We start from the raw sequence: 57,671 nt of genomic DNA on the forward strand, positions 1-57,671 counted from the left end.
GCCAAACAAATTGAAGAAAAGTCGGTTCAAGACATTTTGGAAAATATTCTTTACGGCAGCGGGGAAAATCATGAACATCTCGTGGCGCGGGCGGCTTCTTGTGATTACGATTTGACCCAGACGTATCAGATTATGATTGTAAAATTCGAGCATTTTTCAGCCTATTTATCAGAAATTAGGGCCCTTACGGAGCATCATATTTTAGTTATTAAACTGCAAATGCAAAAGCTCATTCAAACCGTCTTTGAAAAGAAAGGGAAAAAGGCGCTATGCCTGATTCGTCTTGACACAGCGCTCATTATGCTACCGACGACGCGCAGTTTTGAGGAGCAGGAGATCACTCGAAGTTTAGCAGAGGAGATCTCTCAGGAATTTCAGCTTCAATTTGCCGGGCTGAAATTACGACTTGGCTGGGGGCATCCCTTTGAGGACATCCGTCAAGCGAGAAAAGGTTTGGCTCAAGCGGAACAGGCTATGCGGGTTGCACAAACGATTTCAGGGACGCATAAATCAATGGGCTTCGATGAAATCGGCTTTTATAAAGTCTTATTTAATGTACAGGATCGTAGTGAACTAGAGGGATTTCGCAGCGAAGTTCTTGCTTTGCTGCTAGCTTATGATGAAAAGCATGGCGCTGAGCTTGTCAATACGCTCACGGTATTTCTTGAGGAAAATGGAAATTTTGTTCGTGTTTCAGAGCGACTCTTTATTCACCGCAATACACTCAAATATCGTCTGCAAAAGATTGTGGAGATTACCGGACGAAATTTAAGCGATCCTAAGGATCGCATGCTGTTATATTTTGCTACAATCGTGCATCAATTTTTATATTTGTAAGGCCTAGTAGGGAAGTTCAAATCATTTTTATAGATCAAAGGAGTGGCTGGATATGAGTAAAGTGTATAGCAAAGACGAAATGCAGGAGCTTGTAGAACTGCACAAAGAACATTTATGGCTTCATATTACGAACCATAGCGCTTTTGAAAATCAGGATCCGCCGATTATGGTCGCCGGCAAGGGGGCGATGATTCAGGATATCCAAGGTCGAGAATATCTTGACGGTTTGTCTGGCGGGGTTTGGTGTGTAAATGTCGGCTATGGCCAGGAAGCAATTATCACTGCTATTACGGAACAGCTGAGAGAGTTGCCTTATTATGCTGGCTCTATGGGCAATCCTCCTTATATTCGTTTGGCTAAAAAATTAGCGGAGTTGTCACCTGCTACGCCACGAGCCTATATTGCCAACAGCGGCTCTGAAGCCAATGAAAAAACCTTTAAAATTGCCAGACAGTATTTTAAATTGAAGTATCCAGAAAAAAATAAACATAAAATCATTTACCGTCATCGCGACTATCATGGCAGTTCCATTGCCGTCCTAGCTGCTACTGGTCAAGAAGAACGCAAGAGCGGCTACGGTCCTTTCCCAGCAGGTTTTGCTGAAATGCCTCACGCTCTTTGTTATCGCTGCCAATTTGGCAAGACTTATCCTAGCTGTAATGTGGAATGTGCTCACGCTCTTGAGAAGGTCATTCAGAGCGAAGGACCTGATGAAGTGGCAGCTGTCATTTTAGAACCGATTACAGCTGGGGGCGGTATTATTGTTCCTGTACCAGAATATTATCCGATCATCCGTGAAATCTGTGATAAGTATGAAGTTTTGTTAATTATGGATGAAGTCGTAAATGGCTTTGGTCGTACCGGCAAGATGTTTGGTTATCAGAATTATGATTTTGAGCCTGACATGATTACCATGGCCAAAGGCTTAGCAAGCTCCTATATGCCGATTTCGGCAGCTCTTACGAAACAGTTTATTTTTGAACAATTTAAAGTAGATGCAGCCGATACGCTTGGCTATTTCCGTGATATCAGCACTTTTGGCGGCTGTGCTGCCGGCTGTGCTGCGGCGCTTGCTAATATTAAAATCATGGAAGAAGAGAAGCTTGTGGCCAATAGTGCGGCGATGGGAGACTATCTACTAGAAAGCCTGAAGGATTTAGAAGAATTACCGCATGTAGGCGAAGTTCGCGGCAAGGGGCTTTTCCTGGGGATTGAATTAGTGGAAGATAAGAAAACTAAGGCGCCTTTGCCGGAGAAATATTTAGCTCAGATGGTTGCTGAAGCTAAGGCTGACGGAGTTATGATTGGTCGTATGTCCCGCAGCGTACCGCAGTCTAATAATGTTTTGACAGCTGCGCCGCCGCTTATTATCACGAAGGAAGAAACAAAGCGACTCGCCGATACTTTCCGTAAGGTTGTTACGAATTTTCATAAATAAACGAAGATAGTATAAGGGAATAGCGATAAAAAAGAGGTATCCGTCATGGCGACTAGGATTGATTCACCATGATTTGGATACCTCTTTTTGCAAGTTGCTTTAAGCACATTCAGAAGCTGTAATTGGCGCTGGATCAAGGAGATAAGTCAGTAAGAAAACACCGACGCAAGTAACCCATTCGAGATAGATTACATGAGGGAAGATTCTCACAGCAGGTACGAACTGCCAGAGAACTAATACGATAACTCCTGCCAAAATGGTATTGAAGGCAGAGTTTTTTCGGCAGAATCCAGGGGCGAATAGTGTAAATAGGACAATGACGCTAAAGGCGGCTGTCAAACTAAGACCAACCATTAAGGTACTGATAATGCCGCTGATTGTCATAGCGAGCAGTAAGGTGAGAATTCCTAGACTTAGTACGGAAAGTTTCGTGATGGCTAAGAAGTTCTTTTCGCTCACGTCAGGATTAATGAATTTTTTATAAATATCTTGTGAGAAGAGGGTGGCTGAGCTTAATAACAAGTTGCAGGCCGTCGATACATCAGCCGCCCAAAGTGCGGCAAGGGTCAAACCCGCCAAAACGGGATTCAGGGACATAATAGTCATCGGCAGGGCTAAAGCGGGGCTGGCGTCAGGAAACATAGTTTTCGCAATGACGCCGAGCATAGCACTGACAAAACCAATCGGCAGCATCATGAGACCGCCAATAATAAAGCCGCGCTGAGCTGTTTGCACGTTTTTGGCCCCGAGGGAAATCTGGATGATACTTTGCAGTGAAAGATTAACTGTAACGAGCACGAGAATCCAGCTTAAAATGCCTATAGGACCGACACCGTCAAAAAAGCTCATGTAAGGAATATTGGGCGGCAGTTTTAGCTGAATCATATCAAAGCCGCCGGAATAGTTGATACTGACAATGGTCGCTAAGATAATACCGATATATTTGAGACTTACGTTTAAAACATTAGATAAGCTGGCTGACCACATGCCGCCGATGGAGGTAATGCCGATAAATACAACGGCGCTTGTGAGCATGCCGGTGGTGAGAGTGAACATTTCAGGCATGAGCGCGCAGAGAATGCTGCCGCCAGCAATATATTGGAGCGACATGACTACAAGCTGAATGAGAATTTGACAGGCAATACCTGCAATCATGCCTTTCGTATCATAATAACGGCCAAGCAGTTCAGGAATCGTGGTGATGTTTAACTGGCGATATTTCTTGGCAACGACAAGACCCATCACAATCGCGCCGATGCCCCATGCTGTGGTATACCAGCCTGCTGACAAACCGACTTTATAAGCTTGTTCAGCTACTCCGATAGTAGATGCGCCGCCGACGGCAAGACCGACGATGGATACGGTAATTAACGGTGTCGTAAGCTGGCGACCTGCCAGCACGTAATTTGTAGCACTACCAGCGGAGCGCCGCTGAGCAAAATAACTGATGAGGAATAATACGCCTATATAGATACACACAATGAGGAAGGGAATACTCATGGGAAAAGCCTCCTTTGAATTTGTTTTTTCTTTTATGCCGGCCATAAAAGAAAATCGCCCCTCTGCCGAGGGACGATAAATTACCGTGGTACCACCCAAATGAAATCTTATAGATAAAATAAAAAGCGGTACCGAATAAGGGGCGAAATGCCGCGGTACCACCCTGAATTTATCATAAAGATCACTCTAAAGTCTTATAACGCAGACAAAACGGCCAAACCTACTTTCATTTCAGTCCGCAGTTCAAAAAGGAACTTCACCGCCAAGCTTCAACTGGTTTGCACCAACCACCAGTTCTCTGAATGAAACAATGGGAGCTACTTTCTTTTATCATTACTGATCTCATATGAGTTTGTGATTTAGATTATAACCATGGAGAGAACGAATGTCAATAGGTGAAGAACATATTTTTCTGTTTTGTTACGAAGAAAGTTATTTTTTGAGCTTCAATCGAAAAATTGTGCCAGAGCTGCCTGTTTCTACTTCGATTTTTGCTTCATGGCGCTCGGCAATGCGGTAGCAAATCGGAATGCCGAGACCGGTTCCGTTGTTTTTTGTCGTCATAAAGGGAGTACCAAATTTGGTGAGGACTTCCGGGGGAATTCCCGTGCCATTATCTTTAATTTCCAGGATTACCTGGTCTAGATCAAGGTAGGTTTTGATGATGATGTTTCCTTTATAGGGAATTGCGTCAAGACCGTTACGAACAATATTTAAGATGTATTGTCTGATTTCATTTTCATCAAGCTGAATTTCGGGAATATCATTTAGTTCTAAGGTAATTGTTTTTCCGGCGCCAAGAGCATCCGCCTGAAGCAGGGGATAAATCTTGGAGATGATCGTATTTAAATCATGACGAGCCAGATCAATCTTTTTATTTTTGGCGAGGGATAGAAATTCAGTGATAATCGAATTGGCTCGGTCTAATTCTTCAATCATTAGATCAAAATATTCGCGCTGCGAGGTGAATTCCCGTTTGGCTTGGAACATTTGCAAAAACCCACGCACTGTTGTAAGGGGATTGCGAACTTCATGCCCCAGACTAGCCGCCATTTCACCAATTAAATTCAGATGATCTAGGCGGGTAACTTCTTTTTCTAATCGGATATGCTCCGTAATGTCATTGATTACGCAAAGTAAGCAAGGTTCTTCATTGATTTCTAAAAGTTCTACAGAGAAAAGGCCGATTTTTTCCGCACCACTCTTAGTCAGAAAGGGAAGTTGTAGATTGTAGACTGCCTTTTTTTCTTCCATTACGCGAAACAGACAGGCTTCTAGTTTTAGGCTTAAGTGAAGTTCAAGCAGGGTTTGGCCGAGAATTTCATTCGATTCATATTCAAAAGTATTTAAAAAGCTTGTGTTTACATCAAGAAACAAGTGGTTTTTCCAAGAAAAAATGCACATCGGTACAGGGCTTTCTTTGAAAGATTTCATGAATCGTTCTTCTGAAAGACGCAGCGTTTGTTCAATTTGTCGACGTTCTTCAATTTCCTGTTGTAATTTTTCATTGATGGCCTGGATATTTTTTTGTAATTTCATTTCCATTTTCTGCTCGACCAATTGGGTGGCAAAGGAGCGAGAACGATCATATTCCTTGATATAGTACGTAATCAGAACGGCGATAAAGGCGATATTAGCCCAAAGTATCAGGGCTAGACTGATAGCAATATCGCCAAAACGGCTAAAAGCATTGGCATAGGGAACGATGACTTCTGGATAGTTATATTCAAGTACAATCATGGTTAGCGTCATTCCCACCAGTGCTAAAAAGGCGAAACAACGTTGTTTGCCCCGTAATAGGGCTGTTATAATGGAAGAAAAAAATAAGATAAAATAAGCTGCTACACCGGAGCTGCCACCGTTATAAATCCATAAGATGGGTGTAAATAAAAAGATACAAATTATAGTGAGAATAAGCATAGCCGCAGAATATTTCCGTTTGATAAAAGAAAGGTAATAAATAAAAAGGCTTAAGAGACCGCATCCAAAGCTGATACTGATCAGCACAGGGCCTAGAGCAAGGACAATATTGCCGATTCCGCTTAAAACAGAAAGAATTACCGAGAAAATCAGCACCACATTCAGTAGACGGTGCTGGATCGAAAAAGATTCGTCTTCACCAACTAGTTTATTAAAGAAATGATTCATAGATTTACACCATCACTATTATTAAAATAATAAAAATAATCATATTTAAATGTAAACAATTCATGACAAGAGTCTGCTTTTCCTGCACGAAATCGACGAAAAATAAAAGAATATAACAAAGTAGGAGGAGGCAAAAATGCAGCAAAAAGAGCTGTTGAAATCGATTCAGCCTGTTATTTTAGCTGGCGGTAAGAGCAGTCGCATGGGCGAGAATAAAGCGTTGCTTCGCTTGAATGGTCGGAGCATGATTGAAATTATTAGCGGAAAATTACAGCAAATTTTTACTGAAAAGCCGCTGATTGTGACAAATACACCCAGTGAATATGCCTTTCTTGCTTTACCTATGGTTAGCGATACTTATCAGGAGCGCGGTCCGCTTGGCGGTTTAGAGGCGGCGCTCTGCTGGTCTAAACAATCGACTTTATTTGTTGCAGCTTGCGATATGCCATGTGTAGATGTCACCTTAGTTAGGCAAATGGCAACGCTTTGCAGCGCCTACGACGCGGTGGTTCCTGGCAGTGGCGACGGGATGATGGAGCCGCTGCAGGCTTTTTATACAAAAGCCTGCTTGCCGGCAGTAACTCGCTTGCTCCAGATGGAGCAGGGGCGGATGGTGCTGTTATTGCAACAGGTAAATACGTATTACTTTCCAACTCAAGCGGGACAGAATCGGGAGCCGGCGTTTAATTTTGTGAATGTCAATACGAAAGACGATTGGCTGCAACTGAAGCGAAAGTGGTAAAAATAGCGAAAACGGGAAAATTTGTTTAAATTTGCCGAAATGGGGAAAAAAGAACAGGAATCTGCTTATATTTATGGAACTAATTAAGAAAGTTATCGCTTGCTTTTTCGGTCATAGCTAGAATGGAAAGCAGGGAGAGAAAAAGATGATCAAAGCAGCCATGAGAAATATTTGGGGATTGACGCCGCCGCTGCTACGCAGCATTAGCGGCGGAATTGCGCTACTAGGGCTTTTTCTGATCACTCTGTTGTGGCTTATTGTTTTTGGAAAGCTTGGCCAGGAAAAAGAACATGCTATTCAATCTGGCAAGGAAAATGCCGCGAATTTTGCTCAGATATATGAAGAAAATGCCTTGCGGACGATCAAATCGGCCGATCAATTTGCTTTGTTTTTAAAGTATCAATATGAGCGTGATGGCCGTCAGGTAGATATGTCGCCGTATTACAGCAATGGTCCTTTTCAAGTAGAACCTTATATTTTGTTGAGTCTGGCTGATGAACGCGGCAATTTGATTGCAAGCAATCAGCGTCCCTTTGTGTTTTCGAATATTGACGATAGAGAGCATTTTCTGATTCATAAAGATCCTGATGCGCCACAACCGTTTGTAAGTCAGCCTGTGCTAGGCCGTTCTTCCGGTAAATGGTCCATTCAGGTGACACGGCGATTAAATAAATCAAGTGGCGACTTTGCCGGCGCTGTAATCGTTTCTTTAGACCCTTTTTATTTTACGAATTATTACAATCGCGTTCATCTCGGCGAGGGGGCAGCTGTTGCCTTAATTGGCATGGACGGAATTATTCGCGCTTGGCAAAGCGACCATCAGGCGTTGATTGGCATGAATGTAAAAAACTCCAAAGTTATGGAGTTGGCTGCCCGTTCGCCTGAGGGGCAATATATTGCCACTAGCACTGTTGACGGTGTAAAACGAATTTATGCTTATCGGACGTTGCCTGACTATAGCTTATTGCTGATTGTTGGTTTGTCAGAGCAAGAAGTGTTGGCCGAGTTTTATGAACAGCAGCGAACTTATTTTCTTATGGCTTCCCTGTTAAGTTTTTTGATTTTTCTTTTTTGCAGCCTGCTTATTGCTATGCAGTCTGTACGGCAGCGGGGCGATAAAGTGCGGCTCGCCTTATATAAGATTTCTGATTTAGGCAATCGTTCGGAAAATTTGATTGATTTTTATGCTGAGTTAGATCAGATTATGGTAGATCTTATGGGAACTAAATATTTTTATATTGCCTTGTATAACGAAAAAAGTCAAGTGATTACCCATTTAGGCAAGGTTGGCACTGCGATTGATAAAACCTTGAAGGGGCGCGATCAAGGTTTGGTGCGTTTTGTCTTAGAACAAGGGGAATCTTTATCTTTAAGCGCTGAACAGTGTCGTCAGTTCTTACAAGTCCGGTCAGGCGGAGAGGCGGTTCCAACGCAGTGGTTTGGCTCTCCCTTAAAGGCCGGAGATCAATCGGTATTTGGTATTATGGCTGTTTATTCGTTTAAGAAGACTTTTACTTTTTGGCAGGAACGGCGCAACGAAGCGATCTTTGATTTATTAGCCAATCAAGTGGCTATTACCATTGAAAAGCAGCGCGCGGCAGCCGCTTTGCGCAAATTATCGAGTGTTGTGGAGCAAAGCCCGGTCGCTGTTGTCATTACCGATACGAAAGGCGCGATTGAATACGTAAATCCTGATTTTTCTTTGCTTACAGGTTATGAAGCAGATGAAGTTCTGGGGGAAAATCCGCGGTTGTTAAAATCAGCCGTAAGTGATAAAGAACTGTTTATGGCTCTATGGGAATCTTTACAGCAAGGCCGCATTTGGCAGGGGGAAATTTGTAATAAGAAGAAAGACGGTTCCCTTTATTGGGCGAGAATGGTCATTTCACCTGTACGTAATGCGGCAGGAACGATTACGCATTTTGTTGGTATTCAAGATGATATTACGCGGCAAAAGGAGCTTGAAACTGTGTTGTTGCAGGCGAAAGAGGCAGCAGAGGCGGCAAGTAAAGCAAAGAGTACCTTTCTTGCCAGCATGTCCCATGAAATTCGTACGCCCATGAATGCAATTCTTGGCTTCGTACAGTTACTGGAACATGATGAAACGTTGTCAAACCAACAAAGGCAGTATTTAGCAACGATCAGTCGTTCTGGTCGGCATTTATTGGCAATTATTAATGATGTATTGGAAATGTCTAAGATCGAATCAGGCCGGATTATGCTTAAACCGGAAATTTTCAATTTAGCTGAGCTGATTCGCGCTGCCGAAGAGGTACTGCGCCTAAAAGCAGAAAGTAAGGGGCTTTCTTTTGTAGTTACTTATCCTGAAACAGCGGAAGCCGCTTTTGTTGCTGCCGATGTGGGCAAGTTGCGGCAGGTTTTGATTAATTTACTGGATAATGCTATCAAATTTACGAAAGTTGGCGAAGTGAAACTTTCCGTCAAACTAGAAACGGCAGCCCAAGATTTTTTAAGGGTATTCTTTGCCGTAGCTGACAGCGGTCCAGGCATTACACCGCTAGAGCAAGAACAGCTCTTTCAATCTTTTGAGCAGACGCAAGCTGGGCGTGAAGCTGGCGGTACGGGGTTGGGATTAGCTATTAGCCGTGAATATGTCCGAAAAATGGGCGGCGATATTACCATTGACAGTGAAGTTGGTCGCGGTAGTACTTTTTCTTTTAATCTACTCCTGAAATTGGAGGCTGCTGATATAAAGGTGCAGTCGGAAAATAAGGGGATTGTTATCGCTTTAGCGCCCGATCAGCCTAAGTATCGTATTTTAATTGTTGATGATGTAGATTCGAATCGGTTGCTATTAAAGCAGATGCTAGAAGGCGTTGGTTTTGTCACAAAAGCCGCTGGCGATGGCGAGGAAGCTGTACTGTTATTTAGCCAGTGGACGCCTGATTTGATTTTGATGGATATCGTCATGCCTCGCATGGACGGCTATGAGGCAATCAGGCAGATTCGCAGTCAAAAGGACGGTAAAACAATACCGATTCTTGCTGTTACCGCCAGTGTGTTTGAAGAAGAACGACAAAAAATGATAGCTGCCGATGCGAGTGATTGTTTACGCAAACCAATTCATCGCGGTGAACTTTTTGATAAAATTGCGAAGCTTTTGCCAGTACACTATTTGTATCAAGACGAAAGTATTGCGGCAGAAAAACACGAAGAATCATTAGCAGAGGCAGCGATTTACGAATCGCTAGCCGGACTCGATTCTTCCCTGCGGCAAAAACTAGAAAGAGCTACGATTGAGGGCGACTATTATTTGCTATTAGAACTCATCGACGAAATACAAACAAGTGAGGCTGCTTTGGCTAAAAGCTTAAAAAGTCTGGTACAGCAGTTTGAGTTCCAACGGCTTCTCGATATTTTGACAGGGAAAGGAGCTTGATCATGGAGGAAACGCAGAAAATGACACAAGGAACCATTCTAATTGTCGATGATATGCCAGCTAATTTAGAACTTTTAGCAAGTATGTTAAAAGACAGAGGCTATCAAGTCAGAGTTGCGCCTAGCGGCGCTTTGGCGCTAAGGGCCATGGCCAGTCATCAGCCTGATTTGCTGCTAATTGATATTAATATGCCGGAAATGAATGGCTACGAATTGTGTCGGCAGATTAAAGCGAAAGAAAAATGGCGTTCAATACCCGTTATTTTTATTAGTGCTTTAAACGAAACGCTCGATAAAATCGAGGCTTTTCAGGTTGGCGGCGTCGATTATGTGACAAAACCCTTTCAGTTTGCAGAAGTAGAAGCGCGGGTAGCCACGCAACTTCAACTGCATCGCTATCAACAGGGGCTGGAGCGGCTCGTCGCAGAAAAGGTACAAGAAGTTGTGGAAGCGCAGATGGCTACGATTTTTGCTTTAGTAAAACTGGCTGAATCACGCGACGACGATACTGGCTGTCATCTTGAACGGGTGCGCCATTTATGCAAACTCTTAGCCGAGACTCTTTATGAAAATGGCGCCTATCAACCAGAATTGAGTCAGAACTTTATTAACAATATTTATCAAGCCAGTGTACTTCACGATATTGGCAAGGTAGGGATTTTAGATTATATCCTGCTGAAACCAGCGCCGCTTTCGGCAGAGGAGTTTGAAGTAATGAAAACCCATACTACCCTTGGCGCTACTACGCTTCGGGCGGTTCATGACCAATATCCGCAAAACGAATTTATTAAAATGGGCATTCTCGTTGCGGCAGGTCATCATGAGAAGTGGGATGGCAGCGGTTACCCCTGCGGCTTGTCTGGCGAAGCAATTCCGCTTGCTTCTCGGATTATGGCGCTTGTCGATGTTTATGACGCCTTGCGGTCGAAACGCTGTTATAAAGAAGCTTTTTCGGCGGAAAAAAGTCGCAATATTATTTTAGCAGGAAAGGGAACGCATTTTGATCCAAAGCTTGTTGACACTTTTTTGGCAATTGAAGACCAGATTCTGCTACATTATCAAGAGTAGGTGAAGGAATGACTTATAGCGATAGAAAAGGCTGCCAAGTTAGTTGGGTGGCGCTTATTTTATTATGCTTTCTAGTTGCAATGACTAGTTTAGCTCATGCCAGTGCTGCGAATCAGCCGCGCCATATTGTTTTATCATGGTCAGAGCACCCGGAAACGACGCAGACGATTACTTGGCAGACGCAAGCGGAGTCGTTTGATACAACGGTGCAGTTTCGAGAGGCCGCTAAAGCCGGAGATGGTTGGCAAGAGGCGGCAAGGGAAAGCGTTTCCACGGTTTTCTTCGCCAATAATGTCGATAACCGCTACGTACATCGCGCGGTGTTACAGAACTTAAAGCCTGACTGTGCTTATCTATACCGTGTTGGAAGTTCCGATCAGTGGAGTGAAACCTCATCTTTTACAACAGCGCCAGCCATAAAAAAACCTTTTTCTTTTTTGCTCTTTGGCGATTCCCAAAGCTTTGATTACAGTATTTGGCGTAAAACGCTGTTAACAGCATGGGCGCACCAGCCACAAGCTGCTTTTTTTATCAATGTAGGTGATCTTGTCGATACCGGTCAGGATATTCGCGAATGGGACGCTTGGTTTGACGGTGCGAAAGGCGTTATTGATTGTATCCCGGCTATGCCAGTAACAGGCAATCACGAAATGTATACTGTGGAACGCCGGTTTTCCCGGCCTGTTTATTTTACGACTCAGTTGTCGTTGCCACAAAACGGTCCGGAGGAAATGAAGGGGCAAGTCTATTCTTTTGATTACAGTAATGTGCATTTTGTCATGCTTGACAGCCAATTTGGCGAAGAAAGATCCTTGATTCCGGCTATGTCTGAATTGGAAAAGCAGTGGTTGGAACAAGATTTGGCCGCTAGCAAGCAGCCGTGGAAAGTTGTGGTACTCCATAAGCCGCCTTATAACAATAAAAGCAGCGAGAGCACGGAGGCTTTGCGCCGCGCTTTTGTTCCGCTCTTTGAAAAATATCAAGTGGATGTAGTGTTTAGCGGTCATGATCACGTTTATGCTCGGACCTATCCCCTAGTTGGCGGTGAATTTGTTTCTGAAACACAGCAGGGAACGATTTTTGTAGCTTCCGGCCGTAGTGGCACAAAAACGTACCGTACGACAGTTGCTAAGGAATGGAATACCTTTTTTCATAATCCTGTAGACGAACCGAATTATCTTACGATTCACGTAGATGGATCGCATTTGACGGTACAAGCGATGACAGTAAGCGGAGTGCTTCTTGACAGCTTTTCAATTACTAAGGCGGTCCCTTAGCGAATAGGCCGTTTTTCTTCGTAAAGTTTTGTTTAAAAATTGGCGAAGAATGCGAAAAGAAGCGCATTTCACCTTGTTATTTTCTGTAAATGATGATAAGATGACCAAATGAAAATACCGTAAAAGGAGGTAAGACTATGGCGTTTTTTTCTGTAAACGTACCGAAAAGTCGGTTTCGTTTGACTGATGCAGCTGTCTTAGTAGTTACCTTTATGATTTTTTATTTTACAATTCGTCTCGGTGCGGGAATGAATGCTCCCTTTATACCGGAAACAGCGGGAACGATTTCGCTTGATCCAGTCATGTTGCCTTACTATGCCGGGCGATCTTTGTTGCGGATGTTTATTGCTTTTGGCGCATCCCTTATTTTTGCTTTGGTTTATGGTTATGTTGCTGCCAAAAATAGTTTGGCTGAAAAGATATTGATTCCCCTCTTAGATATTTTGCAATCGATTCCTGTTTTGGGTTTTTTATCAGCGACAATTACCGCTTTTATTGCGCTATTTCCCGGTAGTCTTCTCGGTGTAGAGTTAGCTTCGATTTTGGCTATCTTTACGGGACAGGCCTGGAATATGACTTTTAGCTTTTATAATTCGCTTGTAACAATTCCCAAGGATTTACAAGAGGCATCGCGCATTTTTCACTTGAATTGGTGGCAGCGTTTTGTCAAGTTAGAAGTGCCTTTTGCCATGATTGGCTTAGTTTGGAACAGTATGATGTCCTTTGGCGGCGGCTGGTTTTTCTTAGCGGCCAGTGAAGCGATTAGCGTGCTGGGGCAGAATATTCGTTTACCCGGCGTTGGGTCTTATTTGGCTACAGCCATCGAAACAGGTGATGTAACTGCTATTTTTTATTCCATTATTACAATGGTACTCATGATTTTATTAGTAGATCAGCTTTTCTGGCGACCATTGATTGTCTGGAGTCAGCGTTTTAAAATAGAAATGACGCAATCAAGTGATGCGCCTACTTCTTTTGTTTATGATGTTTTATACCGTTCTTTTGTTGTAGCGTTTTTGGTAAAATATCTCTTGCGACCTATCGGGCATTTCTTTCATCGAACCATGAATAAAGTGGCCGATTTGTCGGAAGATTCATCACGGTATATGGGGGGCTGGGGTCAAGGGAGCGCTTTTAGCAAAGTCATAAAGAGCGTTTTGGCTCTCTTGTTTTTATTCTGGCTTTACAGTCCGATTCAAGAAGTTATTACAATTGCCGCTGCCTTTGACCAAGGTGAACTTTTAGAAATTGTAAAACTGGGACTATTTACGCTGGGTCGTGTCCTTATTGCGGTACTGCTGGGAGTTTTGTGGACTGTTCCTGTCGGGGTATGGATTGGCTTAAACCCTAAGGTGGCTAAAGTTTTCCAACCGATCGTACAAATTGCCTCATCTTTTCCAGCGAACATGTTGTTTCCCTTCATTACTGTTTTCTTTTTGCGCTATCACATTGATTTTGAATGGGGTTCCATTGCTCTCATGATGCTAGGAACACAGTGGTATATTTTATTTAATGTAATAGCTGGCGCGATGGCGATACCGAATGATTTGCTGGAAGCAGGCTCCGTGTTCAAGCTGAATGGCTGGCGAAAATGGCGGACTTTGATTATTCCTTGCATTTTTCCCTATTTAATTACGGGAATTATTAATGCGTCAGGTGGCGCTTGGAATGCTAGTATTGTTTCAGAAATCGTCAATTGGCATGACACGACTTTGGCAGCTACTGGGCTTGGCGCTTATATCAGCGAAGTTACCGATAAAGGCGATTGGGGCGGAATCCTTTGGGGCATCGCTGTTATGTGTCTCTTGGTGACTATCGTTAACCGTCTGGTATGGCGGCGACTCTATAATATGGCGGAAACCAAATATCGTCTCGACTAGGAGCGTGCAATCATGAAAGCTCTCATTGAAGTAAAAAATATTTATAAGAAGTTTGAATCAAAGCAACAGGAAGCAACGACGATTCTTGAAGATATTAACTTAGAAGTTCATGAAGAGGAATTTTTAGCCATTCTGGGCCCGTCCGGCTCGGGTAAGTCTACACTTCTTCGAATTATTGCTGGTCTTGTTCCGGCATCGCAGGGGAAAATTACGTATCTTGGCAACCGGATTAAAGGGGTCAATCCTGGTATAGCTATGGTTTTTCAGTCTTTTGCTCTCTTTCCCTGGTTGACTGTTTTGGAAAATACCATGCTAGGGCTGGAAGGTAAGGCGCTATCAGAAGACGAGAAAAAAGAAAAAGCCTTGAAAGTTATTGATATTATCGGGCTTGATGGTTTTGAAACGGCCTATCCCAAGGAGCTTTCCGGCGGTATGCGCCAACGTGTAGGAATTGGCCGGGCTTTAGTGAGTGATCCTGATGTATTGCTAATGGACGAACCCTTTTCGGCCCTTGATGTTTTGACGGCAGAGAATCTGCGCCGCGACCTTTTGGAATTGTGGCTTGATCGTAAGATTCCGACAAAATCCATTATTCTTGTGACGCATGGTATTGAAGAAGCCGTGTATATGGCGGATCGAGCCATCATTTTGTGTAGTGGGCCAGCTAAAATTGTGGAAGATATAAAAATTGATATTCCGCGTTGGCGTGATAAGAAGGCGCCAAACTTTATTGCTCTAGTTGACCGTATTTATTCGCTTATGACGCGGCGTGAAGTGAAGGCAGTTGAAGTACCGGAAGAACCGGCAGCCATTGTAAGTCGTAAAATAAGTCTTTTGCCCCATGCGTCAGCGGGCGCTTTAACTGGCTTTCTTGAACTCTTAGAAGATTTGAATGAACGGACTGATCTTTATAAGTTGGCGGATCGGTTTGTCATGGATATTGAAGACTTTTTTCCAATCATTGAATTGGCTTCGCTGCTGGGGTTTGCCAAGGTTGTGGAAGGCGATATTGAACTAACCCATGAGGGCATTCAGTTTGCTAAGGCTTCTGTATTGGCAAGAAAAGAGCTCTTTCGTGATAGCCTGCTAAAATACGTACCGTTTTTCAATCAAATGATTAATATTTTGCAATCTAAGTCCAATCAGCATATGGACATAGAATTTTTCGAAGATCTATTGACTCGCTCATTTGGTGAGGAAGAAGCCAAAGCGCAAATGAAGCTTTATATTAGCCTAGGGCGTTATGCTGAGCTCATTGAATATGATAAAACGATTAATCAGGTCTATTTAGAAAAACCGTCAAATTTATAGCAGGAGTGGATAGGCTATGAAATTTACGCGGCGACAGTTTTTAAAGAAAAGCCTAGTATATGGTACTATGTTGGCCTTGAATTTTGATTATCGCCCTGTCTATAGCGCCTTTGCCCGGAATGAGCCTTATCATATTTTGCTCTTAGGCGATCCGCATTTATCGGTACGGGAGCGGGAAGTGCCTGACGAACAGAAGCAACAACGAATTATTGCGGCAAAAATCTCTTTAGCAGCGACGGTAAGCAGTTGGAGCAAGGTTGATGAAATTGCCGTTCTGGGTGATGTGGCGGCTCAATTTGGCAATGATATAGAGCGGGAATGGGCGAAAGAATTTTTTATGCAATTTCCCCAACCGATCTATTTTATTAACGGCAATCATGACTACATTTATCAGGATGCTTTTTCTACTAAGAGAAAATTTGTGAAGAGCGATATGGCATTACGGCAGGCTAAACTGCAGAAATTTCAGCAGGCTTTTTCTTTGCCTAACCTGTACTATAGTCGAAATATCGGTTGCTACCACTTAGTTTATTTATCGCCTGATTCTTTAACGACGCATCATTTGGCACAAATCAGTCAAGAGCAGCTTACATGGCTAAGAAATGATTTGGCGCTGCACAAGGAGAAACCGACGATTGTGTTCTTTCATGCGCCGCTGGCCGGAACGCTGCTCTCTTATAATAAACAAGTCAATTCAGCTGATTTTATTGCTCAGCCCGAGCAAGAGATTGCTGCTTTACTTCAAGCAAACAGGCAGATCGTATTATGGGTATCTGGTCATACTCATACGCCAGCAACGAATCCGAGCTACGCTCATCCGGTCAATTATTATGGAGGTCGTCTATTGAATCTTCATAATGCCGATCTTGATCGTGAGGAAATTTGGACGAATTCGTTGTTTTTGGCAAAAGATCGAATTACTATTCGTACTTTCAACCATAAAAAAGACTCCTGGGAAGAGAAGTTTAACAGGGAAGTGTTATGGTAAAAAACATAGATATAGCAAAAGAGGACAAATCTTTGTATAACAGAGATTTGTCCTCTTTTTTTCTAAAAAAGACAGGAGAAAAACGCCAAAAAGTGGAATTTGGTATTTGTAAGTTAATACTTTACTATCATAAAACAAAGGGATTTTTGAGGGGGAACCATTGTGGCAAAGTTGTCTAAGCTCGCCCAGCGAGTAGAATTTTCTAAAGTGAGAAAGATGTTTGATGAAGCGGCGAAGTTAGACGATGTAGTCAGCTTTGCCTTAGGTGAGCCGGATTTTACGACACCGGACAATATTATTGCAGCAGCGAATCAAGCGCTAGCTGTGGGCGAGACACATTATACGGCTAATTCTGGTATTGTGGCGCTAAGAGAAGCCATTGCGAAACGGCTGCGCCGCGATGATCATGTCGACTACGATCCGGCTAGCGAAATCATTGTGACGACTGGCGGCGTGGAAGCGCTTATTTTAGCAATGATGGTCATACTAGATCCTGGTGATGAGGTAATTGTTACGGATCCTTGCTGGCCGAATCATCCCGGACAAGTAAAGATGTGCGGTGCTGTACCTGTTTTTGTGCCAGTCTTAGAAGAAGACGGTTTTGTCTATAATTTAACGCAATTACGGGCGGCGATTACGCCAAAGACAAAGGCTATCCTGTTAAATTCACCAGCGAATCCGACGGGAAGTGTGGCAACATACGACGATTTGGCCGGGATTGCTAAACTGGCTGTAGAACACGATCTGTTTGTCATTTCTGATGAGGTATACCGCTATTTTACTTATGATGGCGCCGCATTTTTCAGTATTAGTTCTTTTCCGGGAATGAAGGAGCGAACGCTCATTGTGGACAGCTTTTCCAAAAGTTATGCCATGACAGGCTGGCGAGTCGGTTATGTGGCGGCGCCGGCTGAGTTTGTTGCTTATATGAGCAATTTACAGGAGCATGTTTGTTCTTGCGTAAATACACCAGCCCAATACGGCGCGATCGAGGCTTTGGAAGGGCCGCAGGATTCACTAGAAAAGATGATTCAAAAATATGCCGAGCGGCGTGAGCTGATTGTCACAGGGATTAATGCGATTGAAGGGCTTTCCTGCCGTATGCCGAAAGGCGCCTTCTATGCCTTTATTAATCTTACAGCAAGCGGGCTGCGTTCTGATGAGTTTACTCGCCGTTTAATGCTGGAGGAAGGCGTGGTGATCGTGCCAGGTACTGGTTTTGGCGAAGCTGGCGAGGGTTTTGCCCGCATTTCTTACGCTACATCAGAAGAGAATATTCGCGAAGGACTGCGGCGTATAGAACGCTTTATGGCGAAGCTGCGTCAAAAGCAGGGGCGTTGAATAAAGTCTAGTGTAATAAGAGAATATACTGTGTGTTTCTAAGAACTATTGAAAAAGATTTATATAAAAAGCGGCTGTGGCGGAACTTGAAATCAAGTTAGCCACAGCCGCTTTTATACTGTTTTGTCGTATACTTTTATGAATCTTTAAGGTTCAACGTTTTGTTTAAAGGTTTGTTTACCATCTTTGAATTCAACAATAACAGCATGTTTTACAGCGTCATGTTTATCATTGAGGCTGATTTTGCCTGTTACGCCTTCAAAGTCTTTGGTAGCAGCCAGAGCGTCTTTGATTTTAGTTGGTTCAAGGCTATTGGCCCGTTTGATGGCATCAACCATTGCGTAAACCGCATCATAAGCGAGAACGGCGTTGGCTTCAGGCATCGTATTGTATTCTTTTTTGTACGCTTCAACGAAAGCTTTGGATTTTGCACTGGAGTCTTCAGCGGAATAATGAGTGGTGAAGAAGGTGTTGTTTAGATTTGGCGCACCAGCAATTTCAACCAGTTTAGCCGAATCCCAGCCGTCACCACCGAGGAAAGGAGCGGTAATGCCAAGTTCTCTTGCTTGTTTAATGATCTTGCCGACTTCATCATAGTAGCCAGGAACATAAATCAAATCAGGATTTTCTGCTTTGATTTTGGTCAAGATAGTTTTGAAATCCTGGTCTTTTTGCAGATAAGCTTGTTCATCAATGACTTCTCCGCCGCCTTTTGTGAAGGCTTCTTTGAAGAACTGAGCAAGACCTTTACTGTAGTCGCTGCTATTATCAATCAGCGTAGCAACTTTTTTAGCTTTTAAAGTATTAAGTGCGAAGTTTGCACCAACTGTGCCTTGGAAAGGATCAATAAACGAAACGCGGAAGGTGTAGTCTTTTACTTTACCAGTTTTTTCATCAACGGTAACTTTCGGGTTTGTGCAATTGGCTGTCATGAACGGAATTTTGTTTGCTTCGGCTACGGCAGAAGCGGCAATTCCGTTGGAACTTGTGGTAAAACCAGTTACGGCAATTACTTTATCCTGCGTGATGACTTTCGTCATAGCATTAGCTGATTCGGAAGGTTCGCCTTTGTTATCAGCAACAACGGCTTCAATTTGTTTTCCTAGTACGCCGCCATTAGCATTAATTTCTTTTACGGCTAATTTTGCACCATTTAGTGCGGCTGCACCATAGGCGGCTGTATTGCCAGTTAATTCATATACAATACCTAATTTTACTGTTTTAGAATCGGCAGCGCCGCCGCCACCGCAACCAGCGACGAGACCTGCTGTCATGACGGCTGTCATTAAGGTACAGCCCCATTTTACATACTTATTCACTTCGTAAAACCTCCCCATTCAAATGAAAATCAAGCTGCGAATAAAAGCTACTAGAAGACCTCGTGGACTCGGTCTCTCCCGCAAGTTGCAAAAAAACGCTTTTAGAAATAAAAAAATTATTTCTAAAAGCGTCGTCGTTGAGCGCTCACGTTATGCAATTGGGAAGTACAATACAAATCTCTTTGTATGTTCTTGATAATAACTGTAGTACATTTTTGGTATAAAGGCAAGTACTTTTTTTATAAGGTGTAAGAAAAAAAATCTCAAAGTGATAAAAAAAGCTACTTTTGCATTTTGCGCCAAAGGGTAGAACGGCTAATTCCCAATCGTTTGGCAGCCCGGGTGTAGTTGAAATTTTCTTCGAGGAGAATCTGTTCGATGATTTCACGCTCGGCTCTGTCAAGTTCACCACCGCTGGAGTCAATTGATTTTGGCTGAAATGGTGAGATTTCCAGATCTGTATCAAGGGTTTGACGAATTTCTTTTGCCGTAATCTCATCAGAGTCGGCGAGGAGAACAGCTCTTTCGAGGATATTGGCAAGTTCGCGAATATTGCCTGGCCAAGGGTGAGATTGCAATAAAGCAAGCGCTTCTTTACTAAGACTTTTAGGGCGAGAAATAGAGAAACAGAGCTTGCTAAGGAAATGATCTACGAGCAGCGGAATATCTTCTTGACGACAACGCAGCGGCGGTAAATAGAGCTTTAAGATATTGAGGCGATAGTAAAGATCGGCGCGGAATTTTTTTTCACCGACTAGTTCACGCAGGTTTTGGTTTGTTGCGGCAATGACGCGGATGTCGACAGGGATTACGGCATGACCGCCAAGGCGCATGACTTCTTTTTCCTGTAAGACTCTAAGGAGTCTTGCTTGTAAGGAAAGGGGGAGTTCACCAATTTCATCGAGAAAGAGCGTTCCACCATGGGCTAATTCAAACAGACCTGTTTTGCCGCCTTTTTTGGCGCCAGTAAACGCGCCTTCCTCGTAGCCCATAAGTTCGCTTTCTAGGAGTGTTTCCGGCAGAGCGGCGCAGTTAATGGCTACAAAGGGCTTTTTATCGCGAGAGCTAAGCTTGTGGAGGCTCTGGGCGAACATTTCCTTGCCTGTGCCCGATTCGCCGGTAATGAGTACGGTTGAACTCGATGGCGCGTAGCGACGTACTTGTCGTTTCACTTCAGCTATCGTACTCGATTGGCCAATGATTTGCGACAAGTCAACTTTTGCTACGAGCCCTTTCGCGTGCAGCTTTTGCCGAATCGATTGTTCAAAATGCTGCAACTTCGTTACATCCTGAAAAGTGGCGATGGCGCCAACAATCTTATGGTGAACTTTGATGGGAATGCGTTTCGTTGCTAAAATTTTTTGCCCGATATGTTGAATTTCACCTGTTTCGGCGGCGCCGCTAGCGAGAATAAGCGGCAGTCTGGTATTTGGGATTACGGCATCGACAATTTGACCGATGGCTTTGGCCTGTGTCGTATGAAAAATGGTGCAGGCAGCTGGATTGAAAAAAGTTATGCGGCCTGTACGATCTACAGCGACAATACCATCAGTAGAAGAGTTCACAATCGTTCGAAGCAGTTCGGTCTGTTCTTGTTCCTGCCGGCGCACCTCAGCGACGCGTTCGGCCTCTTTGATTGCTTTATAGATGGCGTCTTTGCCTGATTCGATGACGCTGCCGCCAAGACCAAGTTCTTTAGCCAAGAGGACAGAGTTCGTATCGCCAACGATACCGAGAATACCTTGCGTGGCCGCTAAAGCGATTTTTGCCGCTGTTTCTTCCCGATTATCCAGGGGGATTGTCGGTACGGAAAAATCAAGAATATCAGCAAGCATTTCGCATTCATAAATAATGTTGCGAAAGCCGGTGACGCCGAGTTTGTCAGGGCTGATGCCTGATTGTTTAATGGCGCGGAGAATATCGAAAGCCGTAACGGGGATTTGAACAAGGGGGATTGTAGGGATTTGTTCTGAGATCGCTAAAGCGGTTCCGCCTCGACTGATAAAGACTTCTGCGCCCTGTTCTAAGGCTAAGCGAGCTTGACTGACACCGGCCAGAGAGTCGCCGAGGCTGATTTGGATCGTACTGTTCCATTCTTGTTTATGTTCTCGGATGACTTCTTCGGCGAGCTGGGCCATGGCGGCAAAAGGGGCAATGATACAAAGTTTATAATCCATAGCAAATCTCCTGTAATCTTCTTGCTCTTATTTTATCAAAAAAGCGTTCAAGAAAAAACCTCCAAGCGTAGCCGTAAGCCGCGCCTGGAGGTTCTGATCATATTAGTAAACAGTTATGGTGAACTTATTAATCGCTTAAGGCGACTACTTTCAAGTAATTGCCAGGATGAACGGAAATATCATCAACAAGCGTTGGAAGTTCTTCGAAAGTAATTGTTTTGGTAATCAGGGCTTTTACATCGACCTTGCCTTCGGCAATGAGGCGGATGCTTTCCGGGAATTCTTGATAGCTGTTTCTGGAACCAACGAGATCGAGTTCTTTTTTCGTAAAGAGTGCTGTTGGCAGGGAAATTTCTTTTTTCGGCCAACCTACAAAAGCGATGCGGCCAGAGTATGCCACATAATCTAAGGTGCTGCGGATGGCCATATCATTGCCTGAGGCTTCAATAACTGCTTCAGCCATGCGATCATGGGTGATCTCTTTAATTTTGGCTACCGCATCCGTTGTGACCGGGTTAATTACATGGACTACGCCAAGACCTTTGGCGAATTCAAGGCGTTCTTCTACCGGGTCAATTACGATAGGAATTGCGCCAAGACTCAAAGCGTATTGTGCGGCTAACAGGCCAATCGGGCCGCTGCCGATAATTGCTACATGTTCGCCTTTGACAACGCGAGAGCGGTGTACGGCATGCATGGAAATTGTCAGAGGTTCCACCATGGCAAGGAGATCCCAGGAGATGTTTTGCGGGACTTTATGAACCAGGTGACGTGGGTGAGAGAAATATTCCGACATAGCGCCATCGATGTGAACGCCAAGAACCGTTAAATTTTCGCAGCAGTTCGTCCGTTTGTTTTGACAAGGATAGCATTTGCCGCAGTATACATAAGGTTCTAAGACGACGTGATCGCCAATGGCAAAATCTTTTTCTTCCGGGCCAACTTCCACGACTTCACCAGCTACTTCATGGCCGATGATGCGAGGATAAGAAACGAGCGGATTTACGCCGAGGTAGGCGCCAATATCAGAGCCGCAGATGCCGAAGCTTTTTACTTTTATGAGAATCTGGCCTTCTTTGCGTTCTGGTTTTTCCACTGTAGCGATTTTAATGTTTTTTGGTTCTGCTAAATAGACTGCTTTCATGTGATTGCTCCTTTAAATTTGAATTTTGTTTATGCAAAGTATTAGCTGATTTTTATCTAATGCTTTCACTAACGATTATACGATAACGATTATAAGGTTACGCCGTTTTTGAAGATGGCAATCTCGCGAAAGCCCATCGTTTCGTTTTTGGTCTGCTTGCCGGAAGCGACGGCTAATATTTCGTCAAATAGCTCTTCTGTTACTTCTGGCAGCGTGTGACCTTCGAGCAGTTTGCCGGCATTGAAGTCCATCCAGTTGGCTTTATAGGTGAACAGGGGACTATTTGTGGCGATTTTCATTGTCGGTACTGTTGTGCCAAGGGGGGTGCCGCGTCCTGTTGTGAACAGGATAATATGGCAGCCGGCAGCGGCGAGAACTGTGGAAGCGACAGCGTCATTACCAGGACCGTTTAAGAGGCTTAGTCCTTTTTCTTTCACTTGGTCGCCATATTTCAGGACATCAACGACAGTGGCCCGACCGCCTTTTTGTGTACAGCCAAGCGATTTTTCTTCTAGGGTAGAGATGCCGCCCTTTTTGTTTCCTGGTGACGGATTTTCATAAATCGGTTGATTGTAGGCCTGAAAATATTCTTTAAAGTCATTGATTAAATGTACGGTTTTTTCGAAAATTTCTTTGGTTTTAGCGCGATTCATCAAAATCGTTTCGGCGCCGAACATTTCAGGAACTTCCGTCAGGACCGTACTGCCGCCTGCGGCAATTAAGGAGTCTGATAAAGAGCCGACAAGCGGGTTTGCCGTAATGCCAGAGAAGCCGTCAGAACCGCCGCATTTTAAGCCGACTACGAGTTCCGAAGCATCACAGGTTACCCGCTCGTTTTTGGCGGCATATTCTAGTAGTTTGTCAATAAGCGCTTCGCCGGAAGCCAGTTCATCTTCGACTTCCTGAGCGATGATGAATTTTACTCTGTCAGGATCATAATCACCGATTACTTTTTGAAATTCAGGAATATTATTGTTTTCACAGCCCAAGCCAAGCACGAGAACGCCGCCAGCATTAGGGTGGTTTACGAAATCAGCCAGAATTCGCTGCGTCGTTTCATGATCGCTGCCAAGCTGAGAACAGCCATGAGGATGAGTGAACTCATGAACGCCGTCAATATTTTTAAAGTTTTGGCATTTTTCTTGACCGTAGCGAGCGAGAAGTTGAGCGGCGCGATTGACACAGCTCACTGTGGGGATAATCCAGATTTCATTGCGGATGCCCACGCGACCGTCGGCGCGACGATAGCCTTGAAAGGTTTTTTTGCTTACGCTAGGCAGGGGAGCCGCTGGTTTGGGTTCATAGGAATACTCCAGCAGTTCGCCTAGGTTTGTCTTTACATTATGCGTGTGAAGCCATTCGCCAGCGGCCACCGGTTTGGTGGCGTGGCCAATAGGAAAGCCGTATTTGATCACATGATCGCCCGTTTGTAGCGATGTTAAGGCGATCTTGTGGCCTTTGGCGATATCTTCCTGCGCTGTGAGGGTTTCATTGCCGACAGATAAGGTCGATCCTTTAGTAATATCAGCTAAAGCAACGGCGACATTGTCGTGATCATGAATCTTCAAAACAGCCATTATTTTCCTCCTACTAAGGCGGCAACTGTTTTTTGCATGCCTTCATTTGTGATTTGGTACAGGTAGCCAGCTAATTTATCAGTGAGCTGCGGTACTGTATTTAGATCCTGTCCCCATAAGGATTGATTCGCGAGAACGGCGGCAGCGACCTTCTTGGCGCCTGCTTCGCTGTTGTCATAATCTTTCCAGGTGGCGGCAAAGAATTCTAGCGCAGGCAGGTCATCTTTCATTTCGAATTCGCCTTTAGCGCGAGCTGCTTTCATGGAAGATCCTTCGATGTGACCCTCTTTATATACGGCGATCAGAGCGGCAAAGGAGAAGGTCAGCATATCAGGTAGTTTGTGATTCAGTTTGTTATATTCTAAGATGGATGGAAGTACGCGGGATTTGAATTTCGAGGAGGAATTTAATAAGATGCTGAGCAGATAATGTTTAATAAAGGGATTTTGGAAGCGTTCCATAACCGAATCGGCGAACTCCGTAAGCATTCCTTTATCAAGATCGATCGAGGGGATGATTTCGTCAGAGACGATAGATCTTACATATTTGCCGAGTACTTCATGATCCATCATTTCGCCGACGGTATCTAAACCATAGAGGAAAGCGGCAGGGATCGAGGCGGTATGAGCGCCGTTTAAAATGCGTACTTTTCTTGTCCGGTAAGGCGTCATATCATCGGTCCAAACTACATTTAAACCTACTTCCGTAAAGGGTAGGCGTTTCGCCAGTTCTTGGGAACCTTCAATAACCCACAGATGAAATAGTTCGCCTGTATCAATTAAGTTATCTTTGTAGCCGAATTTTTCTTCCAAAGCAGTGGCTTCATCGCGAGGATAGCCTGTTACAACACGGTCAACTAAGGAATTGTGGAAGGAGTTGTGCTCGTGAATCCAGTTTTTAAATTCTTTCGGCAGCTGCCAGAGATCGGCGAATTGCAAAATCGTTTCTTTCAATTTATCGCCGTTTCGTTCAATCAGTTCACAAGGAATAATAACCATGCCTTTGGCGGCGTCGCCATTAAAATGCTGATAGCGATGATACAAGAAAGCCGTTAGCTTGCCAGGGTAAGAGTTGGGAGGCGTCATATCGGCTTTGTCGTTTCCGTCAAAAGCGATACCGGCTTCTGTTGTATTCGAAATGATATATTCCATATCGGGATTTTCCGCGCATTTTAAATATTCAGCCCAGTTCGTATAAGGATTAATGCCGCGGCTAATTGCCTGCATAATTTCTTTTTTCTCCGTTACTTTTCCGTTTTCTAAGCCACGTAACAAGAGGGTATACAGCCCATCTTGTTCGTTCAGACGGTCCACAAGACCTTCGGCGATTGGCTGTACTACAACGATACGGCCAGCGAATTTTCCTTCTTTGATAATCTGGTGGAACATCCAGTCAACGAAAGCCCGCAGAAAGTTTCCTTCGCCAAACTGCAGTACTTTTTCCGGTAGATTTTCCGGAAATGTTTGGCGAGAAATATCTTCTGGGAAAGAAAAAGAACTCGAAAGAAGCTGTTGATTTAATGTTTGCACAAAAATCCCTCACTTTACTTTTACTAAATTTTTATATTTTTTACGTTTCAGTCAGTATACTTAAAATGCAAGAATAATGCCAATTTGGAAGTGGTGAGATTTAGCGGACTTGTCTGAAAACTGGCAAAACAAACTGTTCTATAATAGAACAGTTAATGATCGTTTTGAAACAAAAATATTGATTTTAATAATTTTTCTTTTTCCATATTTTTTATCTTGACGAAGTTCTTTTCCTCTCATATAATGAGCTTGTCAACAGAATTTAAAAAGATGCAGGACTGGCGGAAGTGGAGATTACCACAGGAACTGTGTTTTTGACTATGCCGACCGCCTGGGCAAGATCGTCTTGTTCGGGCGGTCTTTTTATCGTTACGATAGGCAATTATAAAAAGGGGGTACTAGTAATATGGTGAAAAATGCTAAGAAATTTCAAAGCGGTAAGTGGGAACAGGAAATTGATGTAAGAAACTTTATTCAGTTAAACTATAGCCCTTACGAGGGAGACAGCGCTTTCTTGACGGGACCGACGGCGAGAACGGAAAAGCTTTGGAAGATTTGTCTGCAGCGTTTGCAGGAAGAAAGACAGAGAGAGGGAGTTTGGTCTGTCGATACCACAAAAGTTTCGACAATTACTTCTCATGGACCTGGCTATATTGAAAAAGATCTTGAGATCATCGTGGGCCTCCAGACGGAAAAACCGCTAGAACGAAGCATTATCGTAAATGGCGGTATTCGCATGGCTGAACAGGCTTGTGAAGCTTACGGCTATCACTTGGATGACAAAATTTCGGAAATTTATCATCACCATCGGAAAACCCATAATACGGCTGTTTTTGACGCCTATACCGATGAAATGCGTCAGGTACGCCGTCTTGGTATTATTACAGGACTGCCTGATGCTTACGGACGTGGTCGGATTATTGGCGACTATCGCCGCGTAGCGCTTTATGGTACGGATCGTCTGATTGCTGAAAAGAAAAAAGATTTAGTAGAACTAGCGGAAAAAGCAATGACCGAAGATGTCATTCGTCTCCGTGAGGAAGTTGCTGAACAAATTGCTGCTCTTGGCGAAATCGCTCAAATGGCGAAAAGCTATGGTGTTGATATAAGCTGTCCCGCTGAAACGGCAAAAGAAGCTGTACAGGCGCTCTATTTGGGATACCTTGCTGCGATTAAGGAGCAAAATGGCGCAGCTATGTCGTTAGGTCGTGTTTCAACCTTTCTTGATATTTATCTTGCGCGAGATCTCGCTAGTGGTATTATTACGGAAGCTGAAGCGCAGGAACTTATTGATCAGCTTGTAATCAAACTGCGTTTAGCTCGTCATCTCAGAACGCCTGATTACAACGAGCTTTTTGCTGGTGATCCTCTTTGGGTAACAGAAGCGATCGGTGGAATGGGACTTGACGGACGGACGCTTGTAACTAAGACGTCCTTTAGAATTCTTCACACTCTCTATAATCTAGGACCTGCGCCAGAGCCGAACTTAACTGTACTTTGGTCGGAGGGATTGCCGCAAGGCTTTAAGGATTTTTGCGCGCAAGTCTCCATTGATACAAGTGCCATTCAATATGAAAATGATGATGTGATGCGTGTGGAATATGGCGATGATTATGCCATTGCCTGCTGCGTATCGGCCATGAAAGTGGGCAAACAGATGCAGTTCTTTGGTGCTAGAGCAAACCTAGCTAAGGCGCTGCTGCTAGCGATTAATGGCGGGCGCGATGAAAAAACGGGTGAGCAGGTTGGGCCTGTTGTGCCGGAAATGACTGGCGAAGTGCTTGATTTTGAACAGGTACGGCAAAATTATTCCGTTGTTTTGAAATGGCTTGCTGGTCTCTATGTGAACACGATGAATGTGATTCATTACATGCATGATAAATATGCCTATGAACGGTCGCAATTGGCGTTGCATGACACCAAAGTAGATCGTCTGATGGCGTTTGGTGTTGCCGGACTGTCTGTGGCTGCTGACTCTTTAAGCGCTATCAAATATGGCAAGGTGAAAGTGGTGCGCAATGAGCAAGGAATTGCTACCGAGTTTGCGAGCATAGAAGAGTTTCCTTGCTATGGTAATGATGATGAGCGAGTTGACGTCTTTGCCAAGGAGCTTACCGCTGAGTTTTCCCGCAATTTAAAGCGTCATGCCGCTTACCGCGATGCGAAGCATACACTTTCCGTACTGACGATTACCTCCAATGTTATGTATGGGAAGAAAACAGGGGCGACGCCAGATGGCCGCAAAGCAGGAGAAGCTTTTGCTCCAGGTGCGAATCCGATGCATGGACGCGATCAGCGCGGCGCTTTAGCTGCGATGAATTCAGTAGCCCATATTTCCTATGATGATTGCCAAGATGGCATTTCGTATACTTTCTCAGCTGTGCCGGGATCACTAGGAAAAGGCCGAGAGAATCAAATTCGCAACCTTGCAGCACTGCTTGACGGCTACAGCCGCCAGCAAGGACATCATATCAATGTAAATGTATTGGAGCGGAGTCTGTTAGAGAAAGCGATGGCTCAACCAGAATTATATCCGCAACTCACGATCCGCGTATCTGGTTATGCTGTTCACTTTGTCAACTTAAGTCCCGCCCATCAGCGGGAAGTCATTAGCCGTACTTTCTATGAAGCCATGTAAGGCTTATTGAAGGAGGAGGGGCGATGGAGGGATACTACCATTCTATTGAAACTTTTGGTACTGTCGATGGCCCGGGGATTCGCTACGTTCTTTTCTTGAGCGGCTGTCCCCTGGGCTGCCGTTTTTGTCACAATCCTGATACATGGTGCCAGGGGACGAAGCGCATTTCCGTAGATGAGGTCATTGCTGATGTACAACGCTATCGCGCTTTTTACGGCGGTCAGGGAGCGATTACAGTCAGCGGCGGCGAACCGCTGTTGCAGTCTGCTTTTGTTGCGGAACTTTTTCGCTCTTGCCGTAGCGCTAACATTCATACGCTATTAGATACATCAGGCTATGGTGAAACGGCTCAATTTGCCGAAGTACTCTCTGTAACCGATTATTTGCAGCTAAGCTTGAAGGGGGCTACGGCAAGGCGCTATGCTGAGCTGACGAATCAGGATATTGGTTTGGTAGCAGCGAATTTACGCTATGCTTTGTCGGCGGCAATTCCTGTTGTCGTCCGCTATGTAGTGATTCCCGGCGTCACTGACACACAAGAAGATGCTGCGGCGCTTGCTTCGCTGCTTACCGCTATGCCGCGTCTACCTGCTATTGAACTTCTTGCCTATCATCAGCTGGGGCGACAGAAATGGGAGAAGCTTGGCTGGGTGTATTCTTTGACGGCACCAGCGGCAACAAGCGAGGATGTACGGCGCTTTGGCACGGCTTTAGAAAAACTGGATCTTAAGCTGCTGACGTGAACAGTTGGTGGCGGATCTGAGCTTAAGAATAAAACAAAAAGCTGACTCGACGGAAAAATCCGCTGAGTCAGCTTTTTGTCATTAAAAAAGACGAGTTTTAACAAACTCGCCTTTTTGTTATAATAAAAATTATTTACCAAAATGTCTTTCGAGTAAGCCTTTGAAAGCAGCGCCATGGCGCGCTTCATCTTTGCACATTTCATGAACTGTATCATGAATTGCGTCAAGACCAAGAGCTTTTGCTTTTTTGGCAATACCCAGTTTGCCTTCGCAAGCGCCGTATTCAGCAGCTACGCGTAATTCCAGGTTTTTCTTAGTAGAAGTTGTAACAACTTCGCCAAGCAGTTCGGCAAATTTAGCAGCATGTTCTGCTTCTTCAAAAGCAATCCGTTTGTAAGCTTCAGCGATTTCAGGGAAGCCTTCGCGGTCAGCTTGACGGCTCATAGCAAGATACATACCTACTTCGGTGCATTCTCCGGTAAAGTTCATTTTGAGACCTTCCAGAATTTCAGCATCTACGCCTGCTGCAACGCCAATACGATGTTCGTCGGCCCAGTTCATAGCACCTTCGGACTTTTCGATGAATTTGCTAGCAGGCGCCTTACACTGTGGACAAGATTCTGGAGCTGAATCGCCTTCATGAACATAACCGCAAATTGCACATACAAATTTTTTCATTAAAAAAATCCTCCTCGTAGTACATCATTATTTTGATAACAGTAATCAATTAATAATTTATATTGATTAACTCATGTGAATATCATACCATAAATGAAAATTTTTGCAAGAGGGTTTCTGAAAAAATGTTACAATTACGGTGTAGATTTAAAAATAGGTAGTGATAAGGGAGTTGTTTCTCATGACGGTAGAAAAAACGAATTATAAAAACTCGATGCTAGAAGTGCTGGGAATCGAATTTGTGGAGTTATCGCCAGAACGGGTAGTCGCTACTATGCCTGTAAATCAAAACAGCTGTCAGCCCTATGGACTGCTTCATGGCGGCGCCTCGGTCGCTTTGGCGGAAACGGTTGCTAGTGAAGGTACTTGCCAGGCCATTGATCGCAGCAAGTATTATGCTGTAGGTATGGAGATTAATGCGAATCATCTGCGCGGCAAGCGTGATGGCATTGTAACAGCTGTAGCGACACCGATTCATAAAGGCCGTTCCACGATGGTTTGGAACATTCAGATTCATGACGAGCAGGAAAAGCTCATTTGTATGTCACGCTGTACAATGGCAATAGTTTCCATTGAAAAATAAGACAAGAATCCTATCTTTTAGGATAGGATTCTTGGAATCAATGGCGAAAAATAAAAAAAGTAGGAAAAATTTGGCTTGCATGTATACATTTACAAATACTTAACTATATGACATACTATGACAAAGAGATCTTATGGTAAAATACACCGATCATGATCGAGGAGGAGCCGATGAGATGGAGAATTTAGTGAAATTAAATTGGTTTTATAGTCCGGGGAGTGACACCTTGACTGAAGAACAATTAAATTTAATTCGTCTATTAGCTCATGGCGTGTCAGATGAACAGATTGCACGCTATCTTGATGTTCCTGTTGTCGGTGTAGAGATGCATTTGCAACGCATTTTTAAGAAGTTAGACGTGACGAATCGTACTCAGGTGCTAGCGAAAGCCGCAAAATGCGGTATTATTTAAAGACGGCGCTTGGCAATGGAAAGACGCAATTTATTCATGTTTTCCAGAAATTCGTCAGGATTTTTTAATAGCATGCCCACATAGAGCAAATCGGCAATCGCCAAATGTACGAGGCGAGAAGCCATTGCTTCCGAACGGTATTTTACTTCCTGGCCCATGCCATGTAATACAATATCAGCTTTTTTACTTAAGGGAGAATGAAGATAACTGGTGATCGCAATGACGGTCGCCTTATTTTTTTTTGCAATTTCCACAGATTCTAAGATATCAATATTAGAGCCCGTATGAGATACGGCAATTACAGCATCGGTAGGTTTTAGTAAGGAAGCCGAAGTAATTTGCATGTGTATATCAGAATAGGCTTTTATGGGTTTGCCAAAACGGATGAAGCGACTTTCAATATCATAGGCTATAATGGCAGAGATGGCGAAACCGTATACATCAATTTTTCTGGCTTGGCTCAAGACATCTACTGCTTGCTGCAGCGCTGTAAAATCAAGTAATTTTAGGGTGTCTTGCAAGCTGTCAGAGATTGTTGTAAAGAGTTTGGCTGCAATTAAATCGAAAGAGTCGCCTTGTTTTACTTCTTGCACCACAGAGTCCATGGGACTAAAAATCTCACTGGCCAAAGCAATTTTGAGGCTCTGCAGACCGCTATAGCCTAATTTGCGGCAAAAACGCGAAACAGTGATTTCGGCGCTTTTGGTTGCATCCGCAATTTCTGAAATGGTTTGCTGTACGACTTGATGGGGCGATTGAATAATATAGTCGGCAATTTTCCGTTCTGATTTTGTAAAGTTTTGATAGCCGCTGCGCAGCAAAGGCAAGCAGGGAGTGGGAATGGTCGGTTCGGTCATAAGTACGCTCCTACAATCAATTTCCAAAATAAAAACAGTATTTTTTATCATACTAGTGAATTCGTACGGTAAAACAACAGTTCATCTAATTCGAATGCTAAGCTTCTTTTTCCTTTAAATTGTGAAAAAAATATCTTTGTGCAATAGATAAGAATTTTGCAAAAATAATTATTGCGTGAATAAATAAGTTCCGCTACAATATAGTTAAATGATATAGTGCAATCATTTTTATATTAAAAAAAGAAAAAAGTATATCATTTTTCTGATTGTCTGTTTCAGAGGAAAGGTGGGACGAAAGCGAAGAACAGACGTGATGATGGTTTATTGAATTGAGGAGGGGCTATTTTGAGTACACAAGTACAAGAACCAAAAACAAAAGCGCGTTATGGCGTAGCCGTTTTAATGCTGGCGGCAATTGCAATTAATTATCTGGACCGGACTTGTATGTCCGCCGCAGCGCCAACCATGATGAAAGATCTTCATATCGGTACAACAGAAATGGGTATTATAATGTCTGCTTTCTTTTGGAGCTACGCTGCTTTTCAGATTCCGGCTGGTTGGCTGGCTGACCGTATCGGTCAGAGAATTTGCCTTCCTATCGCAGTTATCTGGTGGTCTTTAGCAACAGCAGCTACGGCTGGAGCGAAATCTGTGAGTGCATTAATTGGCGCCCGCGTATTTATGGGCATGGGCGAAGCCGGTGTATATCCTTGTAATGCTGGGATTACGGCTAAATGGTTTCCTGATAAGGAAAGAGGTCGTGTAACAGCACTCTTTGATAGCGGCAGTAAATTCGGTACAGCTTTTACGATGCCTTTCGTTGCCTGGATGGTTGCAGTGTATGGCTGGCAGCTTCCCTTTATTGTCTGCGGCGCTGTAGGCTTACTGTGGGCCGTCGCTTGGATGGCTTATTATCAGGACCCGGAAAAATCCAAATATGTAAATCAAGCTGAATTAAAGTATATCCGTGAGGGACAAGCGAAAAAAGAAGGTATTGATAAAACGCAGCCCATGAAATGGTATGAACTTTTGAAATACCGTAATGTAGTGGCTATGTGTCTAGGTTTCTTCTTATTTAATTATGCGATTTATTTCTTTATTACTTGGTTCCCCACTTATTTGGTAAAAGACCGCGGCATGCAGCTTATGACGATGGGCTGGGCGGCCATGCTTCCTCCTCTCTGCGGCATTTTGGCACAGTGGTGCGGCGGTATTTTAACAGATTATATGTATGCGAAAACTGGTAATTTAACTCGTTCCAGAAAAATTAATCTCGTCTGTGGTATGTTATTAGCTACTTCGATTGCTTTTGCTGGTCTAGTAGAATCCAATGTAGTAGCGATTGGTCTTCTCTGCGTATCCTATGGCGGCTTGGCTTTTGCTGCTGCAGCTCTTTGGTCGTTGCCTGGCGACGTAGCGCCTCGCAATATGACTTCCGTGCTTGGCGGTATTCAAAACTGCGCTTCCAATATCGGCGGCATTTTGGGACCGATTGTTACAGGTTACATTATTGCTACGACAGGTAACTTCATGGTGGCTCTGGCCATTTCCGGCGGTTGCTGCTTGTTGGGCGCCTTGACCTATGCTTTCGTACTGCAAGAAATTAAACCGATTCAAGTTGAAGAAAAAGCAAGCTAAATCATAGGTGTGTAATCCGTTCTGACTGTCAGATAGTTTTCTTATCTGGCAGTCAGGATTTTTTCACCTAGTTTTGTTATGTGTGAAAGGATGAGAAAAATGAATTCAACAGTTTGGCTGGGAATTGATATTGGAACAACCGGCGTCAGAGCTGTCGCTTATGAGCCGAATGGAAATTGCTTAGGTTCGGCTGATAAGCAGTATCCTCTGTACACACCGTATCCCGAGTGGGCGGAACAAGATCCTGATGAAATTGTCGGCGCTACGGCCCATGTAATTCGGAGTGTGGCAGCTACTTTAGCTGCACAAGGTCGTCAAGCTGATGGAATTGCTTTTAGTTCTGTTTTTCATAGTTTTTTAGCTTACGATAAAACAGGTAGACCGATTACCAAGTTGATGACTTGGGCCGATAACCGCAGTTCTAAAATTGTGAGTGAATGGAAGAAAACGCGGTCTGATTTATTAGAAGTATATCGGCGTACAGGCTGTCCGACTCATCCTATGTACCCGGCAACTAAAATTGCCTGGCTGCGTCAGGAAAAGCCGACCCTGTTTCAGGAGGCGGCTTTTTTTGGCTCAATTAAAGACTATGTCTTCAAGATCTTTACAGGCGAGTGGGTCGTAGATCGATCCATTGCCAGTGGTTCTGGTCTTTATAATCTACAGGCGCTAGAGTGGGATAAAGAAGTTTTGGCCTACTTAAAAGTTTCTGAGGCGAATATGCCGCCTGTTGTTTCTACGACGTATACTCAGAAGTTGAACAAAGAAACGGCTATACGGCTAGGGTTGCCTAGTGGTATTCCTGTTGTAATTGGCGCCGGTGACGGCGTGCTCGTAAACGTAGGAATCGGTGCTGTTCGGCCGGGCCAAATTAGTGCGACAATCGGAACGAGCGGCGCTGTCCGGATGCTTCATGAAAAACCATTGACTGATCCAAAAGGCCGCACCTGGTGCTACAATTTGACAGATCAGGTATGGGTATTAGGCGGCGCTATAAATAATGGCGGGATTGCTTTACGTTGGGTACGGGATCAACTGGCTCAAAAGGATATTGAGCTTGCAGAAAAACTGGGTGTCGATGCCTATGATTTAATGACAGCGGAAGCTGCGAAAATCCCTGCCGGCGCTGAGGGTCTCTTGTTGTTGCCGTTTTTTGCTGGCGAACGAGCGCCAAACTGGAATAGCGATGTGAGAGCTACACTGTTTGGACTTACGTTGAATCATACAAAAAGTCATATTGCTAGAGCGACGCTAGAGGGAATCTGTTTTCGGATGCATAGCATCTTAGAAGCCCTGACGGAAGTGGTCGGTCCAGCTAAAGATATCCGCGTCAGCGGTAGCTTCATAAAGTCGCCGCTATGGCTGCAAATTTTATCAGATATTTTTAATCAAAAAGTCAATGTTCCTAGCGTGAATGAAGGCGCCGCTTTCGGCGCTGCCGTACTGGGCTTTGTGGCAGCAGGGATTTTACCTGATATATCAGCAACAGCCGATTTTGTAACGGTTACGAAATCCTATGAGCCGCGTTTGGAAGCGGCTAACCAATATAAGAAACTCTATGACATTTATGAGCGCGTTTACTGGAATTTACAAAAAGAGTTCACTGATATTGCGAATTTCCAGAAAAACGGCTAGGTGTTTGGATACAAGGGGGACCTAACATGGCAAGAGTAGTAATTACAGCTCGATCTGTGGCAAACTGCCAAGAAGGACGCGATCTTTTAACAGCAGCAGGCCATGAAGTGATTGTAAGAACAGGTAGCGGCCCTTGGGGCGAAGAGGATATGACAGAAATTATTCAAGGCGTTGATGCGGCTATTGTCGGTCTTGATGAAGTTTCTGAAAAGGTGCTTGCTGCTGGCGCACCGACCTTAAAAGTTATTGCTAGAAATGGTGTAGGCTATAATAAGGTTGCTGTAGCTGCGGCCAAGGAACGGGGCATTGCTGTTACTTTAGCGCCGGGAACGAATACGATTTCTGTTTGTGAGCTTGTTTTTGCTCTGATGTTGGGCACAGCGCGCCATGTTTGTCTGCAAAATCAAGAAGTTCACGAAGGCGGCTGGCAGCGCGTAATGGGCTGTGAACTTTATGGTAAAACCTTAGGAATTGTCGGAACAGGTAGTATTGGCAGCGAAGTGATTAAACGAGCTCATGCCTTTGGTATGAAGATACTTGCTTTTGATTTATGGCAAAAACAAGAGTTGATTGATCTTTATGGTGCCAAATATGTATCTTTAGATGAGATCTATGAACAAGCTGATTTTATTTCTCTGCATGTACCAGCAACGCCAGAGACCAAGGGTATGATTCAAGCGACTACCATTGCCAAAATGAAACCGACAGCGATTTTGATCAATACCGCTAGAGGCGATTTAATTGTGGAGCAAGAGTTGTATGAAGCGTTAAAAGCAAATCAAATTGCCGGTTACGGGGCTGATGCTATGATTCAAGAGCCGCCGGGAGAAGATCATCCGCTGCTTTCCCTGCCTAATGTGATTATTACGCCTCATTGCGGCGCCTATACGAAAGAAGCTGTTATTCGTTGCAGTGTAACGGCGGCAGAAGAAGTTGTCCGTGTTTTAAACGGCGAAATGCCGCGGTATCCTGTTTCGCAGTAATCGTTTTCATAGGTAAAAAACTTTTCGGAAAATGTCTCGAGTAACAAGCAAAGGGGAGAATTTATTATGTTGAAAAAACATTTAGTTGTAAAGAAAATTACTGATACAGGTGTGGTTGCTGTTGTGCGGGCAGCGAATGCCGATCAAGCGAAACGGATTACGGAAGCTTGTCTGGCTGGCGGCGTAAATGCCATTGAAATGACCTTTACGGTGCCTGGTGCGCACCGCGTCATGGAAGAATTAGCGGCAACATACAGCGAAGATGAAATTATTCTTGGCGCTGGTACGGTGCTAGATCCGGAAACAGCTCGCATTGCTATTTTGAGCGGAGCGCGTTATGTTGTTACGCCAGGCTTAAATTTAGAAGCCATTAAATTATGCAATCGCTATCAAATCCCCATTATGCCAGGCGCCGTTACGGTTCGTGATGCTGTTGAAGCTATGGAAGCCGGTGCTGACATTATTAAAGTATTTCCTGGCGAATTGTTTGGACCTAAAATTATTAAAGCACTCCGTGGTCCCTTGCCGCATATTAACCTTATGCCAACAGGCGGCGTAGATGCCAATAATGTAGGAGAATGGATCAAAGCAGGTGCTGTTGCCGTAGGCGCTGGCGGTGCCTTGACTGGTCCTGCCGCAACTGGTGACTATGCTGGCATTACTGCTCGGGCGAAAGATCTGATTGAAAAAGTAAAACAGGCTAGAGCATAATAATTCATAAAATTACTTTTAGTGGCGTTACTATGAGGAGCAAAAGCAGGACTTTTGCTCCTTTATTTTTATTTTTGTCGTTTTATAGCCGATTTAAGGCGATAACAGGCAGGAGCCTTTGTTTTCTATAGCGAAGTATACACGTCGTCTTGCCAAGTTGTCAGGGAGGGTAGGTATGGCTAAAAAACGTGCCGCGAAAGTGGATAGAAAACAAGTTTTATTTCGTTTAAGGCAGTTGGCGCTTCATAAGCTGCTGGCAGCTTTAACGAGTCCCTCGCTGCTTATTTTTTTCGGGATTCTTTTTATTTATTATCAGCGAGATTTGCTGAGTGCGGGGATTTGGGAAGCGTGGCCGATTTTATCTTATGGTACTTTGTGTTTTGGCATGACGATTACGGCTGTTTTTAGCCGTAGTCGATCGTTCTTTCTGCTAGTTGTGTTAACAATTGCTGAATGGGCCATGAATATACAGGCGGCTTACCCTTTAGTGAGTTTTCTAGTGCCATTGAATTTTGCCTTTTTTTCAGTAGCTGCCGAACGCGGGGTATTATCAAGTCGCGGTAGAAAATATATTTTGCTATTGCTACTAGAACTCTTTTTCGGTGCGGAAGTCCTTTTATCGAATGATCGGGAATTTGCTGCGGCTATTGGCGGGAAAACAATCGCTGCTTTTGCTGGAACACCACTTTCAGATCTTGCACTTATTACTTTTTTTGTCGCATTTCTCTTGCTTTTTTTTCAGCGGCGTCAAGCGAATCTTTATTTTAATGCCGCCTTTTGTAGCGCGTTGGCTCTGGTGGTTTGCGGACAGCATTTCTTTCAGAACGCGCAAGCTGTGCCGCTTTTTTATACTGGTGCCGCCCTTAGCATTATTGTCGCCGTAATTCAAGATTACTATTATAAAGCCTATATGGATGAATTAACGGGGCTTCCTGCCAGACGTTCGCTTAATGAAACTTTGCAAAAGTTAGAAGGCGTCTATACGATTGCTATGGTAGATGTTGATTTTTTCAAGAAATTTAATGATACTTATGGACACGATGCGGGTGATGATGTGTTGCGACTGATTGCTGGTGTCATGAAAAATTGTTCTAAGGCGCGGTTTTTTCGTTATGGCGGCGAGGAATTTACTGTTCTGTTTCCTGGTAAAACGTTAGAAGAAGCTTTGCCGATACTAGAAGAAGTTCGCGAGTCTATTGCGAAACGGTCATTTGTTGTTTCAACAGGAAAAAACAAGCGGAAAGGAATCGGGAAAAAGCTCAATGTAACTGTAAGCATGGGGGTTGCGCAGGCCAAAAATAATAAAGAGAAAGTGGAGACAGTCCTAAAAGCGGCTGATACAGCTTTATATCGAGCGAAAGAAGCAGGGCGTAACTGTGTGCGACAATAATTTACAGCAGGCTGACGAGTTAGCCTGTTTTTTTATCAGGAAAATTACAAATAAAATGTGATTATTTGTAATAAAACAGCAGGATAAGGTCGTTTTTTGACGAAAATAACAAGAAATAGATTTATATAAAACTAAAGCAGAGCCAAAAAAATAAGGAGGCGTTGATATTGGCAGGTCAGATTAAAAGTATGTGTGATAAGATTATTGCGCAGCGCGCCAGCGGCAATCCTACGATGGAAAAAATCACAAAAACAAAGCTTGTCCTAAAAGGGATCAATCCCGATCAGTATACCGTTAATTCGCCGGATGATCCGGCTGTTCTTGCTAAGCTGACGCAAGTAGCGAAAGAACTTGGCGTTACCCTATAAATTGTTTTCTATATTGAGAGGAGGAAAAAACATGACAGTAATGACCGCAATTTCTGATCAGAAAGTACCGAAAATGGCAGTGCAGGCTATTAAGGGCCAGCTAATAGAGAAGGCTCCTAAAGTGGTGATTTATTTTGCTTCATCGAATTATGATCCGCAAGAAATTTCTGCCGCGATGCAGGATGCTTTTCATGAGGCTACTGTTTTTGGCTGCACGACCTCTGGTGAAATTATTAGCGGTAAGATGACAAAAGGCGCTATTGTAGCAATGGGATTTTCAGCAGACATATTAGAGGATATTCAGGTGGAAATTGTGCCGGAAATCAGTACGGAAGATCATGTAGCCGATGCTTTTGCAGCATTTAGTACACATTATGGTATGCCTGCTATTGAATTCGATCCTGAAAAATATGTAGGGCTTGTAATTTGCGATGGACTTAGCCGTGCGGAAGAGAAAATAATGGACTCCATCGGCAATATTACGAATGTTACTTTTATTGGCGGATCGGCTGGCGACGACTTGAAATTTGCCAGTACCTATGTGTTCGCCAATGGGCGAGCTTATACAGATGCGGCATTGCTTGTACTGATGAAACCAAAAGCTTCTTTTGATTTCATAAAAACACAAAGTTTTTATGAAACTGGTACGAAACTGATTGCGACTAAAGTGGATGAAGAAAAACGAGTCGTTATGGAATTTAATCATAAACCAGCCATTCAAGCGTATGCAGAAGCTGTCGGACAACCGCAGGTGATGGCAGATCAGTCCTTTATGCGTCGTCCCTTAGGTCTTATGGTTGGCGATGAACCTTATGTACGCAGCCCACAACAAGTTAACAATGGCTCTATCGTTTTTTATTGTAATGTAAAAGAAGGCATGGAAATGTCGGTGTTAGAGTCGACTGATATTATTGCCGATACGACACGCGTTATTAAAGAAAAGCAACAAGATCAAGGCGAAATTTTGGCTATACTGAACTTTAATTGCATTTTGCGGACCTTACAACTGGAAAGTGAAGGGCGAATGGATAAATATGGTCAGATTTTTGCAAATATACCAACAATAGGTTTTAGTACTTATGGTGAAGCCTATATCGGTCACATTAATCAAACGGCAACGATGCTGTTGTTTATGAAGTAGCTTGCTAATGAGCTGCCCTTGGGGAGGTGAACGCGATGGATATGATGACGATACTACTTCTAGGCGTTATCTGCCTGATTGTCGTTGCTGGAGTTGTGTTTTGGGGGAAAAATCGCAAAGGTGTTTCTTCGGTTTCATCGGGGGAGATTAGTTGGAATGAACAAAATAACCGCTGTGTTCGAACAACAAAAGGCCATATGGATCAGATGCGTACGACAGCAGAAATCATTCTGGACTCGAGTGAGCAGGTTATGATTAATGCCATAGAGGTGAATGAATCAACGAAACACCTTGCTGGTGAAGCGAAGAAAGGATCACAGCAGCTTCGTGAAGCCGAAAAAATCATGAATGAATTAACTCAGTTAGTTCATGCCGCCGAAACACAGGCGCAAGAAGGCTCAGCCAATGCGGCGGCGACTTTGCAAGTGACGGAATCGGGTCTTACCACAATGAATAAGGCCATAGTGCGGATGCAAAATATACAGGGGAAAACCGCTCATGTCGAATCACTCCTGGACACATTAAATCAATATTCGAAGGAAATTGGTGCGATTAGTGATGCAATCACAGAAATTGCTGGGCAGACGAATTTATTGGCGCTAAATGCTGCCATTGAAGCGGCTCGGGCTGGTGAAGCGGGGCGTGGTTTTGCTGTTGTTGCCGATGAAGTAAGAAAATTGGCGGAGCAGTCCAATGATCGAGCGCAAAAGGTAACAGCGCTAGTGAAGCAAGTACTTGATCAGACTGCTTCTGTCATTGTAGCTTCAAATGAGAGCAGGCAAGAAGCGGAAACAGGTATGAGCGAAGTGACAGCTTCTGGTCAGGAATTTGAAAAAATTCATGATAAGGTGCAACGCGTTGTGGCTAGTTCCGGTGAAATTGTTAAAGTTGCTTCTCGACAATCTGACATTGCCGATCGCCTTACAGTTATTGTTGGCAATGTGACAAAAGTAGTCAGCGAAGCATCAGAGAGTGCGGGACAAGGAATTGCAGCGACCGAACAAACGTCAACTGAAGTGATGAAAATTACGGATAGCATCAGTAATATCATTACAGTTATGCAAGATCTTGACGAATATATTCAAAGTGAAGAGAATGGGACTGTATCGTAGCGATCACTTAGTAGTAAACAAAAAAGTCGCGCCAATATGGCTGCGACTTTTTTTGATCAAATGATTTATGACGAGTATCTTATATTTGAAATTTGCGAATCGCTGCTTGCAATTCTTCCGCCATTTTGGCTAAATGCTGACTCGAAGCGGCAATTTCTTCAATCGAGGCGGATTGTTCTTCTGTAGCGGCAGAGATGAGCTGAGTTTGGTCAGCAGCGTGTTGGCTTTGTTTGTCGATAGATTGTACCGAAGTAACTACGTCGCTACTGCCTTGGTGAAGATGTTCGATTACTGTAGAAATTTCATGAATTTCCTGGGAAATATTGTGAACCATTTGGAGGATTTGTTGGAAATTTTGTCCCGCTGCCGCTACAATTGTAGTTCCGGCTGCTACTTCTTTTTGGCCTTCATTCATAAAAAGAACGGCATTGTTGGTTTTTTCCCGTACATCATGAATTAAACTAGTGATTTGTTTGGCCGCTTCCTGCGATTGCTCCGCCAATTTACGCACTTCTTCCGCTACGACAGCAAAGCCTTTGCCTGCTTCACCAGCTCTAGCGGCCTCGATGGCTGCGTTTAAAGCTAGAAGATTGGTTTGACCGGAAATATTGGCGATGACTTCAACAATTTGGCCAATTTCTTTCGAATGGGATTCGAGTTCGCCGATTACCATGGCCGTATCTTTCGTTTTTTGTTCGATTAGTGACATTTGACTGACTGCTTTCGTAACAGCCTGTTCGCCAGCGTTGGCCGTTTCTTGTGTTTTGACTGCTGTGCCGGAAACCGTCTGCGCATTGGCAGCTACTTGCGTAATTTGTTGGGACATGGCATTGACAGAACTTGTGGCTTTGTGAGTTAAATCAAGCTGTGTGGCAGCTGCGTGGGCTACTTCGGCTACGGTGCCTGCTGCGTCAGTTGCTGTCTGGGCAGATTGTTCCGCATTGGCTGTCAGTTGTTCGGAAGAAGCGGCAAGTTGTTCCGCTGTTTGCGAGAGTTGTTTAATTAAGGCGCGGATATTTTTGCTCAGAACATCAATGGAGTGAGATACTGTACCAAATTCGCTCTGATCGCGCAAGCTGGCCTCAGAGACACTAAGAGCAAAATTCCCTTTAGCTAACTCGCCTAAAAAAACGACAAAATCATTTAAGCGTTTGGCAATGCGTTTCGTAATGATCCAGCCTAGGAGACAGACAATCAGCAGTGACCCGGCAATAATTCCGACAAATAGCATCATTGCAGTGGCAAAATTTGCTTCGGTTTGTTTATTAATAGCATCGGCTGCTTTTTCATTGAATTCGCCAAGCTCAATTAGATTCTTCATAAAGGCCTCGGCGGCGGGACGAACATCGTGATTATAGAGAGCAAGCGCTGCTTCATCTTGGTTTTGGACGGCTAAAGCGATGACCTGTTCTCTGGCGCTGCGGTATTTATCTAGATTCGTGTGGAGTTCTTGCAGTTTTCCTGTTTCAAAGGAGGTGAGTTTTAGCTGTTCGTATTTTTTTAGATTTTCGTTAAACGCTTCTGCCCGCGTTTTAATATCGCCTACTAAGCTTTGAGATTCCACCGGATCTTTTATCAGCATCAGCATAAAAATATCGGCGGAAATCGCTCGTGCATGGGTACGGCTATCGCTGAGCCATTCGTTTGGCAGCATCCGTTCATTATACATGATGGTCATGTCCTGCTTTGCCTTTGCCAAATAGTGAAATCCCGTATAGCCGACGGCAGCTAGGGCAAATACGGCAACAATAATAAGTAAAAACAATTTTTTTGCTACTTTTAAATTATTAAGCCAATTCATAAGGAGCCTCCTAAAATTAGTGGGTCATTTCTGGTTGTTGTGTAGGACTATCGTGAAGTATTTGAGAAATTTCCTCAAAGCGATGGGACCGAGATAAAAAAGCGGCTACAATATCTGGGTCGAAATGCTTGCCGCTTTCGGCAACGATTTCCTGGACCGCTGTTTCATGGGAAACAGGTTCTTTATAAATCCGTTTACTTGTGAGCGCATCATAGACATCTGCTACAGCCATTAATCGAGCTGAAAGGGGAATTTTATCACCAGACAGTCCTTCTGGATAACCGGCGCCATTCCATTTTTCATGATGAAAGTAAGCAATTTCTTTGGCTTTATCAAGTAAAGGATCTGACATGCCTAACACGGTTTCGGCTCGATCAATTGCTTGACGGCCGATTTGCGTATGCGTTTTTATGATCTCAAATTCTTCTGGCGCTAAAGCGCTCGGTTTTAATAGAATACGATCTGGTATGCCGATCTTACCGATATCATGGAGCGGGGCTGATTTGACGAGCAGCCGGATTGTTTCTGGCGTTAAGTTATGGCGAAAGCGTTTATGCGGTCTCAACTCAAGGGCGAGTTCGCGGATATATTCGGAAACTCTTTGGATATGACCCGTTGTTTCATGATCGCGCGTTTCTGCCAGCGAGGCCATGGCAACAATCGTGATTTCTTGTAAGGCGGCCATTTCCTTGATACGCTGCGAAATTTCTGTTTCCAGATAATTGTTTTTATCTTTTAGGAAATCTTGGGTTTGTTTTAACGTAATGTGGGTGCGAATGCGAGTGAGAAATAAGGCCGGATCAAAGGGTTTCGCAATGTAGTCGACAGCGCCTAGGGACAAGCCTTCAGCAATGTTGGTAAAATCGCTCTGATTTGTAAGGAAAATCAGTGGAATTCGTATTAAAGCTGGTAACGCTTTCATACGGCGGCATATATCAAAGCCTGAAAAGGCGGAATTTGTTAAGGAAATTAAAATGAGATCAGGCGGTGACGCTGTTGCAATCGTTAAAGCCGTTTCGGCAGTATCCGTGATTTTTACCTTATAATGATTTTTGAGTAAAAGTTGCGTAAGTTCTAAATTGGCCATAGGGCTATCAAGAATTAAAATGACTGGTTTGCCGTTTTCCATGGCGGCCTCCTTCCTCTTTAGGGCAGAGCGTCTTTGCATCTGCAGGGAATATGGGGCAATATAACGAATTAATTCACAAGCTTAATTCACAAGCTCAATTATAGCAAATCCGTTATCGGGAAACATTAGCTTCACTATATGAAAACATAGCTCGTTTATTATATTGCGATTATAAGAGCTTGCTTATGATGCTAGATTCGACGTGGATACGATAAAGATAAGAAGTCAGGTTTGTGGAGGTCGCTACGATGAAGAAAAGAGTGGGAATGAGTGAATCCTGCCCTAGCAGCCATCTCATTGAAGCGCAGCGATTTGGCCGCAGCGGCAGTTGGGAGTGGAACTTACAGACAAAAGAGCTACTGTGTACCGAAGGGTTGTTAGCGTTGTTTGAAATAAGTGCTGAAGGGTTTTCTCAGAGCGGCGTTGCTGATTTTTTTGCTAAGGTAGTTATTGGCGATAGAGCGAAGGTAAGGAAAACTTTCTGGCGTATTTTACATGATCACGCACCGATCTGCCAAGAATTTCGGATTCGTCGCAGTGATGGAACAATACAAGTTTTATTGTGGCGAGGAACGATTTTAATAGATCAGAAGAATCATCCATTGAAATTTATTGGTACCGTTTTTGACGTTACTAAACTCCAAGAGACCTCAGATATGTACCGGGAAGAAGCAGTGCGGCTACGTGAATTTATGCAGGCTATGCCAGATATGGGCTTTATCATTGACGAAATGGGGAAGATTGTTGAGTTTGTGGGCAATCATGTTTTTTTTGGCAATGATGAAACGCAGCATCTTTCGGGTAAAAATTTATCGGATTTTATGCCTTCTGTGGCAGCGAGAAAAATGCATGAGAATGTTCGCTATGTTCTAGACTATCAGACGCTGCAGTTTGGCGAGTTTGAACTTCATACGCAGCAAGGCAGGCGGATTTTTCGCTTTCGCTTTGCACCCATGACCTATTGTTGCGGTGAGAAGCGCACTGTTGCATGCATGGCCAGTGATATTACCGAACAGAGCCGCACGAAAAAGTTCTTACAACTTTCTTATGAAAAGCGGCGTCAACAGGAACTGCTTAACGGGCTAGTAGAAGGGAAACTGCAGCCCTCGCAAACTCTTTTAGATCAAGCGTGGCAGGTTAAGCTCAATTTAGCGCAGTCTTTTGTCTGTCAAGCTCTGCTGGTGGAACAATGGGAGGATAAGCCGATTACCTATTGGCAGGAACATCGAACTGATTTCCAATATTTATTAGATTCGTTAGTGGAAGTATTAGAACGCGACTTAGACGCCATTGTGTGGGAAGCAAAAGACGGGATCGGCTTGTTACTGCCAGTGAAGGCGAATTGTCAAAATAGTAAGCAGCAAAGTATCGATTTTGCTGAGTCAGTTTATCAGATCGTAAAGTCTCATTTTCCTACAGCCCAGGTCTCCATTGGTTTAGCGGAGTTTTTTGAGGATTCTTTTTCTAGTATAAGTGCCGCTTATAGTCAGGCTTGTGATGCCGCTTACCTGGGCGATTTAGTAGAACCGGAAACGGCGATTCATCACTATTTGAATTTAGGCGTTTTGCAAATTCTACCGTCTTTATCAGAAGAAGAACGGGTTAAAGCATTTATTTGGCGTAATATTGGCAAACTGCTTGAATATGATAAGAAAAAAGGCAGTCAATTTCTTGATACCTTAGAAAAAATACTGCAAAATGAAAACCTCAAAATTGTGGCGGAACAATCTTTTGTGCATCATCAAACGATCATTTTTCGTAAAAAACGGATTGAGGAAATTCTCGGTGTGTCGCTAGAGTCTTTTGAAACGCGGATTACCTTAGCGATGGCGTTGAAATTATTTCAAGTAGCAGTTCGGCGGAATTGCTGGACTCTTGATGAACCTTAATAGATCACTAAAAAGACAGAAAAAAAGGATGTCGTACTTGTGTTTCAGTACGGCATCCTTTTTTAGCAGGATCTAAATATATTGCAGTACTTTGCCTTAGAAGCTACGACAAAGCAGTCTTCTTTGATAGCTTCTGGCAGCGAGTGATAAGGAATAGTTTAAGATAAAGTAGGTGGCGGCAATTAAGCCGAAGATGGCAAAAACCTGGGCAGTAGAACCATATTGCCCCATAATAATCATGCCTTTACCGGTAAGTTCTTCAATACCAACAGCCCATACAAAGGAAGTATCTTTGATGACTGTTGTGCATTGCGATACAAGCGGCGGAATCATATTACGCAAGGCTTGCGGCAAGATGATATAGAGCATGGTTTGCCAATAAGTGAATCCTTGAGATTTGGCTGCCTCCCATTGACCGCGCGGCAAGGAGTTTAAACCGCCACGGACGATTTCAGCAATAATAGCTGATGTAAAGACAGTCATAGCGGCAATGCCCGCATAAATTGGCGGGAGATTTGTCATAAATCGCGCGGCTAAAATAAAGAGCAATAGCGGCGTATTGCGTACTGTTTCGATGTAGAGAGCGGCTAACCTTGTTAAAAGCGGCTGATCGCTAAATCGGGCTACGCCGAGGATAGTGCCGAAAATCATACTAAGGACAATCGAGCCTAGGGCGATATAGAGAGTCGTCAAGAGGCCTTGACCAAGGAATAGAAAAAACTGTGGCTGTAGAAGCTCTTGGATCATAAAGACACCTCCAGTTTTTTCTCCAGACGGCGAGCATAGCGAGCTAGCGGCAGGCAGAGAAGAAGATAGAGGATGGCTGTTATTACATAAGCCGGTCCATAGTATAAATTGTTACTAGCCCAGGAATCAGCTTGATACATGAGATCACCACCGGCTACCATGGCCAGAACGGATGTGTTTTTAATCAGGCTCACAGCTTGGTTGGTTAAGGGCGGCAGGGAAATCCGTTTAGCTTGCGGCAGAATAATATAGCGCATAGCGCTCCAATAAGAAAAGCCTTGTGAAAGCGCTGCTTCCAACTGACCGCGCGGAATAGCTTGAATGCCAGCCCGGACCACTTCGGCCACATAGGCGCCGTGATAGACGCCAACGCCGAAGACGCCTACCGAGAAAATTGGCAGCATAATGCCAAGGTGAGGCAGCGCGTGATAGAGGAAAAAGATTTGAATGACAAGCGGTGTATTTTGAATGGCTTCCACGTAGATTCGATTGATGACACGGACTGATTTGCCTTGCGCTGCGCCCAAGACGCCGAAGAAAATGCCAAGCGCTAGTGACAGAAGCAGAGCCAGCAGCGACAAAGCGATAGTCATAGCGAATCCTTCGGCGAAGATGGGCCAGTCGCGTAAGACGGCAGCCCATTTAAAGGCGGCAAAGGGACCCATTTTATTTAATGCCCCATTTTTGAATCAGTTTATCAAGCTCGCCGGATTTTTTCATATCCGCAATGGTATCATTGACAAGCTTGGCTAGAGCGTCATTGCCTTTCTTCGAAGCAACGCCGTATTCCTGAGGACTGAAACGATCAGGCAGAATCAACGTGGAATCATCAAGATAGCCAAAAAGAATGGAGCCGTCGACCGAGAAGGCGTCAACGCGGCCAGCATCAAGAGCCGATTTAATTTCAGGATAGGTACCAAATTCCAAGAAGGAGACTTTCGCACCTTGTTTTTCGGCTGCTTCTTGTACAGCTTGTTTGGAAGTCGCACTTTGAGCTACACCGATTTTTTTACCATTTAGATCTTTTAGCGTTTGAATACCAGAAGCTTTTTTCACCATAATGCCGACGCCGTCAGTGAAGTAGGGATCCGAGAAATTATAGCTCTTTTTGCGTTCTTCCGTAATCGTAAAGGTACAGATATCAAGATCTACTTCGCCGTTATCGAGGAGCGGGCCCCGTGTTTTTGCCGTTACGCCTTGGAATTCTACCTTGGATTCATCACCGAGAACTTTTTTGGCGATCGCTTTGGCTAGGTCAATTTCCATGCCTTCAATTTGATTCGTTTGCGGATTTTTAAAGCCGAATTTTGGTACGTCTACCTTGACGCCGACTTTTAATACGCCGCGATCTTTAATCGCCTTGATATCAGCAGGCGTTCCAGAAGAATCAGATTTTGCACTTGGCGTACTACCGCCGCAGCCGCCTAAAAATATTGCTCCCATAACCATAATAGATGCTAGTAGCGTCCAGCCTTTTTTCATTATGCTTTCCTCCTGTAAAATAGATTTTAATGTGAACGTAAGATTCGGCTCAAAAATAGTTGAGTTCGTTCGTGCTGTGGCTCTGTAAAGAAATGCTCAGGATTGCCTTCTTCTAAGATTTGCCCGCCATCCATAAAAATAACGCGGTCGGCTACTTGACGAGCAAAACCCATTTCGTGGGTTACTACAACCATCGTAATGCCTTCTTTGGCTAAATCAATCATTACATCAAGTACTTCCTGAATCATTTCAGGATCAAGAGCGGACGTGGGTTCGTCAAACAACATAATCTGGGGCCGCATGTTGAGGGCGCGGGCGATTGCTACACGCTGCTGCTGACCGCCGGAAAGCTGTGATGGATAAGCAGAAGCCTTTTCTTTCAAGCCAACGCGATCGAGAAAATCGAGACCTGTTTCTGTTGCCTCTTCTTTACTGATTCCTTTGATCAAAGTTGGCGCTAGCGTCAGATTTTCTAAAACGGTTTTATGCGGATACAAATTGAATTGTTGAAATACCATGGCTACAGATTCTCGTACCTTGCGCACTGGCGCTTTCGGATCGGTGATTGTTACGCCGTCGATGGTAATGGAGCCGGAAGTAGGTGTTTCCAAGAGGTTCATCGAGCGAATTAAAGTGCTTTTACCTGAGCCGCTTGGGCCGATTACGACTAGCTTCTCGCCATTTTTTACTTCTAAGTGAATGTTTTTTAATACATGGTTTGTGCCAAAATACTTTTCTACCCCATCTAATAGAATCATCATATCACCTCCCTGTAGCAACATAAAAAGACAAAACGACTCTTCTGCAAGCAGAAGAGTCGTCATTGACTCCAAGAAAAGAAGACTCACTTACGGTTCTGTAAGTGAGTCTTCTTTGACTCGAAAATGTAATTTTGTATACCTATTATAGACGAAACGGCTGAAAATTTCAATAGACTAGATGTAAGACTTTTATATCACTTATTATGCTTTTTTATGATAGATGCAAGACGTTCGATACCTTCCTTGATTTTTTCTGGCGGCATACCAGAATAATTCAGGCGGAAGTGATTGCGTTCATTTTGATCAGGGAAGAAGATGTGACCAGGGACAAAAGCTACTTTATTTTCTAGACAATCTTTTAGTAAGTCCGTTGAGTCCATCTGTTTGGGGAGCGTAACCCAAGTGAAGAGTCCTCCTTCGGGACGTGTAAAGGTCACATTTTCCGGGAACGTTTCCGCCATCGTTTTTAACATGATATCGCGACGACTGCCATAGAGGGCAATGATTTTTTCAATATGTTTTTCAATATCATAAAGCTCCAGATACTTAGCAACTTGCAACTGACAGAATGACGAGGAGTGAAGATCAGCTGCTTGTTTCACTGTGGCAAACTTAGCAATAATGGCCGGATCGGCGGCAACCCAGGCAATTCGCATGCCAGGACAGAAGATTTTGGAGAAAGTGCCGACAAAAATAACGAGACCGGCTTTGTCGAGCGATTTTAAGGATGGCGGCAGAGTTCCTTCAAAACGAAGTTCGCCGTAGGGGTTGTCTTCGACAATCGGAGTATTGTATTTTGCGGATAAATCGACTAGGGCGTGGCGGCGTTCTACAGACCAAGTGCGCCCTGTTGGATTTTGAAAATCAGGGATAACATAGATGAATTTTACATTTTTAGTAGCTGTTAAAATTTTTTCTAATTCCTCAGGAATCATGCCTTGTTCATCAGTGGGAACACCGATAATCTTGGGCGCATAAGGCGAAAATGCGCTAAGAGCGGCCATGTAGGTCGGGCTTTCGCACAAAATCACATCGCCAGGGTTAATGAAAATACGAGCGGCAAAATCAAGAGCTTGCTGCGAGCCGCTCGTAATTAGGAGATTGTCAGCAGTGAGTTCTGTGCAAAACTTTTCATTAAGCCGTGCGGCGATTTGTTCGCGCAATTTAGGAAAGCCTTGGGTGGACGAGTACTGAAGGGCTTGGACGCTCGATTCTTTCAGCATTACTTCCGTAGCATGGGCTACTTCTTCTACGGGAAATACTTCGGCGGCAGGGAGTCCGCCAGCAAAGGAAATAATGTCAGGACGTTGCGTGAGTTTTAAAATGTCATCAATTTCTTCCGTGTTCATGGAATTGACAGCATGTGAGAAAACAATTGACATAGTATACCTCCTAGAGTGACTGCAATTTACAGTGTTGTGATTTAATAATAGTAGGAAGGAATAATAATGTAAATATCCAATTGTAATATTGTAAGATACCAATTTCATCAAAAAGGCGGTTTTGGATTTATGGATATAACCAATTTACTAAGCAACTGGACGGTACAAGTCGATGGAGCTGTACCAATGTATATTCAATTAGCCAATGTTTTTACGGCTAAGATCCAAAATATGACTTTGCAGCCAGGCGATAAATTGCCGCCTGAGCGAGAACTGGCAAAGGCGCTCAACGTAAGCCGAACTACGGCAATTAATGCCTATAAATTGCTAGAAGAGCGAGGATTGGTCCTTACGAAAATCGGCAGTGGAACCTATGTGGCGGCTGTTACGAAGCAGATGGCAGAAACGACTCCTGTTCCCTGGGAGCAGCTATTTACGCCGCAGTATCGTACACCGACATCCTCCATTATTCGTAACCTTGTGGCAATGCCTGCTGGGGGGAATCATATTTCTTTTGCCACAGGAATGCCTGATCCGGCCTTTTATCCTTTGCATATTTTACGGGAAGGACTGGTAAGTTCTGTAGACTCTGTTGATAGAAGCGATTTTGGCTACATGCCGACAGAAGGCTATCCTTCTTTGCGCCAAGCTCTCGCGCTTTGGCAAAAATCCTACGGGATTGAGTCAGAGGATGAAGAAATTCTTATTATATCAGGATCACAGCAAGGGCTGTATCTCATTGTTAAAGCGCTTATTGAACCGCGCGATTTTGTCGTAGTGGAATCGCCTACCTATCTTGGCGCCATTCAAATTCTTGAGTCGGCAGGGGCCCGTATTTTATGTCTGCCGCCAGGGGATTCATTGCGGCTTGATGTGCTAGAAGATTATCTTATTCGCTATCGGCCTAAATTTTTCTATACGATTCCTACTTTTCAAAATCCGACAGGACGTGTTATGTCATTACAAGAACGGCGGGCGCTGCTGGCTTTGGCAGAAAAGCATCACTTAGTTCTGGTTGAAGATGATCCTTACGGCCATCTGTATTACGAGCAAAAGCCGCCATTATCTTTAAAAGCGTTAGATACTTATGGTGGCGTCATTTATTTAAGCACTTTTTCTAAATCGCTATTTCCTGGTCTGCGCATAGGTTGGCTAACAGCGCCTGCTGCGGTGGTAAATCGGCTGGCCCAGGAAAAACAGTATGTAGATTTACAAAGCAATAATTTATCGCAGAAAGTTTTAACAAGCTATCTTGCTACAGGCGACTTTGAAGCGCACCTGCAAAAAATGCGCGCTATTTATAAGCTGCGTCGTGATGCAATGGCTCAGGCTTTGCAGCGTTATTGCGCGGGATTTCTTGATTTTCCTATACCGGAAGGGGGATTTTACTTGTGGTGCACTTTAGCGCCGCGCATTTCCGGCAGAGAATTTTGGCAAAGGGCTGCAAGAGCTGGCGTTTCGTTTGTTCCTGGTGAAGCCTTTTATGCTGGCATTGGCGAAAGCCAGCAATTTCGCCTTTGTTTTGTCTCACATGAAGAGGAAATCTTACGAGAAGGGGTAAGGCGGCTCGGGCGAATTCTTGCATCAGGTGATGTTTGGACAGAACCAGCTACAAGCAGCGGCAGTCGTCCATTGATTTGAAAACGGTTTTCATAAGTGGAGAGAAATATGTTATGGAAATAAAAAAGTATTGACTTTTAGGCTTGCCTCTCTTATAATCAATATCAACAAGATATTGTTGTGCAGAGGGAGTAACCTTTACAGCATAGTCGTCAATACGGTGCAATCGCACTCGGCTATGTTGGCATGAATTTTTCGTGTCGGTAAGACTTTGCTTATGTGATTTAGTCATATAAGTGAGGTCTTTTTATTTATATATAGCTAAAATTAGCAAATAACAGGAGGATGACTTATGTCAGAACGACTTACCTTGCATGATGTCTTACGCGAATATGGCACACCGCTGGTCACGTTAGGGGTTCATGCATCAGAAGAAGAATGTCTAAAACTTCGAGAACGACTGCTCGCAATTCGTGATGTTAGCAATGCAAAAGAGCAGGGCTACTTAGAAGTAGCGTGCACTTTTTATATTGATGTGCATGATATTGATCGCTATTTATCGGGAGAATTACCTACACTTGGTGAAATTTACACTTTTCCCGAAGACGTAAAGTCTCATAAGGAGGAATAACATGAAAAAGTTACTACTAATCACATTTATGTTTATGTTTGCATTTCAGTCTATGAGTTTTGCTGCTGTCGGCGGTTCCAAAGGCGGTAGTTCTGCGCCGAAGTCTTCGCCGAGTATGTCTCAGCCAGCACCTAGCTCATCAGGTTCCCTTGCACCGAAAAGTTCAGAAAGTACAAGTTCTGGATACAAGCCATCGGCGCCAGCTAGCAGTTACAGTGACAAAGCACCGGCTGCAGCGGCAAAACCGCAGCAACAAGCGGCTCAACAGCAATCTACAGGCAGCAGTTTCTTGCGTAATGTAGGTCTCTTTGGCGGCGGTATGCTCCTTGGCAGTATGCTTGGTAATATGTTTGGTTTTGGTTCAGCAGGCATGATGTCTGATATTATTGGCATGCTCTTTAATGCGGTGTTTATTGGTTTGGTTTTCATGGCTATTCGTTACGCCTGGAACCGCTATCAAGAAAGCAAGGCAGAAAAAGAACGGAATAACAGACGCTGGCATTAAGCTAGACGTTTGATCATATAGAAAGGCAGGCCGTCGAAGCGCTTCGACGGCCTGCCTAGTTTCTGAGAAAAATAAATCAATCGGCTGTAATGAGTTTGTCTTCTTTAATGATGTGCTGAGCCAGCCAGTCACAGACGAAATCTAGCATTTCTAACAAGTACTCATTCTGGCCATTGTCGATTCGATCAAGGTCGATCGTATCAATTTTGTCTAAAAAATCCTTATGAGTTGCCATTTGGGAAAGGAGTTTTCGATAGCCAATCTTTTTCATGTATTCTTCTTCGGCATGAAAATGGTAAATGGTGTACTCTTTGAGCTCTTCTAAAATCGCAATAATGTCGTTGTACTTATCGAGAATCAAATCATTGCGTAAAAGCTCGTACATGCGGTTGGCGATGTCAAAAAGATGTTTGTGCTGTTCGTCAATTTCAGGTACACCGATGGCGTATTCGTCAGACCATTGAATCATAAAAAAAACTCCTTTATTAGTAATAATTAAAATAGTGTCTTTGTTAATTCGCACTAAAAAATAAAAATCCTGCTAAAGAAATATTAAAATTTTGTTATGATGCTAGATTTTACATACAAATAGAGCATTGACAAAGACAAAAAAGCGTAGTATATTACAGACTATACAATTCATAAAATTTGATTTTGAGAAATGTAATGAAGAAGAAAAGTAAGCAGGCAAAAGCTGCAGAGAGCCAATGGTTGGTGGAAATTGGCGCTGATACCTGTTGAATCCGCTTCGGAACTGCTAGGGACAGAACCTAGTCCGGCATGACGCCGTTATCATCAGCAAAGGTCATAGTAATATGACAAATAAAGGTGGCACCACGTGAGAAACCGCTCTCGTCCTTGACAAACGTCAGGATTGAGAGCTTTTTTTGTTATCCAAAAAGCTGTGCAGCAGTCTTACTTGGCCAGTAAGAGAGTAGAAAAAGCGGAGGGGTAATCATGAAAATTTTAATTTCGGAAAAAATTGCCGATAAAGGCGTGGAAAAACTGGTACAAGAAGGAGCTACGGTTCACGTTCTGCCTAATTTAAGTCGTCAAGAGCTTTTAGCGAAGATTGGTGAATATGACGGATTGATTATTCGCAGTATTACCCAAGTAAATGATGAACTGTTGGAACATGCGCCCAACTTGAAAGTGGTAGGACGGGCTGGCAACGGTGTTGATAATATTGATGTAGAAGCGGCAACGCGTCGCGGCATTATCGTTGTAAATACGCCGGAATCGAATATCGTATCGGCGGCAGAACTAACTATCGGTCTTTTACTGGCCTCTTGCCGTAATATTCCTAGAGCGAATGATCGTGTGCGCGGTGGTAGCTATGATCGCGCCGGTCTTAAAGGGATCGAGCTTCTTGGTAAAACCTTGGCAATTGTCGGGTTTGGCAAAATTGGTTCCTTGGTCGCTACACGTCTTAAGGCTTTTGGTATGCACGTTATTGCCTATGATCCCTATATTAGCGACGCCCGCTTTAAAAAATTCGGCGTAGAGAAAAAGGAAACCCTGGAAGAATTGATGCGAGAAGCTGATATTTTAACAGTGCATACGCCGAAAACGGAAGAAACTCTCGGGATGATCGGCCACGAACAATTTAAAGCAGCGAAACGCGGACTCCGTGTTGTAAACTGCGCGCGCGGCGGCATTATTGATGAAGCTGCTCTCTTAGAAGCGATGAAAGAAAAGATTGTGGCGAGCGCTGCCATCGATGTTTTGATGAGCGAACCTCATCCTAATACGCCGCTCTTTGATTTTGATAATGTGGTATTCACACCGCATTCTGGTGCTGATACGAAAGAAGCGCAAGATAATGTGGGCGTGACGATTGCCACAGAAGTCATCAGCGCGTTGCGTGGCGAAATTGTACCAAACGCTGTCAATCTTCCGACGATGCCTACTCAAGAATTTGAATCCTATATGGCTTATTTAAAACTAGGCGAAACGATGGGCAAACTCTATTATCAATGGGAGAAAGAGGCTGTTGAAAAAGTAGAAATTACTTATAGCGGCGAAATCGGCTCGGTCGATACGTCAGCCATTTCCCTAGCCGTACTCAAAGGAATTTTAGAGCCTGTCTTAAAAGAAAAAGTCAACTATGTAAATGCTTCACTGCTAGCAGAAAGTCGCGGCATCAGCGTGATCGAAAGCAGAAAATCTTCGTCTGAAAATTACTTGAATCTCCTACAGATTAAAGTAGTTTCCGCCAAGAAAACCTTTACGATTAGCGGCAGTGTTTTTGGCAAAGGCGAAATGCGTATTGTCCAGATTAATGGTTATACCTTCGATCTGATTCCGAAACCTTGCATGTTGATTGCTGAAAATATTGACCGTCCTGGTGTTGTAGGAAACTTCGGTACTTTGCTTGGGAAAAATAATGTTAATATTGCTACCATGCAGTTAGGACTAAGCGAAGAAGAAGCGCATGCCATGATGATCATGACAGTGGATTCACCGGTAGCGACAGAAACAGTAGAACTTTTAGGTCAAGTAGACGGTATTTTGAAAGTACGGTTTGCGAAAATATAATTGATCTGATAAATCATAGAAATATAGGTTAGAAAAACCTTCTTGCTACGGCGAGAAGGTTTTTTTATAATGGTGAATATAAACCGTTTTAACGTGAAAAATAGAAAAGCTTCCTTAATAATTAGATAAAAAAAGAATAGGCATTTTATCATGGATAAAAGGATGTGAAAATCTATGTCAAAAGACGCTAAAGCGTATGATTCTGTTTGGAACCTTGCAGCAACTTATCGGCAACTGCCTGCGTTATTTTACCGAGAACTTTCACCGCAGCCAGTGAGAGGGCCGAAACTAGCTGTCTTCAATGAAAAGTTAGCTTTGCTGTTAGGTTTGGATAAAGATGCATTGCAAAGCCGTGGCGGTGTAGCCATTCTTGCGGGGAATGAAATTCCTCCTGGCGCCAAGCCTTTGGCACAGGCTTATGCTGGTCATCAGTTTGGCCATTTTACGATGCTTGGCGATGGGCGCGCGGTGCTGCTAGGTGAGCAAGTTACGCCGTCAGGTGAGGTTTTTGATGTGCAGCTAAAAGGCTCGGGGCTAACTCCCTTTTCACGCGGCGGTGATGGTCGGGCCGTGCTTGGCCCGATGTTGCGCGAATATATCATTAGCGAAGCGATGCAGGGTCTAAAAATTCCTACGACGCGAAGCTTAGCTGTTGTGACTACCGGGGAACCTATCATGAGAGAAACGGCTTTGCCTGGCGCTGTTTTAACACGGATTGCTGCCAGCCATATTCGCGTCGGGACTTTTGAATATGCGGCAAACTGGGGAACAAAAGAGGATATAAAAGCTCTAGCTGATTATACCCTTAAGCGTCATTTTCGTGAAGCCCTTGAATCAGAGGCGGGGCAAAAAGAGCCTTATCTTACTTTATTGTGCGAAATGGGAAAACGGCAGGCGTGGCTCATTGCGAGGTGGCAGCTTGTCGGCTTTATTCACGGCGTTATGAATACAGACAATATGGCTATAAGCGGCGAAACCATTGATTACGGCCCTTGCGCCTTTATGGATCGCTATGACGAAGCAACTGTATTTAGTTCAATTGACCGAAATGGACGGTACGCTTATGGCAATCAACCGAAAATTGGCGCTTGGAATCTTGCTCGTTTTGCTGAGTCGTTGTTGCCGCTGCTCCATGATGATGAAGCGCAGGCCGTAGAGGCAGCACATACCATATTAGCTGACTTCGCTGTTTGGATTGAGACAGCCTGGTTCCAAGGCATGCGAGAAAAGCTTGGCTTATTTTCGGTACAGGATGGCGAAGGGGAAGAAGCCAACGATCTGATGCTGATTCAAGACCTGCTTGGTCTTATGAAATATCGTCAGGCTGATTATACCAATACTTTCCGTGGACTTACTCTCGGAAATCTCTCCGATCCATCGATCACTGCTTTAGCGAATGACAAAGACTTTGCCGACTGGCATAGTCGCTGGCAGACTCGTTTATCGAAGCAGGGAGCGGGAGAGGAGGCAGTTCAGGCTTTGATGAAACAAGCTAATCCTGCTGTCATCCCCCGCAATCATCGTGTCGAGGCAGCACTGGCTGCTGCTGTGGAAGATAGCGACTATTCAGTGATGGACAAGCTCCTCACGGTGCTGCAAGATCCCCATGCCTATACGAAAGAACAGGAAGAGTATGCAAGTCTTCCTGAATCGTCGAGTGCTGTCTATAAAACGTACTGCGGCACGTAAGAACGTACTGAGCTTTATACAAGAAGTTTAATAAAAAAGGTCCTAATGATTTAATACTTTATAAATTATTGGGGCCTTTTACGTTCATCAAACCTATTTTTATAATTTGGGAGGTGGTTTTATGGATCGTGAAATCAAGCCAGTGCAACCGATACGAAAGATAAGATCGGTTCGCGGTATTAGACCAGTAAAATTGCATCGCAGACAGAAATATAGATCGAAACTGAAAGATGATTTATTTCAACAGAGTATGGTTTTTGAAGAAGTGGAAGAGGAAACGAGTGGAGCCAATCGCGCGCACTATTCGCCGGAAGGCATTGGCGAACACGTAGATTTTAAGACATAAAAGGTAGATATATTTGAAAAAATTAATTGTAAAACAAGTATCCGGATGTGGCGCAGTATGAAGACGAGGATATTTTTGTAGAAAGCGAAAACAGTTTTAGGACAGCATAAATAATTTTGACTTTCGCATTTTTATTTGACTTGTCTTAACTTCTAAAATACAATAGTGTATGAGGGCGATACAAAAACCATGAAAGATGCTTTTTGTATCGCTATTTTTATTAAAATGGTAAATCAATTTGAGGGGCGAAGCGGGATGAATGAAAGAATCGATCAAAAAATCGATCAGAAGACAGCGAAGAATTTAGTTGATTTTCTTTTTAATGAAACAGGTGTTGCTGCCGTAATTTGTAATGAAGAAGGTACGATTATAGCAGCCAAAGATGTCAGCCGAATTGGCAGTGCTCATGCGGGATCAAAGAAAGTTCTTGCAGAAAGAATTCCGTATCGCATTGTAACCGCTGAGGATGAAAAACAGTCAGCAGGGGCAAGTAAAATGGGGGTTCATTTTCCAATCATCTATAAAAATGAATGGATTGGCAGTTTTGGTCTGGGCGGTGACCCTGTTTTTACAAAACCATTGGCTAAAATTGCAATTGGTGTTATTTGTCGCGAAATTGAGGCTGATTATAATAAAAAATTGTTATT

The 57,671-nt window shown here is 43.8% G+C and carries 47 protein-coding genes, 1 riboswitch and 2 other annotated features (2 of these 50 only partly in view); of the genes, 30 read left to right on the top strand and 17 right to left on the bottom strand.

Features of this window, described 5'->3' with window-relative positions:
• Both AC0NJP_RS08990 and AC0NJP_RS08995 read left to right on the top strand, forming a co-directional pair.
• Positions 1 to 837, top strand: the 3' portion of a protein-coding gene (locus tag AC0NJP_RS08990) for a PucR family transcriptional regulator (RefSeq protein WP_474699586.1). The gene continues 381 nt to the left of window position 1, outside the view; 837 of the gene's 1,218 nt are visible here — the last part of the coding sequence; its start codon lies off the left edge, out of view; the stop codon is at positions 835 to 837.
• Between the two features lie 52 nt (positions 838 to 889).
• Positions 890 to 2,275 (top strand): aminotransferase, encoded by a 1,386-nt coding sequence (locus AC0NJP_RS08995; RefSeq protein ID WP_474699587.1) that lies wholly within the window; start codon positions 890 to 892, stop codon positions 2,273 to 2,275.
• Between the two features lie 99 nt (positions 2,276 to 2,374).
• Here AC0NJP_RS08995 and AC0NJP_RS09000 read toward each other — a convergent pair whose 3' ends face one another.
• Positions 2,375 to 3,775 carry a sodium:solute symporter family protein gene (locus AC0NJP_RS09000; protein ID WP_474699588.1) on the bottom strand — a complete coding sequence of 467 codons (1,401 nt, stop codon included), beginning with the start codon at positions 3,773 to 3,775 and terminating at the stop codon, positions 2,375 to 2,377.
• Positions 3,776 to 3,910: 135 nt separating this feature from the next.
• Positions 3,911 to 4,118 (bottom strand) — a binding site (T-box leader).
• A gap of 89 nt (positions 4,119 to 4,207) precedes the next feature.
• Positions 4,208 to 5,923: a two-component system sensor histidine kinase NtrB gene (locus AC0NJP_RS09005; RefSeq protein ID WP_474699589.1), complete on the bottom strand. Its 1,716-nt coding sequence runs from the start codon at positions 5,921 to 5,923 to the stop codon at positions 4,208 to 4,210.
• Between the two features lie 136 nt (positions 5,924 to 6,059).
• Here AC0NJP_RS09005 and mobA point away from each other — a divergent pair, with 136 nt between their 5' ends.
• The 8 genes from mobA to AC0NJP_RS09045 all read left to right on the top strand — a co-directional run bounded on the left by mobA (position 6,060) and on the right by AC0NJP_RS09045 (position 17,929).
• The gene (mobA, locus tag AC0NJP_RS09010; RefSeq protein ID WP_474699590.1) at positions 6,060 to 6,665 is read left to right on the top strand and encodes a molybdenum cofactor guanylyltransferase; all 606 of its coding nucleotides are present in this window, start codon (positions 6,060 to 6,062) and stop codon (positions 6,663 to 6,665) included.
• Positions 6,666 to 6,810: 145 nt separating this feature from the next.
• Positions 6,811 to 10,065: an ATP-binding protein gene (locus AC0NJP_RS09015; RefSeq protein WP_474699591.1), complete on the top strand. Its 3,255-nt coding sequence runs from the start codon at positions 6,811 to 6,813 to the stop codon at positions 10,063 to 10,065.
• 2 nt (positions 10,066 to 10,067) lie between these two features.
• Positions 10,068 to 11,132 carry a response regulator gene (locus tag AC0NJP_RS09020; protein ID WP_474699592.1) on the top strand — a complete coding sequence of 355 codons (1,065 nt, stop codon included), beginning with the start codon at positions 10,068 to 10,070 and terminating at the stop codon, positions 11,130 to 11,132.
• An 8-nt stretch (positions 11,133 to 11,140) separates the two neighbouring features.
• Positions 11,141 to 12,409 (top strand): purple acid phosphatase family protein, encoded by a 1,269-nt coding sequence (locus AC0NJP_RS09025; RefSeq protein WP_474699593.1) that lies wholly within the window; start codon positions 11,141 to 11,143, stop codon positions 12,407 to 12,409.
• Between the two features lie 137 nt (positions 12,410 to 12,546).
• On the top strand, positions 12,547 to 14,289 hold the full coding sequence (locus AC0NJP_RS09030; RefSeq protein WP_474699594.1) for an ABC transporter permease: 1,743 nt from the start codon (positions 12,547 to 12,549) through the stop codon (positions 14,287 to 14,289).
• A 12-nt stretch (positions 14,290 to 14,301) separates the two neighbouring features.
• Entirely contained in the window at positions 14,302 to 15,600 is a 1,299-nt protein-coding gene (locus AC0NJP_RS09035) for an ABC transporter ATP-binding protein (RefSeq protein WP_474039513.1), read from the top strand.
• A 16-nt stretch (positions 15,601 to 15,616) separates the two neighbouring features.
• Complete coding sequence (locus AC0NJP_RS09040; RefSeq protein WP_474699595.1) at positions 15,617 to 16,588, top strand: metallophosphoesterase family protein; 972 nt, start codon at positions 15,617 to 15,619, stop codon at positions 16,586 to 16,588.
• A gap of 162 nt (positions 16,589 to 16,750) precedes the next feature.
• On the top strand, positions 16,751 to 17,929 hold the full coding sequence (locus AC0NJP_RS09045; RefSeq protein ID WP_474699596.1) for a pyridoxal phosphate-dependent aminotransferase: 1,179 nt from the start codon (positions 16,751 to 16,753) through the stop codon (positions 17,927 to 17,929).
• 146 nt (positions 17,930 to 18,075) lie between these two features.
• Here the strand turns inward: AC0NJP_RS09045 and AC0NJP_RS09050 are convergent, their stop codons facing one another.
• From AC0NJP_RS09050 to AC0NJP_RS09070, 5 genes are all read right to left on the bottom strand, one after another.
• On the bottom strand, positions 18,076 to 19,215 hold the full coding sequence (locus AC0NJP_RS09050; protein ID WP_474699626.1) for an ABC transporter substrate-binding protein: 1,140 nt from the start codon (positions 19,213 to 19,215) through the stop codon (positions 18,076 to 18,078).
• Between the two features lie 314 nt (positions 19,216 to 19,529).
• The gene (locus AC0NJP_RS09055; RefSeq protein ID WP_474699597.1) at positions 19,530 to 21,425 is read right to left on the bottom strand and encodes a sigma 54-interacting transcriptional regulator; all 1,896 of its coding nucleotides are present in this window, start codon (positions 21,423 to 21,425) and stop codon (positions 19,530 to 19,532) included.
• A 127-nt stretch (positions 21,426 to 21,552) separates the two neighbouring features.
• Positions 21,553 to 22,569 carry a zinc-binding alcohol dehydrogenase family protein gene (locus AC0NJP_RS09060; protein WP_474699598.1) on the bottom strand — a complete coding sequence of 339 codons (1,017 nt, stop codon included), beginning with the start codon at positions 22,567 to 22,569 and terminating at the stop codon, positions 21,553 to 21,555.
• Between the two features lie 89 nt (positions 22,570 to 22,658).
• Positions 22,659 to 24,146, bottom strand: coding sequence for a UxaA family hydrolase (locus AC0NJP_RS09065; RefSeq protein ID WP_474699599.1), 1,488 nt, complete (start codon positions 24,144 to 24,146; stop codon positions 22,659 to 22,661).
• A complete protein-coding gene (locus tag AC0NJP_RS09070; protein ID WP_474699600.1) occupies positions 24,146 to 25,675 on the bottom strand; it encodes a tagaturonate reductase in 1,530 nt (509 codons plus the stop codon). Before AC0NJP_RS09070 ends, AC0NJP_RS09065 begins: the two co-directional genes overlap by 1 nt.
• 264 nt (positions 25,676 to 25,939) lie before the next feature.
• Positions 25,940 to 26,019: riboswitch (ZMP/ZTP riboswitch) on the top strand.
• Between the two features lie 62 nt (positions 26,020 to 26,081).
• Between AC0NJP_RS09070 and pflB the strand changes: the two genes are divergently transcribed.
• Both pflB and pflA read left to right on the top strand, forming a co-directional pair.
• Complete coding sequence (pflB, locus tag AC0NJP_RS09075) at positions 26,082 to 28,313, top strand: formate C-acetyltransferase (RefSeq protein ID WP_474699601.1); 2,232 nt, start codon at positions 26,082 to 26,084, stop codon at positions 28,311 to 28,313.
• Between the two features lie 23 nt (positions 28,314 to 28,336).
• Entirely contained in the window at positions 28,337 to 29,056 is a 720-nt protein-coding gene (gene pflA, locus AC0NJP_RS09080) for a pyruvate formate-lyase-activating protein (protein WP_474699602.1), read from the top strand.
• A 129-nt stretch (positions 29,057 to 29,185) separates the two neighbouring features.
• Here the strand turns inward: pflA and AC0NJP_RS09085 are convergent, their stop codons facing one another.
• Positions 29,186 to 29,734, bottom strand: coding sequence for an NADH peroxidase (locus AC0NJP_RS09085; RefSeq protein ID WP_474039500.1), 549 nt, complete (start codon positions 29,732 to 29,734; stop codon positions 29,186 to 29,188).
• A gap of 181 nt (positions 29,735 to 29,915) precedes the next feature.
• Here AC0NJP_RS09085 and AC0NJP_RS09090 point away from each other — a divergent pair, with 181 nt between their 5' ends.
• Together AC0NJP_RS09090 and AC0NJP_RS09095 are read left to right on the top strand one after the other, a co-directional pair.
• Entirely contained in the window at positions 29,916 to 30,317 is a 402-nt protein-coding gene (locus AC0NJP_RS09090) for a PaaI family thioesterase (RefSeq protein ID WP_474699603.1), read from the top strand.
• A 175-nt stretch (positions 30,318 to 30,492) separates the two neighbouring features.
• Positions 30,493 to 30,729, top strand: a complete 237-nt coding sequence (locus AC0NJP_RS09095) for a helix-turn-helix transcriptional regulator (RefSeq protein ID WP_474039498.1) — start codon at positions 30,493 to 30,495, stop codon at positions 30,727 to 30,729.
• Here AC0NJP_RS09095 and AC0NJP_RS09100 read toward each other — a convergent pair.
• Positions 30,726 to 31,586 carry a MurR/RpiR family transcriptional regulator gene (locus AC0NJP_RS09100; RefSeq protein WP_474039497.1) on the bottom strand — a complete coding sequence of 287 codons (861 nt, stop codon included), beginning with the start codon at positions 31,584 to 31,586 and terminating at the stop codon, positions 30,726 to 30,728. The two genes, AC0NJP_RS09095 and AC0NJP_RS09100, sit on opposite strands and share 4 nt — an antisense overlap.
• Before the next feature lie 402 nt (positions 31,587 to 31,988).
• Between AC0NJP_RS09100 and AC0NJP_RS09105 the strand changes: the two genes are divergently transcribed.
• The 8 genes from AC0NJP_RS09105 to AC0NJP_RS09140 all read left to right on the top strand — a co-directional run bounded on the left by AC0NJP_RS09105 (position 31,989) and on the right by AC0NJP_RS09140 (position 40,564).
• Positions 31,989 to 33,224: an MFS transporter gene (locus AC0NJP_RS09105; protein ID WP_474039742.1), complete on the top strand. Its 1,236-nt coding sequence runs from the start codon at positions 31,989 to 31,991 to the stop codon at positions 33,222 to 33,224.
• 99 nt (positions 33,225 to 33,323) lie between these two features.
• On the top strand, positions 33,324 to 34,859 hold the full coding sequence (locus AC0NJP_RS09110) for a gluconokinase (RefSeq protein ID WP_474699604.1): 1,536 nt from the start codon (positions 33,324 to 33,326) through the stop codon (positions 34,857 to 34,859).
• A 26-nt stretch (positions 34,860 to 34,885) separates the two neighbouring features.
• Complete coding sequence (locus AC0NJP_RS09115; RefSeq protein ID WP_474699605.1) at positions 34,886 to 35,842, top strand: phosphoglycerate dehydrogenase; 957 nt, start codon at positions 34,886 to 34,888, stop codon at positions 35,840 to 35,842.
• 69 nt (positions 35,843 to 35,911) lie between these two features.
• Positions 35,912 to 36,553, top strand: coding sequence for a bifunctional 2-keto-4-hydroxyglutarate aldolase/2-keto-3-deoxy-6-phosphogluconate aldolase (locus AC0NJP_RS09120; RefSeq protein ID WP_474699627.1), 642 nt, complete (start codon positions 35,912 to 35,914; stop codon positions 36,551 to 36,553).
• 175 nt (positions 36,554 to 36,728) lie between these two features.
• Entirely contained in the window at positions 36,729 to 37,943 is a 1,215-nt protein-coding gene (locus AC0NJP_RS09125) for a GGDEF domain-containing protein (protein ID WP_474699606.1), read from the top strand.
• A 167-nt stretch (positions 37,944 to 38,110) separates the two neighbouring features.
• Positions 38,111 to 38,311, top strand: a complete 201-nt coding sequence (locus AC0NJP_RS09130; protein WP_474039492.1) for a hypothetical protein — start codon at positions 38,111 to 38,113, stop codon at positions 38,309 to 38,311.
• Between the two features lie 31 nt (positions 38,312 to 38,342).
• A complete protein-coding gene (locus AC0NJP_RS09135; protein ID WP_474699607.1) occupies positions 38,343 to 39,452 on the top strand; it encodes an FIST signal transduction protein in 1,110 nt (369 codons plus the stop codon).
• A gap of 35 nt (positions 39,453 to 39,487) precedes the next feature.
• Positions 39,488 to 40,564, top strand: a complete 1,077-nt coding sequence (locus tag AC0NJP_RS09140) for a methyl-accepting chemotaxis protein (protein ID WP_474699608.1) — start codon at positions 39,488 to 39,490, stop codon at positions 40,562 to 40,564.
• A 79-nt stretch (positions 40,565 to 40,643) separates the two neighbouring features.
• Here AC0NJP_RS09140 and AC0NJP_RS09145 read toward each other — a convergent pair whose 3' ends face one another.
• Complete coding sequence (locus tag AC0NJP_RS09145; protein WP_474699609.1) at positions 40,644 to 42,365, bottom strand: methyl-accepting chemotaxis protein; 1,722 nt, start codon at positions 42,363 to 42,365, stop codon at positions 40,644 to 40,646.
• Between the two features lie 16 nt (positions 42,366 to 42,381).
• The gene (locus AC0NJP_RS09150) at positions 42,382 to 43,494 is read right to left on the bottom strand and encodes an HD domain-containing phosphohydrolase (protein WP_474699610.1); all 1,113 of its coding nucleotides are present in this window, start codon (positions 43,492 to 43,494) and stop codon (positions 42,382 to 42,384) included.
• 248 nt (positions 43,495 to 43,742) lie between these two features.
• On the opposite strand from AC0NJP_RS09150, the gene AC0NJP_RS09155 reads away from it, so the two are divergent.
• Positions 43,743 to 45,383, top strand: a complete 1,641-nt coding sequence (locus tag AC0NJP_RS09155; RefSeq protein WP_474039487.1) for a PAS domain S-box protein — start codon at positions 43,743 to 43,745, stop codon at positions 45,381 to 45,383.
• A gap of 96 nt (positions 45,384 to 45,479) precedes the next feature.
• On the opposite strand, the gene AC0NJP_RS09160 is transcribed toward AC0NJP_RS09155, so the two are convergent.
• The 5 genes from AC0NJP_RS09160 to AC0NJP_RS09180 all read right to left on the bottom strand — a co-directional run bounded on the left by AC0NJP_RS09160 (position 45,480) and on the right by AC0NJP_RS09180 (position 49,755).
• Positions 45,480 to 46,130, bottom strand: coding sequence for an amino acid ABC transporter permease (locus AC0NJP_RS09160; protein WP_474039486.1), 651 nt, complete (start codon positions 46,128 to 46,130; stop codon positions 45,480 to 45,482).
• Entirely contained in the window at positions 46,127 to 46,795 is a 669-nt protein-coding gene (locus AC0NJP_RS09165) for an amino acid ABC transporter permease (protein WP_474039485.1), read from the bottom strand. The genes AC0NJP_RS09160 and AC0NJP_RS09165 overlap by 4 nt, the downstream gene beginning before the upstream one ends.
• A gap of 1 nt (position 46,796) precedes the next feature.
• On the bottom strand, positions 46,797 to 47,612 hold the full coding sequence (locus AC0NJP_RS09170; RefSeq protein ID WP_474699611.1) for a transporter substrate-binding domain-containing protein: 816 nt from the start codon (positions 47,610 to 47,612) through the stop codon (positions 46,797 to 46,799).
• 26 nt (positions 47,613 to 47,638) lie between these two features.
• On the bottom strand, positions 47,639 to 48,370 hold the full coding sequence (locus AC0NJP_RS09175) for an amino acid ABC transporter ATP-binding protein (RefSeq protein ID WP_474039741.1): 732 nt from the start codon (positions 48,368 to 48,370) through the stop codon (positions 47,639 to 47,641).
• Positions 48,371 to 48,567: 197 nt separating this feature from the next.
• The gene (locus tag AC0NJP_RS09180; RefSeq protein WP_474699612.1) at positions 48,568 to 49,755 is read right to left on the bottom strand and encodes an aminotransferase-like domain-containing protein; all 1,188 of its coding nucleotides are present in this window, start codon (positions 49,753 to 49,755) and stop codon (positions 48,568 to 48,570) included.
• 129 nt (positions 49,756 to 49,884) lie between these two features.
• On the opposite strand from AC0NJP_RS09180, the gene pdxR reads away from it, so the two are divergent.
• The 3 genes from pdxR to AC0NJP_RS09195 all read left to right on the top strand — a co-directional run bounded on the left by pdxR (position 49,885) and on the right by AC0NJP_RS09195 (position 52,451).
• Positions 49,885 to 51,396, top strand: a complete 1,512-nt coding sequence (gene pdxR, locus AC0NJP_RS09185; protein ID WP_474699613.1) for a MocR-like pyridoxine biosynthesis transcription factor PdxR — start codon at positions 49,885 to 49,887, stop codon at positions 51,394 to 51,396.
• Between the two features lie 271 nt (positions 51,397 to 51,667).
• Positions 51,668 to 51,946 (top strand): hypothetical protein, encoded by a 279-nt coding sequence (locus tag AC0NJP_RS09190; RefSeq protein WP_474039481.1) that lies wholly within the window; start codon positions 51,668 to 51,670, stop codon positions 51,944 to 51,946.
• A gap of 1 nt (position 51,947) precedes the next feature.
• The gene (locus AC0NJP_RS09195) at positions 51,948 to 52,451 is read left to right on the top strand and encodes a hypothetical protein (RefSeq protein ID WP_474039480.1); all 504 of its coding nucleotides are present in this window, start codon (positions 51,948 to 51,950) and stop codon (positions 52,449 to 52,451) included.
• A gap of 76 nt (positions 52,452 to 52,527) precedes the next feature.
• Here AC0NJP_RS09195 and AC0NJP_RS09200 read toward each other — a convergent pair whose 3' ends face one another.
• A complete protein-coding gene (locus AC0NJP_RS09200; protein WP_474699614.1) occupies positions 52,528 to 52,920 on the bottom strand; it encodes a bacteriohemerythrin in 393 nt (130 codons plus the stop codon).
• Between the two features lie 188 nt (positions 52,921 to 53,108).
• Positions 53,109 to 53,314, top strand: a binding site (T-box leader).
• 94 nt (positions 53,315 to 53,408) lie between these two features.
• On the opposite strand from AC0NJP_RS09200, the gene serA reads away from it, so the two are divergent.
• From serA to AC0NJP_RS09220, 4 genes are all read left to right on the top strand, one after another.
• Complete coding sequence (gene serA / locus AC0NJP_RS09205) at positions 53,409 to 54,989, top strand: phosphoglycerate dehydrogenase (RefSeq protein WP_474699615.1); 1,581 nt, start codon at positions 53,409 to 53,411, stop codon at positions 54,987 to 54,989.
• Positions 54,990 to 55,163: 174 nt separating this feature from the next.
• Complete coding sequence (locus tag AC0NJP_RS09210) at positions 55,164 to 56,678, top strand: protein adenylyltransferase SelO (RefSeq protein ID WP_474699616.1); 1,515 nt, start codon at positions 55,164 to 55,166, stop codon at positions 56,676 to 56,678.
• Positions 56,679 to 56,799: 121 nt separating this feature from the next.
• The gene (locus tag AC0NJP_RS09215; protein WP_474699617.1) at positions 56,800 to 57,024 is read left to right on the top strand and encodes a hypothetical protein; all 225 of its coding nucleotides are present in this window, start codon (positions 56,800 to 56,802) and stop codon (positions 57,022 to 57,024) included.
• Positions 57,025 to 57,279: 255 nt separating this feature from the next.
• Positions 57,280 to 57,671, top strand: partial view of a methyl-accepting chemotaxis protein gene (locus AC0NJP_RS09220; RefSeq protein WP_474039469.1) — the 5' portion only. The gene runs 484 nt beyond the window's last position; 392 of the gene's 876 nt are visible here — the first part of the coding sequence; it begins with the start codon at positions 57,280 to 57,282; the stop codon falls past the right edge of the window.

It is taken from the genome of Pelorhabdus sp. sgz311002, from assembly GCF_056134285.1.

Bases quoted from the DNA above. Each gene is read 5' to 3' on its own strand.
- AC0NJP_RS09095 (WP_474039498.1), top strand. From the start codon at position 30,493: ATGGAGAATTTAGTGAAATTAAATTGGTTTTATAGTCCGGGGAGTGAC.
- AC0NJP_RS08995 (WP_474699587.1), top strand. From the start codon at position 890: ATGAGTAAAGTGTATAGCAAAGACGAAATGCAGGAGCTTGTAGAACTG.
- AC0NJP_RS09020 (WP_474699592.1), top strand. From the start codon at position 10,068: ATGGAGGAAACGCAGAAAATGACACAAGGAACCATTCTAATTGTCGAT.
- AC0NJP_RS09100 (WP_474039497.1), bottom strand. From the start codon at position 31,586: ATGACCGAACCGACCATTCCCACTCCCTGCTTGCCTTTGCTGCGCAGC.
- AC0NJP_RS09015 (WP_474699591.1), top strand. From the start codon at position 6,811: ATGATCAAAGCAGCCATGAGAAATATTTGGGGATTGACGCCGCCGCTG.
- AC0NJP_RS09110 (WP_474699604.1), top strand. From the start codon at position 33,324: ATGAATTCAACAGTTTGGCTGGGAATTGATATTGGAACAACCGGCGTC.
- AC0NJP_RS09215 (WP_474699617.1), top strand. From the start codon at position 56,800: ATGGATCGTGAAATCAAGCCAGTGCAACCGATACGAAAGATAAGATCG.
- AC0NJP_RS09160 (WP_474039486.1), bottom strand. From the start codon at position 46,130: ATGATCCAAGAGCTTCTACAGCCACAGTTTTTTCTATTCCTTGGTCAA.
- AC0NJP_RS09165 (WP_474039485.1), bottom strand. From the start codon at position 46,795: ATGGGTCCCTTTGCCGCCTTTAAATGGGCTGCCGTCTTACGCGACTGG.
- AC0NJP_RS09150 (WP_474699610.1), bottom strand. From the start codon at position 43,494: ATGGAAAACGGCAAACCAGTCATTTTAATTCTTGATAGCCCTATGGCC.
- AC0NJP_RS09125 (WP_474699606.1), top strand. From the start codon at position 36,729: ATGGCTAAAAAACGTGCCGCGAAAGTGGATAGAAAACAAGTTTTATTT.
- AC0NJP_RS09055 (WP_474699597.1), bottom strand. From the start codon at position 21,425: ATGGATTATAAACTTTGTATCATTGCCCCTTTTGCCGCCATGGCCCAG.
- mobA (WP_474699590.1), top strand. From the start codon at position 6,060: ATGCAGCAAAAAGAGCTGTTGAAATCGATTCAGCCTGTTATTTTAGCT.
- AC0NJP_RS09030 (WP_474699594.1), top strand. From the start codon at position 12,547: ATGGCGTTTTTTTCTGTAAACGTACCGAAAAGTCGGTTTCGTTTGACT.
- AC0NJP_RS09175 (WP_474039741.1), bottom strand. From the start codon at position 48,370: ATGATTCTATTAGATGGGGTAGAAAAGTATTTTGGCACAAACCATGTA.
- AC0NJP_RS09145 (WP_474699609.1), bottom strand. From the start codon at position 42,365: ATGAATTGGCTTAATAATTTAAAAGTAGCAAAAAAATTGTTTTTACTT.
- AC0NJP_RS09065 (WP_474699599.1), bottom strand. From the start codon at position 24,146: ATGGCTGTTTTGAAGATTCATGATCACGACAATGTCGCCGTTGCTTTA.
- pflA (WP_474699602.1), top strand. From the start codon at position 28,337: ATGGAGGGATACTACCATTCTATTGAAACTTTTGGTACTGTCGATGGC.
- AC0NJP_RS09005 (WP_474699589.1), bottom strand. From the start codon at position 5,923: ATGAATCATTTCTTTAATAAACTAGTTGGTGAAGACGAATCTTTTTCG.
- serA (WP_474699615.1), top strand. From the start codon at position 53,409: ATGAAAATTTTAATTTCGGAAAAAATTGCCGATAAAGGCGTGGAAAAA.
- AC0NJP_RS09090 (WP_474699603.1), top strand. From the start codon at position 29,916: ATGACGGTAGAAAAAACGAATTATAAAAACTCGATGCTAGAAGTGCTG.
- AC0NJP_RS09115 (WP_474699605.1), top strand. From the start codon at position 34,886: ATGGCAAGAGTAGTAATTACAGCTCGATCTGTGGCAAACTGCCAAGAA.
- AC0NJP_RS09085 (WP_474039500.1), bottom strand. From the start codon at position 29,734: ATGAAAAAATTTGTATGTGCAATTTGCGGTTATGTTCATGAAGGCGAT.
- AC0NJP_RS09210 (WP_474699616.1), top strand. From the start codon at position 55,164: ATGTCAAAAGACGCTAAAGCGTATGATTCTGTTTGGAACCTTGCAGCA.
- AC0NJP_RS09140 (WP_474699608.1), top strand. From the start codon at position 39,488: ATGGATATGATGACGATACTACTTCTAGGCGTTATCTGCCTGATTGTC.
- AC0NJP_RS09060 (WP_474699598.1), bottom strand. From the start codon at position 22,569: ATGAAAGCAGTCTATTTAGCAGAACCAAAAAACATTAAAATCGCTACA.
- AC0NJP_RS09200 (WP_474699614.1), bottom strand. From the start codon at position 52,920: ATGATTCAATGGTCTGACGAATACGCCATCGGTGTACCTGAAATTGAC.
- pflB (WP_474699601.1), top strand. From the start codon at position 26,082: ATGGTGAAAAATGCTAAGAAATTTCAAAGCGGTAAGTGGGAACAGGAA.
- pdxR (WP_474699613.1), top strand. From the start codon at position 49,885: ATGGATATAACCAATTTACTAAGCAACTGGACGGTACAAGTCGATGGA.
- AC0NJP_RS09155 (WP_474039487.1), top strand. From the start codon at position 43,743: ATGAAGAAAAGAGTGGGAATGAGTGAATCCTGCCCTAGCAGCCATCTC.
- AC0NJP_RS09195 (WP_474039480.1), top strand. From the start codon at position 51,948: ATGAAAAAGTTACTACTAATCACATTTATGTTTATGTTTGCATTTCAG.
- AC0NJP_RS09180 (WP_474699612.1), bottom strand. From the start codon at position 49,755: ATGTCAATTGTTTTCTCACATGCTGTCAATTCCATGAACACGGAAGAA.
- AC0NJP_RS09000 (WP_474699588.1), bottom strand. From the start codon at position 3,775: ATGAGTATTCCCTTCCTCATTGTGTGTATCTATATAGGCGTATTATTC.
- AC0NJP_RS09025 (WP_474699593.1), top strand. From the start codon at position 11,141: ATGACTTATAGCGATAGAAAAGGCTGCCAAGTTAGTTGGGTGGCGCTT.
- AC0NJP_RS09170 (WP_474699611.1), bottom strand. From the start codon at position 47,612: ATGAAAAAAGGCTGGACGCTACTAGCATCTATTATGGTTATGGGAGCA.
- AC0NJP_RS09050 (WP_474699626.1), bottom strand. From the start codon at position 19,215: ATGACAGCCGTCATGACAGCAGGTCTCGTCGCTGGTTGCGGTGGCGGC.
- AC0NJP_RS09040 (WP_474699595.1), top strand. From the start codon at position 15,617: ATGAAATTTACGCGGCGACAGTTTTTAAAGAAAAGCCTAGTATATGGT.
- AC0NJP_RS09105 (WP_474039742.1), top strand. From the start codon at position 31,989: ATGCTGGCGGCAATTGCAATTAATTATCTGGACCGGACTTGTATGTCC.
- AC0NJP_RS09135 (WP_474699607.1), top strand. From the start codon at position 38,343: ATGACAGTAATGACCGCAATTTCTGATCAGAAAGTACCGAAAATGGCA.
- AC0NJP_RS09035 (WP_474039513.1), top strand. From the start codon at position 14,302: ATGAAAGCTCTCATTGAAGTAAAAAATATTTATAAGAAGTTTGAATCA.
- AC0NJP_RS09190 (WP_474039481.1), top strand. From the start codon at position 51,668: ATGTCAGAACGACTTACCTTGCATGATGTCTTACGCGAATATGGCACA.